The sequence below is a fragment of the Stenotrophomonas sp. STEN033 genome (assembly GCF_056856655.1).
Genome location: NZ_JBXFWM010000028.1, coordinates 1 through 52,352, shown reverse-complemented (window position 1 = coordinate 52,352; position 52,352 = coordinate 1). Strand labels below are relative to the sequence as shown.

54 protein-coding genes and 3 tRNA genes are annotated in these 52,352 nt (G+C 64.3%); 17 read left to right on the top strand and 40 right to left on the bottom strand.

All coding sequences use genetic code 11. The features are described 5' to 3' along the window. Nucleotides 1–173 precede the first annotated feature (173 nt). From AC1VXC_RS11410 to AC1VXC_RS11350, 13 genes are all read left to right on the top strand, one after another. A tRNA-Leu gene (locus AC1VXC_RS11410) sits at nucleotides 174–260 on the top strand. Nucleotides 261–334: 74 nt separating this feature from the next. Beyond that, the gene (locus tag AC1VXC_RS11405; protein ID WP_481538279.1) at nucleotides 335–1,048 is read left to right on the top strand and encodes a phage tail tube protein; all 714 of its coding nucleotides are present in this window, start codon (nucleotides 335–337) and stop codon (nucleotides 1,046–1,048) included. Between the two features lie 114 nt (nucleotides 1,049–1,162). Next, on the top strand, nucleotides 1,163–1,534 hold the full coding sequence (locus AC1VXC_RS11400) for a hypothetical protein (protein ID WP_481538280.1): 372 nt from the start codon (nucleotides 1,163–1,165) through the stop codon (nucleotides 1,532–1,534). Nucleotides 1,535–1,584: 50 nt separating this feature from the next. After that, nucleotides 1,585–1,866: a phage tail assembly protein T gene (locus AC1VXC_RS11395; RefSeq protein WP_481538281.1), complete on the top strand. Its 282-nt coding sequence runs from the start codon at nucleotides 1,585–1,587 to the stop codon at nucleotides 1,864–1,866. Nucleotides 1,867–1,902: 36 nt separating this feature from the next. Next, the gene (locus AC1VXC_RS11390; RefSeq protein WP_481538282.1) at nucleotides 1,903–4,074 is read left to right on the top strand and encodes a phage tail tape measure protein; all 2,172 of its coding nucleotides are present in this window, start codon (nucleotides 1,903–1,905) and stop codon (nucleotides 4,072–4,074) included. Nucleotide 4,075: 1 nt separating this feature from the next. Further along, nucleotides 4,076–4,924: a hypothetical protein gene (locus AC1VXC_RS11385; RefSeq protein ID WP_481538283.1), complete on the top strand. Its 849-nt coding sequence runs from the start codon at nucleotides 4,076–4,078 to the stop codon at nucleotides 4,922–4,924. A 1-nt stretch (nucleotide 4,925) separates the two neighbouring features. Further along, entirely contained in the window at nucleotides 4,926–5,993 is a 1,068-nt protein-coding gene (locus AC1VXC_RS11380) for a hypothetical protein (RefSeq protein ID WP_481538284.1), read from the top strand. Beyond that, nucleotides 5,993–7,615 carry a hypothetical protein gene (locus AC1VXC_RS11375; protein WP_481538285.1) on the top strand — a complete coding sequence of 541 codons (1,623 nt, stop codon included), beginning with the start codon at nucleotides 5,993–5,995 and terminating at the stop codon, nucleotides 7,613–7,615. The genes AC1VXC_RS11380 and AC1VXC_RS11375 overlap by 1 nt, the downstream gene beginning before the upstream one ends. Then, nucleotides 7,612–8,412: a phage BR0599 family protein gene (locus tag AC1VXC_RS11370; protein WP_481538286.1), complete on the top strand. Its 801-nt coding sequence runs from the start codon at nucleotides 7,612–7,614 to the stop codon at nucleotides 8,410–8,412. The genes AC1VXC_RS11375 and AC1VXC_RS11370 overlap by 4 nt, the downstream gene beginning before the upstream one ends. Continuing rightward, nucleotides 8,409–8,927 (top strand): hypothetical protein, encoded by a 519-nt coding sequence (locus tag AC1VXC_RS11365; protein WP_481538287.1) that lies wholly within the window; start codon nucleotides 8,409–8,411, stop codon nucleotides 8,925–8,927. The genes AC1VXC_RS11370 and AC1VXC_RS11365 overlap by 4 nt, the downstream gene beginning before the upstream one ends. A gap of 3 nt (nucleotides 8,928–8,930) precedes the next feature. Continuing rightward, entirely contained in the window at nucleotides 8,931–11,294 is a 2,364-nt protein-coding gene (locus tag AC1VXC_RS11360; RefSeq protein WP_481538288.1) for a phage tail protein, read from the top strand. Nucleotides 11,295–11,537: 243 nt separating this feature from the next. Further along, the gene (locus AC1VXC_RS11355; RefSeq protein WP_481538289.1) at nucleotides 11,538–12,110 is read left to right on the top strand and encodes a hypothetical protein; all 573 of its coding nucleotides are present in this window, start codon (nucleotides 11,538–11,540) and stop codon (nucleotides 12,108–12,110) included. Nucleotides 12,111–12,226: 116 nt separating this feature from the next. Continuing rightward, on the top strand, nucleotides 12,227–12,418 hold the full coding sequence (locus AC1VXC_RS11350) for a hypothetical protein (protein ID WP_481538290.1): 192 nt from the start codon (nucleotides 12,227–12,229) through the stop codon (nucleotides 12,416–12,418). Nucleotides 12,419–12,497: 79 nt separating this feature from the next. Here the strand turns inward: AC1VXC_RS11350 and AC1VXC_RS11345 are convergent, their stop codons facing one another. From AC1VXC_RS11345 to AC1VXC_RS11300, 10 genes are all read right to left on the bottom strand, one after another. Then, on the bottom strand, nucleotides 12,498–13,646 hold the full coding sequence (locus tag AC1VXC_RS11345; RefSeq protein WP_481538291.1) for a tyrosine-type recombinase/integrase: 1,149 nt from the start codon (nucleotides 13,644–13,646) through the stop codon (nucleotides 12,498–12,500). A gap of 777 nt (nucleotides 13,647–14,423) precedes the next feature. Next, nucleotides 14,424–14,500 (bottom strand) — tRNA-Arg (locus tag AC1VXC_RS11340). A 53-nt stretch (nucleotides 14,501–14,553) separates the two neighbouring features. After that, a tRNA-Arg gene (locus tag AC1VXC_RS11335) sits at nucleotides 14,554–14,630 on the bottom strand. Between the two features lie 65 nt (nucleotides 14,631–14,695). Further along, nucleotides 14,696–15,556: an alpha/beta hydrolase family protein gene (locus tag AC1VXC_RS11330; RefSeq protein WP_313171575.1), complete on the bottom strand. Its 861-nt coding sequence runs from the start codon at nucleotides 15,554–15,556 to the stop codon at nucleotides 14,696–14,698. Next, nucleotides 15,553–16,362 (bottom strand): bifunctional hydroxymethylpyrimidine kinase/phosphomethylpyrimidine kinase, encoded by an 810-nt coding sequence (gene thiD, locus AC1VXC_RS11325; protein WP_313492600.1) that lies wholly within the window; start codon nucleotides 16,360–16,362, stop codon nucleotides 15,553–15,555. Before thiD ends, AC1VXC_RS11330 begins: the two co-directional genes overlap by 4 nt. A 34-nt stretch (nucleotides 16,363–16,396) precedes the next feature. After that, a complete protein-coding gene (locus AC1VXC_RS11320; RefSeq protein WP_313171578.1) occupies nucleotides 16,397–17,068 on the bottom strand; it encodes a YoaK family protein in 672 nt (223 codons plus the stop codon). A 12-nt stretch (nucleotides 17,069–17,080) separates the two neighbouring features. After that, nucleotides 17,081–17,572: a hypothetical protein gene (locus AC1VXC_RS11315; RefSeq protein WP_481538298.1), complete on the bottom strand. Its 492-nt coding sequence runs from the start codon at nucleotides 17,570–17,572 to the stop codon at nucleotides 17,081–17,083. Nucleotides 17,573–17,577: 5 nt separating this feature from the next. Further along, nucleotides 17,578–18,978 (bottom strand): PhoH family protein, encoded by a 1,401-nt coding sequence (locus AC1VXC_RS11310; protein WP_313171910.1) that lies wholly within the window; start codon nucleotides 18,976–18,978, stop codon nucleotides 17,578–17,580. Nucleotides 18,979–19,060: 82 nt separating this feature from the next. After that, a complete protein-coding gene (locus AC1VXC_RS11305; protein WP_481538293.1) occupies nucleotides 19,061–19,540 on the bottom strand; it encodes a peroxiredoxin in 480 nt (159 codons plus the stop codon). 77 nt (nucleotides 19,541–19,617) lie between these two features. After that, nucleotides 19,618–20,244, bottom strand: coding sequence for a glycine cleavage system transcriptional repressor (locus tag AC1VXC_RS11300; RefSeq protein WP_481514875.1), 627 nt, complete (start codon nucleotides 20,242–20,244; stop codon nucleotides 19,618–19,620). A gap of 95 nt (nucleotides 20,245–20,339) precedes the next feature. Between AC1VXC_RS11300 and dapA the strand changes: the two genes are divergently transcribed. Beyond that, on the top strand, nucleotides 20,340–21,233 hold the full coding sequence (dapA, locus tag AC1VXC_RS11295) for a 4-hydroxy-tetrahydrodipicolinate synthase (RefSeq protein ID WP_481538294.1): 894 nt from the start codon (nucleotides 20,340–20,342) through the stop codon (nucleotides 21,231–21,233). A gap of 32 nt (nucleotides 21,234–21,265) precedes the next feature. Continuing rightward, complete coding sequence (locus AC1VXC_RS11290; protein ID WP_313171581.1) at nucleotides 21,266–21,781, top strand: hypothetical protein; 516 nt, start codon at nucleotides 21,266–21,268, stop codon at nucleotides 21,779–21,781. Nucleotides 21,782–22,092: 311 nt separating this feature from the next. Here the strand turns inward: AC1VXC_RS11290 and AC1VXC_RS11285 are convergent, their stop codons facing one another. From AC1VXC_RS11285 to AC1VXC_RS11200, 18 genes are all read right to left on the bottom strand, one after another. Further along, on the bottom strand, nucleotides 22,093–22,335 hold the full coding sequence (locus AC1VXC_RS11285) for a DUF2274 domain-containing protein (RefSeq protein WP_006472382.1): 243 nt from the start codon (nucleotides 22,333–22,335) through the stop codon (nucleotides 22,093–22,095). After that, the gene (locus AC1VXC_RS11280; RefSeq protein ID WP_049445184.1) at nucleotides 22,332–23,600 is read right to left on the bottom strand and encodes a TraB/TrbI/VirB10 family type IV secretion system protein; all 1,269 of its coding nucleotides are present in this window, start codon (nucleotides 23,598–23,600) and stop codon (nucleotides 22,332–22,334) included. The genes AC1VXC_RS11285 and AC1VXC_RS11280 overlap by 4 nt, the downstream gene beginning before the upstream one ends. Before the next feature lie 2 nt (nucleotides 23,601–23,602). Beyond that, entirely contained in the window at nucleotides 23,603–24,607 is a 1,005-nt protein-coding gene (gene trbG, locus AC1VXC_RS11275) for a P-type conjugative transfer protein TrbG (RefSeq protein WP_049445187.1), read from the bottom strand. Then, entirely contained in the window at nucleotides 24,604–25,308 is a 705-nt protein-coding gene (gene trbF / locus AC1VXC_RS11270) for a conjugal transfer protein TrbF (protein ID WP_049445189.1), read from the bottom strand. Before trbF ends, trbG begins: the two co-directional genes overlap by 4 nt. Before the next feature lie 30 nt (nucleotides 25,309–25,338). Further along, complete coding sequence (gene trbL, locus AC1VXC_RS11265; RefSeq protein ID WP_049445192.1) at nucleotides 25,339–26,712, bottom strand: P-type conjugative transfer protein TrbL; 1,374 nt, start codon at nucleotides 26,710–26,712, stop codon at nucleotides 25,339–25,341. Further along, nucleotides 26,709–26,999, bottom strand: a complete 291-nt coding sequence (locus tag AC1VXC_RS11260) for a lipoprotein (RefSeq protein WP_049445194.1) — start codon at nucleotides 26,997–26,999, stop codon at nucleotides 26,709–26,711. Before AC1VXC_RS11260 ends, trbL begins: the two co-directional genes overlap by 4 nt. A 12-nt stretch (nucleotides 27,000–27,011) precedes the next feature. Beyond that, complete coding sequence (gene trbJ / locus AC1VXC_RS11255; protein WP_049445197.1) at nucleotides 27,012–27,749, bottom strand: P-type conjugative transfer protein TrbJ; 738 nt, start codon at nucleotides 27,747–27,749, stop codon at nucleotides 27,012–27,014. Then, nucleotides 27,746–30,196: a conjugal transfer protein TrbE gene (trbE, locus tag AC1VXC_RS11250; protein ID WP_049445200.1), complete on the bottom strand. Its 2,451-nt coding sequence runs from the start codon at nucleotides 30,194–30,196 to the stop codon at nucleotides 27,746–27,748. Before trbE ends, trbJ begins: the two co-directional genes overlap by 4 nt. A 10-nt stretch (nucleotides 30,197–30,206) precedes the next feature. Continuing rightward, the gene (locus tag AC1VXC_RS11245) at nucleotides 30,207–30,479 is read right to left on the bottom strand and encodes a VirB3 family type IV secretion system protein (RefSeq protein WP_004883097.1); all 273 of its coding nucleotides are present in this window, start codon (nucleotides 30,477–30,479) and stop codon (nucleotides 30,207–30,209) included. Continuing rightward, on the bottom strand, nucleotides 30,476–30,859 hold the full coding sequence (locus AC1VXC_RS11240) for a TrbC/VirB2 family type IV secretion system protein (protein ID WP_014859547.1): 384 nt from the start codon (nucleotides 30,857–30,859) through the stop codon (nucleotides 30,476–30,478). Before AC1VXC_RS11240 ends, AC1VXC_RS11245 begins: the two co-directional genes overlap by 4 nt. Beyond that, entirely contained in the window at nucleotides 30,856–31,854 is a 999-nt protein-coding gene (trbB, locus tag AC1VXC_RS11235; RefSeq protein ID WP_481539242.1) for a P-type conjugative transfer ATPase TrbB, read from the bottom strand. Before trbB ends, AC1VXC_RS11240 begins: the two co-directional genes overlap by 4 nt. Before the next feature lie 50 nt (nucleotides 31,855–31,904). After that, nucleotides 31,905–32,369: a ribbon-helix-helix protein, CopG family gene (locus tag AC1VXC_RS11230; RefSeq protein ID WP_049445208.1), complete on the bottom strand. Its 465-nt coding sequence runs from the start codon at nucleotides 32,367–32,369 to the stop codon at nucleotides 31,905–31,907. Next, on the bottom strand, nucleotides 32,366–34,366 hold the full coding sequence (locus AC1VXC_RS11225; RefSeq protein WP_049445211.1) for a conjugal transfer protein TraG: 2,001 nt from the start codon (nucleotides 34,364–34,366) through the stop codon (nucleotides 32,366–32,368). Before AC1VXC_RS11225 ends, AC1VXC_RS11230 begins: the two co-directional genes overlap by 4 nt. A 235-nt stretch (nucleotides 34,367–34,601) precedes the next feature. Beyond that, entirely contained in the window at nucleotides 34,602–34,865 is a 264-nt protein-coding gene (locus tag AC1VXC_RS11220; RefSeq protein WP_023106770.1) for an EexN family lipoprotein, read from the bottom strand. Continuing rightward, entirely contained in the window at nucleotides 34,862–35,806 is a 945-nt protein-coding gene (locus tag AC1VXC_RS11215; protein WP_049445215.1) for a LysR family transcriptional regulator, read from the bottom strand. Before AC1VXC_RS11215 ends, AC1VXC_RS11220 begins: the two co-directional genes overlap by 4 nt. Before the next feature lie 27 nt (nucleotides 35,807–35,833). After that, entirely contained in the window at nucleotides 35,834–37,297 is a 1,464-nt protein-coding gene (locus tag AC1VXC_RS11210; protein WP_049445218.1) for an efflux transporter outer membrane subunit, read from the bottom strand. Further along, nucleotides 37,294–40,446 (bottom strand): efflux RND transporter permease subunit, encoded by a 3,153-nt coding sequence (locus tag AC1VXC_RS11205; protein ID WP_006472397.1) that lies wholly within the window; start codon nucleotides 40,444–40,446, stop codon nucleotides 37,294–37,296. The genes AC1VXC_RS11210 and AC1VXC_RS11205 overlap by 4 nt, the downstream gene beginning before the upstream one ends. Before the next feature lie 37 nt (nucleotides 40,447–40,483). After that, a complete protein-coding gene (locus AC1VXC_RS11200; protein ID WP_049445221.1) occupies nucleotides 40,484–41,662 on the bottom strand; it encodes an efflux RND transporter periplasmic adaptor subunit in 1,179 nt (392 codons plus the stop codon). Nucleotides 41,663–41,846: 184 nt separating this feature from the next. On the opposite strand from AC1VXC_RS11200, the gene AC1VXC_RS11195 reads away from it, so the two are divergent. Both AC1VXC_RS11195 and AC1VXC_RS11190 read left to right on the top strand, forming a co-directional pair. Next, nucleotides 41,847–42,437 carry a TetR/AcrR family transcriptional regulator gene (locus AC1VXC_RS11195; RefSeq protein WP_049445223.1) on the top strand — a complete coding sequence of 197 codons (591 nt, stop codon included), beginning with the start codon at nucleotides 41,847–41,849 and terminating at the stop codon, nucleotides 42,435–42,437. Nucleotides 42,438–42,475: 38 nt separating this feature from the next. Further along, nucleotides 42,476–42,796 (top strand): DMT family transporter, encoded by a 321-nt coding sequence (locus AC1VXC_RS11190; RefSeq protein ID WP_049445226.1) that lies wholly within the window; start codon nucleotides 42,476–42,478, stop codon nucleotides 42,794–42,796. A gap of 145 nt (nucleotides 42,797–42,941) precedes the next feature. On the opposite strand, the gene AC1VXC_RS11185 is transcribed toward AC1VXC_RS11190, so the two are convergent. From AC1VXC_RS11185 to AC1VXC_RS11130, 12 genes are all read right to left on the bottom strand, one after another. Beyond that, a complete protein-coding gene (locus AC1VXC_RS11185) occupies nucleotides 42,942–43,154 on the bottom strand; it encodes a hypothetical protein (protein ID WP_049445228.1) in 213 nt (70 codons plus the stop codon). A 30-nt stretch (nucleotides 43,155–43,184) separates the two neighbouring features. Next, nucleotides 43,185–44,456, bottom strand: coding sequence for an NAD(P)/FAD-dependent oxidoreductase (locus tag AC1VXC_RS11180; protein ID WP_049445232.1), 1,272 nt, complete (start codon nucleotides 44,454–44,456; stop codon nucleotides 43,185–43,187). Between the two features lie 4 nt (nucleotides 44,457–44,460). Beyond that, nucleotides 44,461–45,069, bottom strand: coding sequence for a TetR/AcrR family transcriptional regulator (locus AC1VXC_RS11175; protein ID WP_049445235.1), 609 nt, complete (start codon nucleotides 45,067–45,069; stop codon nucleotides 44,461–44,463). Between the two features lie 48 nt (nucleotides 45,070–45,117). Further along, nucleotides 45,118–45,438, bottom strand: coding sequence for a DMT family transporter (locus tag AC1VXC_RS11170; protein ID WP_049445237.1), 321 nt, complete (start codon nucleotides 45,436–45,438; stop codon nucleotides 45,118–45,120). 132 nt (nucleotides 45,439–45,570) lie between these two features. Continuing rightward, on the bottom strand, nucleotides 45,571–47,553 hold the full coding sequence (locus AC1VXC_RS11165) for a relaxase/mobilization nuclease domain-containing protein (RefSeq protein WP_049445239.1): 1,983 nt from the start codon (nucleotides 47,551–47,553) through the stop codon (nucleotides 45,571–45,573). Nucleotides 47,554–47,989: 436 nt separating this feature from the next. Continuing rightward, a complete protein-coding gene (locus tag AC1VXC_RS11160; RefSeq protein ID WP_049445242.1) occupies nucleotides 47,990–48,577 on the bottom strand; it encodes a S26 family signal peptidase in 588 nt (195 codons plus the stop codon). Beyond that, entirely contained in the window at nucleotides 48,574–49,119 is a 546-nt protein-coding gene (locus AC1VXC_RS11155; RefSeq protein ID WP_049445245.1) for a DUF2840 domain-containing protein, read from the bottom strand. The genes AC1VXC_RS11160 and AC1VXC_RS11155 overlap by 4 nt, the downstream gene beginning before the upstream one ends. Beyond that, nucleotides 49,116–49,400 carry a hypothetical protein gene (locus tag AC1VXC_RS11150; RefSeq protein WP_049445247.1) on the bottom strand — a complete coding sequence of 95 codons (285 nt, stop codon included), beginning with the start codon at nucleotides 49,398–49,400 and terminating at the stop codon, nucleotides 49,116–49,118. Before AC1VXC_RS11150 ends, AC1VXC_RS11155 begins: the two co-directional genes overlap by 4 nt. Further along, nucleotides 49,397–50,035, bottom strand: coding sequence for a ParA family partition ATPase (parA, locus tag AC1VXC_RS11145; protein WP_049445250.1), 639 nt, complete (start codon nucleotides 50,033–50,035; stop codon nucleotides 49,397–49,399). Before parA ends, AC1VXC_RS11150 begins: the two co-directional genes overlap by 4 nt. A gap of 253 nt (nucleotides 50,036–50,288) precedes the next feature. After that, nucleotides 50,289–51,158, bottom strand: a complete 870-nt coding sequence (locus tag AC1VXC_RS11140; RefSeq protein WP_425858469.1) for a replication initiator protein A — start codon at nucleotides 51,156–51,158, stop codon at nucleotides 50,289–50,291. A 14-nt stretch (nucleotides 51,159–51,172) separates the two neighbouring features. Beyond that, complete coding sequence (locus AC1VXC_RS11135; protein ID WP_049445253.1) at nucleotides 51,173–51,457, bottom strand: helix-turn-helix transcriptional regulator; 285 nt, start codon at nucleotides 51,455–51,457, stop codon at nucleotides 51,173–51,175. Between the two features lie 111 nt (nucleotides 51,458–51,568). Further along, nucleotides 51,569–52,339 carry a DUF2285 domain-containing protein gene (locus tag AC1VXC_RS11130; protein WP_049445256.1) on the bottom strand — a complete coding sequence of 257 codons (771 nt, stop codon included), beginning with the start codon at nucleotides 52,337–52,339 and terminating at the stop codon, nucleotides 51,569–51,571. Between the last annotated feature and the right edge of the window lie 13 nt (nucleotides 52,340–52,352).

The following is a 52,352-nucleotide window of genomic DNA, read 5'->3' as shown; positions in this document are numbered from 1 at the left end:
GTGCTAGCCCCTCTCCCGTTTACGGGAGAGGGGTTGGGGTGAGGGGCGCCCTTCGCTGGTAAAGCCCCTGCCGCGCATGGCTCGGCACTACAGTGATCTGCTTCAACGTGAAATTTCTTCGCACAAAGCGTTGACAGTTTTCTTCACACTCGGCACAATTCATCTCCTGAGTCGCCCAGGTGGCGGAATTGGTAGACGCACTAGCTTCAGGTGCTAGCGGGGGCAACTCCGTGGAGGTTCGAGTCCTCTCCTGGGCACCACGACTCAAACGAAACAACCCGCGAAAGCGGGTTTTTTTGTGCCCCGCTTCCGGGGTTTCATGAGGGTTCCAACAATGAGCAATGAACTCCGCACCCAGGGCACCGAGCTATACATGCTCGACCCGGATGCAGCCCCCGGCAGTGAGGTGCTGAAGATCGGCAACATCACCGGTTACGGTGACTTCGGTAAGCAGTCCAACGACATCATCACCACGAACCTTGATTCGGTGGCGGTTGAGAAGCTGGCCGGTCTGCCGGACAACGGCGACCTCGGCCTGACCGTGAACGTTGACCCGAAGGGCGTGTCCCACCAGAAGCTCGAAGCCCTGGCCGGCACCGATGCGCGCCGCGTGTTTGTCATCGGCTACAGCGATGGCGTTGGTGTTGCGCCGATCGCATCGAAGGGGATCGCCGCGGTCGCGGTCTCCGCCGGCGGTACCGGCTATACCACGGCGCCGACGGTGGCCTTCACCGGTGGTGGCGGTACCGGCGCTGCGGCTGTGGCCACCGTCTCCGGTGGCGTCATTACCGGCGTGACCGTCACCAATCCCGGCACTGGTTACACCTCCGCTCCGACCGTCGCCTTTACGGGCGCCGGCACCGGCGGCGCCGCCACGGCAACCCTGGGCGCCTTGGGTCTGACCCAGCCGCCGGCCACCAACCGCACCTCGCAGAAATTCCTTGCTGCGGTGAAGGCGTTCCGCCAGTCCGTCGGCATCGATGCCGTGGTCACTGCAAACGTGGCGCTCGGTATTTCCGGCGAAATGACCCGGGTCTGGAAGACCTGATTCAACAAGTTACCCAACGGCTCACCCGAACGGCTACAGCCTTCGGGTTCCTGCCGGCTCTGCGCTGTTCGCCGTGGCGTATCCGGCTGGAACCCGTCTGCAAGGAAATGAATTATGACCCAGAACCAAAATGACTATTTCGCCGATCTACTGGAGGGCGAAGGCCCGCAGAAGCGCACGGTTGAGCACAAAGGCAAGACCAAGGATGTCTATTTCCGCCGCATCACCGGTGCCGAACGTGTGAAGCTCGCGCGCGGCCAGCGCGTGAAGGTCGGTACCGACAACACCATGGATCTGGATATCAGCGACATGCTGATCAATCGCCACCAGCTGGTGCAGTTCTGCAACGTCACCGAAGACGGAAAGCAGGTCTTTGCCCGAGTTGAGGACGTGCAGGCGTTGCCGGATTGGCTCGTCACGCAATTGGCAAAGCACGCCGATGACGTGAACAAGGATGTCGAGGAAGCCGACGCGGAAAAGCAGTAACGGCCGACCCCTGGCTGCGCTTCCTGCTTCGCCTCTCTTTCGATCTGAGGGTGCCGCTGGGGGAGCTCCTGACGTGGCCGGCCTGGCAGCTGGACGCCTACCAGGCCTTTGTTCAGCGCGAGCCGCCTCCTGACCAGCGAATCGAGATGATCCTGGCGCAGATAGCGGCGCGCGTGTTCAACGCGACCAGACCGCAGGGGGTATCGGCCGTTTCGTTCCAGGACTTCCTGCAGCCACGCGATCTGTGGAGCTCCCCCGCATCTGCTGGCGGGCTCACGCCGGAAGAGATGCAGATGATCGGCCACATCGAGCAGCGGCCGCCGCACTCCTGACCCCGCTGCGGCGAGGTTTTCTTTTGAGGAATCCCCATGTCACTCGGTAAGGTGAGCATCATCGTTGATGCCGCGATGGCGCAATTCGAATCCGACATGGGCCGCGCCAGCCGTATCGTCGAGAAAGAGGCGAAGAAGTGGCAGGCAGAGCTGAAGAAGTACGAGGACCAGGCAAAGCAGATAGGTAAGGTCGCCGGCGCGGTCATTGCGGCGGGTATTACGACAGCCAGTGTGGCGATCAAGTCTGCGATCAACGACATGGACAACCTTTCCAAGGCCGCCGTGAAGGTGGGGCTGCCGACTGAGGAAATGTCGCGTCTGACCTATGCCGGTGGGTTGGCGGACGTGTCGATGGAAACCCTGACCTCGACGCTCGGCAAACTGACCAAGTCACAGGCCGCTGCAATGAGCGGCACCGGCGAGCAGGCCAAGATGTTCGAGGCGCTGGGCATCAAGATCACTGACGCCAGTGGCAAGATGCGCAAGTCCAATGAAATCCTGTATGAGTTCGCTGATCGTTTCTCTGCGTTGAAGGGCTCGCCCGAGGCCATGGCGGCTGGCTTCGCTATCTTCGGCAAGAGCTTCCAGGACATGGTGCCGCTGATCAAAGACGGCAGCCAGGCCATTCGGGATGCGGGTGATGAAGCACAGGTATTCGGCCAGGTCGTATCGACCGAAGCTGGTCAGCAGGCTGAGGCCTTCAATGACAACTTGACCAGGTTGAAATCCGCCGTTCTGGGCCTGGCGCTGCAAGTTGCGACGGACCTGTTGCCTGATCTTGTGAAGCTGACCGACAACTTCGTGCAGCTATCGAAGGATGGCGATGTCGTCAGCAATACTGCCTCTCGCATCGCTGACGGCTTCCGGGTTATCGCCACGGCGTCTGGGTTCATCGTCACGGGATTCAAGTTAGCTGGCGAAACGATTGCGACAGTCTTGGCACAGGCACACGCAGCGGTGCTTTTCCTGAAGGGTGACTTCCGGGGGGCCGCGGCTCTCTATATGGATGCCTCGGCCGGGTGGGATAAGCAAGTCGACGCGGCTTTCGGCGGCGGAGATGAGGCAGCGGCGCCGAAGAAGCGCCGATACAGGCGTGCACGGTCGGTGGATGAAGGTTCCGACGGGGTTGATCAAGCGGCTGTTGACGCCTATACGGCAAAGCTGCGGGCTGCGCTGGAGTCGGGTGGCACGGGTTCGAACAAGACAAAGACCGGCAAGGCGGGGAAGAGTGATGAACAGCGCGAAGCTGAAGCGCTGGCGAAGTCGTACCAGAGTCTGATCGACCAGCAGAACGAGCGCATCGCGCTGTTCGGAAAGGAGGGCGAGGAAGCCCGCATGGTCTATCAGACGACGCTCGGCTCCATGGCGAACCTCAGTGCGGCGCAGAAGGAACAGTTGGTCACCAACGGCCAGCGGCTGGACATGATGGCCGCCGAGAAGCAGTTGGCCGACGATCTGGCGCGCCTTGATGAGCGCCGCACGAAGTCGGCCCAGCAATTGCTGTCTGATTTGAACGCTGAGATCGCGATGCTCGGAATGTCGGCCGAGGCGCAGGAGATCTACAACAATCTGAAGTGGGCGGGCGTCACTGCGGATGAGGCCCTTGGGCGAGCAATCACCGAAACAACGGAGAGGATGCAGGCAGCGCGCAAGGCGCGCGAATGGATGGACGACCTGGCTGATTCCACTCACAGCCTGTTCGCCGGAGTTCTGGACTACACAAAGGGTGCAAACGCTGCGTTCGGCGATTTCGTCGACAGCATTCGGCAGATGGCGATCCGCTTGCTGGCTGATGCCGCCCTGAAGAAGCTGGGCGAATACCTGCAATCGCTAGGCAGCAAGAGCGGTGGCGGTGGTGGTGGTTCCGGAAGTTGGGTTAGCGGGCTTCTATCAGCAATCGGCGGTGCCTTCGGTGGCGGCAAGGCAATCGGCGGCCCGACGCGCGCTGGGATGTTCTACGAGGTGAACGAGAACGGCCCGGAGCTGTACAGCACTGGCGGCCGCACGTTCCTCATGGCCGGTGGCCGCGACGGCCACGTCACCCCGTTGTCGGCCCCGGCCGCGCAGCAACCCACCCCAGTCAAGGTGATCGCGGTCTACAGCGAGGCCGAAGCGCAGCGGCAAGCCCTGGCGGCGATGAAGTCGAGCGCGGGCGAGCGCGTCAGCATCGTCCACTTCCAGCAAAACCGAAAGAACATGGGAATCTGAAATGGCCTTTCAGGCGAGTTTTACTGACCAGACCGGTACGACCGGTTTTGCGCACAAAGAGCTACTGCTGCGGATCAAGGCGCTGGCCGAAGCCAATGGCTGGGTTACGTTGCGCTACAAGACCGACGATCCGGCAAGCCATGAGCTGATCTTGAAGGGTGAAGGATTATCCGGCGACAAGGAGATTTTCATCGGGTTCCGCACCTATGAGTCGGTGCCGGCGGACTACTACAACCTGTCCGTCGCTGGGTTTACCGGTTATGCCGCTGGCAATACTTGGGCTACACAGCCGGGCATCTTGGAGTCCGGCATGCCGGCCCACAACCAGCGGGTCGATTACTGGCTTCAGGTAAACGCACAGCGGATTAACCTCGGGCTGAAAGTCGGAACTCCTGTCTACACGTCAGGAGGCGCGGGGTTCTTCTTACCTTACGCGACCCCCGGACAGTACCCATACCCGCTCTACGTCGCGGGGATGCTCAACGGGGCGGAGGCTAAACGATATAGCGACACCGCAATGTCTATGCCGTGGAAGGGAAATCGTTTGAATTTCCGCATCCGGTTCATGGATGGCACCTGGAAACAGCCAGTCACCTACCCGTGGAACAGTTCATTCATTGGTGGGGTGGATGCACAACTGCGAGACACCAATGGCCAATACCCGGTGATGCCCATTGTCCTGTGCGAGGCGGCGCCGAACATCTTCGGCGAGCTGGATGGCATCGGCTATGTCTCGAACTTCAACAACACAGTGGAGAGCACTGTCGGCATTGGCAGCACGAACTGGGTGTGTCTTCAGGATGTCGGCCGCACCAGCTTCAACGACTACTTCGCAATGAGGATGAGCTGATATGGCCTATGTAACCGGAACAGCATCATCCTGCGCAGACCTCCTTGCGGCGCTGCGGTCCGCCTGCACTGCGAACGGGTGGACCCTGGCAGGCAATGTGCTTCACAAGAGCGGTGTCTACGCGGACGTGACGGTCGGTCGGCTCGGGGATACCGCTGCTGGTTTGCCTGCGACTTCGAGGCTTCAAGTGCGGGTGGGGAATGGCATCGACGGGGCGAACACATTGACCGATCCTGCCCCGATCCTTGTCGGGCTTGGAGTACTGCGATCAGCTTCCGGGACTGACTACCCTGATTGGGACTGGCCGGTGACTTATCACGTTCACGTATTGACCGATCCGGACGAAGTGTTCCTTTTTGTCAACTACAACGCCCAGGAATATTGGCAGTACCTCTCTTTCGGCAAAGCGACTGCACCTGGCAATGCCGGCACCGGGAACTACCAGTGTGCAACATTGTCCCGGCCATATGATGGCGATGGTTCAGGTGTCTATCTCCGGTTTGACCGATGCGCCATATCGCTGGATGGGGCGACGAACTATGCGGGCGTCGACGGTGCCTTTAACCCTGTTCCGTTTTCCATGTATTACGTGTGGAGTCAGGAATTCCGCAAGTACAACAGCAGCTCGATCCACGGTGCGATTGAGGAAACGACCGGGCTTCCTGCATGGAGTCGAGCCGACTTCGGGTTCGGCCCCGCGGCCCAACCAGATGCCACAGTCATCGCGAATAGCCCACAAGTATGCGCATCACGGACGATGATGCCTCTTCTTCGGTACGCGCTTAATACGTGGAATCAGGAAACCATTCTGCTGCCTTTGCTGATCCATCAGCGCCGCCCTGCGAATAAAGTTTCGTGTGTGGGCGAGGTGAAGCACCTGCGGCTGTGCCGTAACGACTACGTTGCGGCTGGCGGGATCATCACCCTTGGACTGGACCGGTGGAAAGTTTACCCAGCGTACCGGCGCAACCTATCGGCCCGTGACCCCATCGACATAGGCGCGACAAGCGGCAGCCGGCAGAGTCACTCCGGCACTATCGCTATGGCTGTTCGGTACGACGGCCCCTGATGGCTACGCGCATCGGCTACCTTGTAGGATCCCCCGCGTCTGGTGAAATGACGCCGGGGCTGTCCGACGGCCTGCGCCAGTACGCGGCGGACTACTGGCCCCCGTATGCAGCAGAAGTGAGCGTGCTCGGTACCGGTCCGAAGGCTGCGGTCCTCCCCGTGCGGTCATACTCCGTGGCAAGGGCGGGGTACATGGCCGCGAGCTATTCCGACGACTTCTACCACCGGATACACACAACCCCGACCAGGATCGAATTCGGCAATGTGGCTCCGCCTCAAATCCGCACGTTTGAGGTCTGGAATGCGTTTCTGGTTCCGAAGGCTCTAACTAGCATCACCGCTATCGGATCCGATGATGGCCTGATACTCACCCCCCCGCCGCCGTTATTGCTGAAGGGATTGCAGTCAATGGTGTTCACGTTGACCGCTACATCGGACGTGGCGCCAATTATCGATGTGACCTACAACTTCGAGTGGGTAGGGGCAGAGAGCGCACCAGTCATTGTGACTGGCTCGGCCGTCATCGCGGTGACGTGGCCGCAGCTGGTACCAATGCTGGAGACCTTGACCTGGTCTACCGACGTGATGACGGCGTTGGACGGAACTGAACAGGCCATCAGCCTGCGTGACCTGCCTCGGCAGACCTACCAGCTCACTCTCCACCCGAAGGATTTCACCGGCGCGCAGCACGCCATCTTCGGCGGCTACGGTCGTGGCTTCGCGGTCCCCAGCATCGATGAGGGGCAGCCTTGCACTGTAGCGGCTGGCGCGGCGGAGGTGTTCTGCAATACCACGCTGGGGGACTGGCGCGAGATGGCAATGATCTGGGCGAGTGAGTCCGACTTCGAGATCGTCGAAATCGCCCAGGTTCTACCCGACCGGCTGGTGCTGAAGCGTCCGACCACTGCGTCGCGCGCTGGGCGCATCTACCCGACCGCCACCGCGCGCATCGTTGCTGATCCTAGCCGGACGACTTTTGGTTTCGCAGGGATGATCGACGTGACGTTCGAGTTCACCCGGACCGCCGACCTGGCCGGATCCGCTGCCCCAGTGCAGTGGAACGGCTATGACGTATTGCTGAGGTCGCCGGCTCTGAATCCGGTAGACGATACCGCCACCCAGCGTATCGAGGCGCTGGACAACGGCACTGGCTGGGCGACGGATGACCGGTATTGGAACCGCACGAAGGTTTCGCGCCCAATGCGCTGGGTGGTGAAGCGCGCGGAGATGTGGCCCCTGCGCCGTTGGCTACACCGCCGGCGCGGTCAGTGGCGCCCGTTCTACCAGCCCAGCTTCGAGCCTGATTTCACACCGGTGGGAACCGGCATTGTTGGTGCCGTGTTGGTTGCCCTTGCGAACGGCTTCGAGCGCTACGGCAAGACCAAGGCCATTGCGATTCGAAAGACTGACGGCACCTACCTGTTCGCCAACATCCAGAGCGTCACCACGCTGGGTGACACCATTGGCCTAGTGCTTGCGGCCCCTCTGAGCACTCTCGATTACTCCGAAATCGATCGCGTCAGCCTGATGGGGCTGAAGCGCTTTGCATCCGACAACGTGCAGATCAACCACCTCGGTGGCGGGCTCCACGAGGTCAGCGCCTACTTTCTGGAGTTGGAATGACCTACGACGCTCGAGAAATCAGCGCGCATGATGGCGCGCCGGTAGAGCTGTACCGCTTCAGCATCGGTCTGGATGAGTGGCTGTACACGTCCGCCGACCGTCCATTCCAGTTGAGCGGGAAGACCTACACACCGGTCTACATCGAGCGCGGCGACCTGTCCGTGACCGATGAAACACCGCGCGAATCGCTGGATGTGAGCATGGCCCGCAACAATCCGGTGGCCGCGCTATTCAATGCCCAGGCACCAGACGGCACGATGTACCTGACGGTCTTCCGCGAGCATCGCGGCGAATCGGACTTCATCCAGCTGGGCCGCTGGCGGGTATTGTCGGTGTCGTGGTCGAACAGCCAGGCCGTTCTGAAGTGCCAGCCGCTGTTTACCGCGTTGGCCCGCCCATTGCTCCGGTTGCGCTTCGCCACGACTTGCCTGCACGCGCTGTTCGACATTGGCTGCACCTTGTCAAAGTCCGGCTACCGTGTCCCCGCGCACCTGATCGCCCATGTCGGCGGCACGATGCAGGCGGCGGAGTTCGCCGCAATGCCTGATGGCTGGTTCATCGGAGGCGAGGTGGATGCAGGCGCTGGTCGCCGGAGGCGAATCATTGCGCACGCGGCCGACATCATCACCCTGACAGCGAATATCCCCGACATCGGCGCCAGTGATGACGTTGATGCTTATCCAGGTTGCGACAAAGTTATCGGTGGCGATTGCCTGAACAAGTTCTCCAACACACCGAACCACGGCGGGTTCCCTTACATCCCGCATGACAACCCGTTCGAGAAGGGGGTTGCGTGACGTTCTTCGTGCTGGCACCACCGCGCTGCATGACCGCCTGGCTCGCGAACCTGCTGACCACGGACTGGACGACTTGCCACCATGACGCGATGGCCTTTGGCGGCATCGACCGGATTCGGCAGTTGGCGGCGCCCAGCGTTGGCTTCGCCGAGTCGGGCGGCCTGTATGCACCACAGACGCTGTTAGACCTGTTCCCCGATGCCAGGTTCGTGCTGGTGCTGGCCGACCTGCAGCGTGTGGCCACGTCACTGCGCGGCATCGGAGTGGACGGCGATGCTTTCATCCGGGACTTCGCTCCGCGCGCCTACCGCGCTGCCGAGCTGCTGCAGGGCCGCGCGCTGGTCGTACGCGATACCGAAGTGCTGGAGCGTGCAGGCGACATCGCCGAGTACCTGATCGGGCACCGGCCCTCAGAAGCGCGGCTGACGCTTCTGAGGGCGCTGAACATCACAAAGGCCGAGCCACTACGCGGCGATCGCGGGGATGCGCGGGCATTGATCAATATGGAGGCGTAGACGATGGCGTGGGTAGCGATTGTTTGGCAGATCGTGATCTGGCTTGCCACCACCGCCTATGCGGCTTCGCAGATGAAGGTGCCGAAGGGTGGCCCCGCGGCAGGCGCGGACAAGTTCCAGTTTCCGACTGCCAGCGAGGACAGGGCGATTCCTGTGTTCTTCGGGCCGCGCTGGGCGAAGGGGCCGAACGTTGTGTGGTGGGGAAATCTGAAGAACCGCGCGATCAAGCAGTCGGCGGGACGAAAGTATGCGTTCTTCGGGCCGCGCCGATACACGATCATCAACTACATCTATTCGCTTGGGATGCACCTGATCGTCGGCTACAAGGTCGACAAGATCATCGCTGTGAAGATGGGTGACAAGGTCGTTGCGGAAGGACTGAGCATCACCGGAAATTCCACGATCAACATCAACAAACCAAACCTGTTCGGGGGTGAGAAGTCCGGCGGTGGCTTTGTTGGACCCATCGATTTCGAGTTTGGCGACAGCGGGCAGCCGGTAAATACCTACCTTGATGGCCTGATCAGTGGACCGGTTTCCGCGCACCGCGGCGTCGTCGGGATCTTGATCCGGGACTGTGAAATCACCGCATCGCCACCGAGCCAGTCGGTGAACATCCAGGCGGTCTCGGCATTGGTGTCGGCCACCACCTGCATGACCAGTTGGTACTCGGCCAAGGTCACGCTACCCAGTGGGGGTATGAACCCGGCGCACATGCTGCGCGTCTGCGCTACCCGACAGCCTTGGAACAACCAGCAATACAACGACGCGGACATCGACGATGCCACTTTCACGGTCGCCGCTGACATCCTCTACGGCGAAGACTTCGGCCTGGCCGCCGAGATCTCCGACGACGCGATCAGTGCCGATGACGCGATCAGCGAGATCCTTCGGCATGTCGACGGCACGCTGTTCGAAGACAAGTTCACCGGCAAGCTGTCACTGAAGCTGAATCGAGACGGCTACGATGTGGGTTCTCTGCTGCTGCTGGACGACAGCTGCGTCCTCGATGTCGAGGAATACACGCGCACCGGCTGGGGCGAGCGGATCAATCAGACCACGGTGACCTATTACGATCTGGAGACAGACAAGAACCGCACTACGACCCCGATTTATGACCCAGCCGCTGTTGAGGCACAGGGTGGTGTTGTCTCCCGGAACTTCGGTTTCGCGTGGGTGTTCCAGGGCGAAATAGCCGCCCAGTTGAATGAGCGGTGCCTGCGGCAGAACACGGCCGACCTTGGCGTTGCGGTCATCGTGGTCAACCGCAAGGGTAGCGGCATCAAGCCGGGAGACGTGTTCCGCTGGTCGAACGCGAAGCTGGGTGTCGCCCAAATTGTCATGCGGGCCAAGCGTGTGGACTACGGTTCCCTGGCCGATGGCCGCGTCCGCATTACCTGTGTGCAGGACATCTTCAGCCTACCGTCCGCGGTCTATGCGGCGCCGCCGCCCTCCGGCTGGGTGGACCCGGTGAACAACCCAGTGGCGGCATCTACGCGTGCTGTGTTCGAGGCGCCATTCTGGCTGGCCGGTCCCAACGCGTTCGATCCGGCAACGTCCGGCACGATCCTGGCACTGGCGGTTGCGCCAACGGGCGATGCGACCGATTTCGAAGTCTGGGCTGGCACTCCCTATGCCGAGATGCTGGATGAACCCGCCGCTTTCTCCGAGACCGCCGTCCTGACAACCATCGCGCCGGCCGCCGCCGGGCCGAACACGTGGGCGGTCACGGCTGGCATCACCTCCGCATCGGTGGGGAAGCTGGCGATCATCGACAGCGAGATCGTGCGGATCGACGCCGTCGGTGCCTCGCTCACGGTGTCACGCGGGATGCTCGACACTGTGCCGGCGGCGCACGCTGGCGGGGCCCGGCTCGTGGTGTTTGAGGACAATCTCGCCAACCAGCCGTTCGGTAATGGCACCGCTGTTAATGTGAAGCTGCTGCCGGCGACGGTACGCGGACGGCTACCGCTTGCCGATGCCCCGGTGGACGTGGTCACTATGAACCAGCGACACCTGCGGCCGTATCCGCCCGGCAACTTCAAGATCAACGGTGCAACCTTCCCATCTGCAGTCACCGGTCCACTGACCGCCACCTGGTCGCACCGCAACCGTTTGGCGCAGCTCAGTGAGCCGCTGACTGCCCAATCTGCCGGTGCCATCGGGCCCGAGCCCGGCGTGACTTACACCGTACGCTGGTACAGCCCGGCCGGTACGCTGCTGTCCACCGAGAGCGGGATTGTCGCCGGCGCGTCCACGCCATACACGCCACCTGCCGGGGGCGTCGTGCGATGCACCGTCGAGGCCGTGCGTGATGGCTTGGGGAGCCTGCAGCGTCAGGACTGCACCTTCAACTGGTCGCTGTAGTGTCTTTCTTGATCGCCCAAGGTCCGCGCGCGTCCAACATCTGACGTTGTCCTTCCATACGAGCGAGTGAGGCGGGGTAGGTTCATGCCGAGGTGCTACCCCCGCGTTGGGCCGAACCCTGATGTATACGCTTCCTGAATTGGTAACAATTCATTCAGGATATGGCGAAAGTCGTCAACATTGCTGCCGATATGTAATGATCAATGAATAGGAGCCTTGGATACTCAAGGCAGGGGGAAATGGATGAAGTACAAATTTGTGGATCAGGTGGACTCCCATCTGTTTGATAGGACGGTTGGCGCATGGGAAAGTCAACTTGCGGCGAACTCGGAAAATGTCAGTGAGTCCCACTACACCGCTGCCCTTGAGTTCTGTGGCCGGATTGTTCGGGGAGAGTCAGCGGGTGAAGGGCGAGTTTGCGCTGTTCAGCAAGACGACTGCCAATATGCGTCGGCGTTGATCGTGGTATCCCACGCCAAGAACCGCAATGAGGTTCGAATGCTGAATCTCTATGTTCAGCCAGATTTGAACCTTGCGGACAGCGCCCCAAACTATGCAGCATTGGCTTGGCTTGCAGCCACGGCTATGGTCGGGTGCTTAAACCTTACCTATGAAGCGCTTCCGGCTCGCCAGCTTAAGCTCTATACAGCTTTTCCTCTGGACAAGGAGTTCATGAGTGCACTTGGGACGGCTATCTTCATCAACGATGAACTAAAGCAGCACTACAGTGTCGAAAGCCAGGGAAATTGGCTTGTGGTCGTGAAGCTCGGCAATGGGGGCTCCCCATTACAGCTTGCTGAGTCCCCTACCAATTGACGGCTTTGACAATAACTCGGTTGTCAAGTACCCTAGCAACATCCGGCGGGGCGGCTGCCCCGGATAGCCCTGTCACAATTTAACGTTAGACACCCCAGATGAATCAGGAGAGGACCATGGCACTTAAGTTCGAAGGATCCGTGATGGATCACGCGGGCTTTAAGTCGATCCAGATGGAGCTGACGCAGAAGCTCGCTGTCGCAATTCAGACCAAGCTAGAAGAAATGGGAGAGGATGCTAAGGGAATTAGTTGGTTCTCTTCTGTTGCTGAAGACGTAGCTGCAGCCCGGTTCCGACAGGCCGCCTGATTTGGCGCCAGTCCAGCAAACCCCGCCTTACCAGCGGGGTTTTTTGTTGCCCAAAGAAAGGTCATGGCTACGAGGCTATCTACTCGAGGCCTAAATAGGACTGCCATTCCTCCATCAGTACCCGCCGCCGGTCGAGCAGCGCGCCGCGCCGGTAGGCGGCTTCGGCTTTGTTCCGGATGGCATGGGCCAGAGCCATCTCCACAACTTCGTTGGGCGTCTCGGTTTCCTCCGCGGCCCAGTCGCGAAAGCTGGACCGGAATCCATGGACCGTGAAGGGGAGGCCAAGCCCCTTGGGTGCCGGCTTCTGGACCAGGTACAACATCGCGTTCTCGGAAAGCTTGAATGGCGGCTCCTTCCGGTTCAGTGGTTCGAGGATTGCCATGGCGGCCGCGGTCAGCGGGACGGAGTGTTCACGACCACCCTTCATCCGTCCGGCTGGAATGGTCCACACGCCGGTCTTCAAGTCGAACTCGCTCCACGCGGCACCCACCACTTCTTCGGTCCGCGCGGCCGTCAGGATCGTGAAGCGCAGGGCGCGGCGTGATCTGGCATCACGCTCGGCAAGCGTGGTCATGAAGGCTGGTACCTCGGCAAATGGCATGGCGGCATGGTGCTTTGCCTTGGATACCTTCGACGGTTTGGGTAACAGGTTCTGCAGGTGGCCTCGCCAGCGCGCCGGGTTGTCACCCTCGCGCATTCCATGGACCTTGGCCCAGTCCAATACCCGCTCGATTCGGCCACGGACTCGGGTAGCGGTGACCGTCTTCTTCTCCCAGATCGGGCCCAGGCAGGACATCACCATCGGGGTGTCCACTTCGCCAACCGGCGTGGCGCGGGCAGGACCGTAGTCTTTCAGCGATTGGATCCACTGCTCGGCTTGGGCTTCGTTCTTCCAGCCAGGCCGGTGCGCGGCGATGTAAGCATCAGCGGCTTCGCCGAACGTAGAACCGGCAGACTTGGCCGCCCTGCGGGTGGCAATGGGGTCATCGCCAGCTACCAACATCTTCCGTTGTGCTACGGCAGCCTGGCGGGCTTCGGCTAGGGACACAAGGGAGGCGGACCCAAGTCCCATTTCCCGCCGCCGGCCCGCGCGCTGATACCGCAGCACCCAGGACTTGGCGCCGGATGGCCCCACCAGGAGGTACAGGCCGCCGCCGTCGGCGTGATAGCCTTGTTTGGTCAGGTTCTGGACCGCCTTGGCGCTTAGGCGGTGAATCGGTCGAGCCATCGGATCTGCCCCATCATTTGCCCCATGCTTTGGAGTCGGATTGTATGGGACAAGGTGACACGGGTGTGGAGTTGCAGGGCTTGGTGCCACTACGTTTCGGGATCGCATGGGAGCCACTGGGACGACCGAAGCGGCCTCTCACTCCGCCAGTTTCAAAAAAGCCCCTTTATCGGGGCTTTTTTGTGCCTGTGGGTTTTTCATTCGCGTTCTCCTTGAGTTTCTTTCTCGGGGCTGTCGTGTGTGGCGCGAGCAATGGGGTTGCGCGACTGTAGGGCGCGGTGGGGCTGTGCTGGTGGTCGCACTGTAGTGCCGAGCCATGCTCGGCAGAGACCCTCCCGATAATGCCTCTGCCGCGCATGGCGCGGCATAGTGTTGCTTGCGCTGAAGCGCGTTCGCTTCTTTGCAGCAGTGGCGTAAGCCGCGAAGCTGATGCTCGATCAGGTTGCGGGCCTGTGGGTGAATTCACTGGTGTCAGCTTCGCGGCTTGCGCCGCTCCTGCTGGTGCTGATGCGCCTCTGGAGGTGTGTAGGGCGGGGTCGTGTTGTGCTGATGTGCTGCTGGGAAAGCCTCTGCCGAGCATGGCTCGGCACTACAGTGCTCGTGCTCCTGCGTCACTGGTGGGCGTGCAGGGTGCGGCGGGGTGCCGCTGTAGAGTCGAGTCATGCTCGGCTGGAGCTTTCCCGGTAACGCCTCTGCCGAGCGTGGCTCGGCACTACGGACTTGTCTGCTAAAAACACGCATAAAAAAACAGCAGGCAATGCCTGCTGTTTTTGGTATTGGTGCGCTCGGAGAGATTCGAACTCCCGACCACCTGGTTCGTAGCCAGGTACTCTATCCAACTGAGCTACGAGCGCTCAACATTGCTGTTGTAGTTTGAAGCGGTGCAGATTGAATCTGCGTTCTGACATGGTGCGCTCGGAGAGATTCGAACTCCCGACCACCTGGTTCGTAGCCAGGTACTCTATCCAACTGAGCTACGAGCGCGTCGTTGCCAGGAGCGAGATTATGCGGATTTGAGATGTTTGCGTCAACGGTTTTGTGAAAATTTCTTAATCTTCGGGATGAATCAGTGCCGAAGCCACGTTCTGTGGTGATTTCATCCAATGAAAGTGGTCGGCACGTGCGCCCAATTCGCGTGATGACAATACTTTCAGGCGGTGTGCCGACGCTGGAAGCTTGGCCAGCAGTTGTTGCATCGAACTGACCGGCGCCAGCCAATCATTGTCCAGCACCACGGCGCGCGTCGGTGCGCTGATACGGCGCATGCCTGCTTCAAGATCGATCGGCATTCCCTGTGCCGCATAGTGGTTGCTGAGGCCCACGCGCGCCCAGTCGCGTATCAAGCCACGTGCCTCGGTACCACCGAAACCGACGCGTCGGCCGGGCAGGGTGCCATTGCGTTGTGCGAGCCAGGGCAGGAAACGATAGGCCAGCGGTAGCAGCCAGCCGCGCGGTGGCGGAAAGCTGCGCCACCAAGGCGTGCCGCTGGCGACCAGCCACAAGGCGTCGAGCCCGGCATCGCGCTGGCCGGCGTAGCAGCAGCTGAGCTGGCCGCCGAGGCTATGTCCGCCAAGCCGGAACGGCAGGCCGGGCAGGGTGGCATGTACGGCCGCTTCGGCGGCAGGAAGGTCGAGTTGCAGCAGCTCCCTGTAACCCCAATCGTGGCTGCGATCCGGGCGCAAGCTGCTGCTGCCATTGCCGCGCCATTCGTGCAGGAACACGGCAATGTCGTGGACGGCGAGCGCTTCGGCGAACGCCTGGTAATGGCGCGCTGCCACGCCCAGCGCTGGCAGCCACAGCAGGCAGGCGCGGGGTTGTGCGGGCAGGTAGGCCAGCAGTTCGAAACGGTGGCCATCGGCGCTGCTGACCTGCAGCGCCGATGTCTCATGCGCCGTCGTGTCTGCGCTCATGCCGGACGCGCCGCGCCGAAGTGATCGAGCACCATCACTTCGCTGCGGCCGGGGTGGTAGCCGCCCTGCAGGCCGCGCGCGACGTAGTCGATGGCTGCTTCGCAGGCGTTGGCCAGCGACAGTCCGCAGCAAAGCTGCGCAGCGATCGCCGAAGCCAGTGTGCAACCGGTGCCATGCGCATCCACCGGTAGCCGGCTGTGGCTGAATTCTTCGCGGCTGACGCCATCGAAATAACGGTCAATGACGCGGTTGCCTTCCAGCAGATGGCCGCCTTTGAGCAGCACTGCGCCAGCACCCATCTCGATCAGCGCGGCAGCTGCGTCTTCAGCCTCATCGCCATTGTTGATGCTGCGACCAAGCAGCAGTTCTGCTTCAGGTGTATTCGGGGTCAGCAGGGTGGCCAAGGGCAGCAGACGTTCGCGCATGGCGCGTAGTGCGTTGTCCTCCAGCAGTTTGGCGCCGCTGGTGGCGACCATCACCGGATCGAGCACGATATGGGTGGGGCAGCGCTGCTCCAGGACATCGGCAACCAGGTGGATCACGTCGGCGTTGGCGAGCATGCCGAGCTTGACCGCATGGATGTCGAAGTCGTCGAAGCAGGCGTCCAGCTGCGCCTGCAGGAACGGCAGCGGCGGCACGTGCACGGCTGTGACGCCGCGGGTGTGCTGTGCGGTGAGCGCGGCGATCGCTGACAAGCCATGCACGCGGTGTGCGGCAAAGGCCTTGAGATCGGCTTGGATGCCGGCACCACCGCCGGAGTCGGAGCCGGCGATGGTAAGGGCGGAAACAGGTGTTGAAGGACTCATGCGGTGATTGTGCAGGGTTTGTCCTTCGTCTGCCTCAGGCTTGCCGGCGCACTGCCCATTGGCGGTACAGCACGTAGCCCAGGCCGCTCAGTCCGGTCAGTACGGCTGGGACCAGTAGAGCATCGTACTGCCAGCGCGCGAACAGCCAGGCACCGAGTATGCCGCCGGCCAGGAAGCCACTGATGATCAGGCCATTCAGGGTCAGCCGGTGCATCGGCACCGGCAGGCCGCGCAGCAGGTGACCCAGGCCGATTCCCAGGTCGGTGAACATGCCGCTCAAGTGGGTGGTGCGGACCACGGCACCGCTGAAGGTGGTAACCATGGCGTTCTGCAGCCCGCAGGCCATGGCAGCGGCCAGTGCGCCCCAGATCTGCTGCTGTTTGAACAGCGGGATGGCCAGCAGCAACAAGGCCGATTCCAGGGCCAGTGCGATGCCATAGCGCCGACCAAGCTGCAGGGTGCTGTCCTGGATGATCAGTCCACTGAACACTGCACCAAGGGCAAAGGCGATCAGCAGGCCCCAGAGGTGGCCGACCGCGCGCCAGTCGGCATGCGCAAGGGCGATGCCGAGCTGGCTGGTGCTGCCGGTGAGGTGGCTGACGGCCTGGTGCTCAAACCCCAGGAAGCCGACAACATTGACGATGCCGGCCACGCAGGACAGCACGATGGCGCCAATCCAGACCCAGGTGGGCAGGCGGACCTTCATGCCGACGCCGGATCAGGGCTTGGACAGCGCGCCGTTGCGCTCGATGCTGGAGAACGTGCCGGCTTGTGGGTCGTACACCGCGCCCCAGAACTGCGCGCCGCCATCGCAGACACGGATCGCCTCGCGGGCCGGGTTGATGTCGCTGTGGTCGGGCAGGGTAAAGGCGTTGATGTAGATCAGGCGCTTGCCGCTGGACTCGAAGCCCACGTACTGGCGGCCGGACAGGGCCGGCTCGGCAATGCTGGGCTGCAGTTGTGCCAGCCGGCTCTCCAGCGCGTCGATATCGGCGCGGCTGGGTGCCCAATAGCCGGTGACTTCACCGGCGTGCTTGGCGGGGCTGTCGCGCGAGCAGGTGTCCAGCACCTGCGCGGCGACCACGGGGCGGGTGACGACCCAGGACTGTCCGGTCTTGACCGCCGTCGGCACGCTGCCGGGGCGCGTGTTCGACGGCGTGCAGGCTGCCAGCGTGAGTGTTGCTGCAGCCAGCAGGGACAGCGTGCGCAGATGTTTCACAGGACCTCCGAAGCATAATCGGCCAGACGCGAGCGTTCGCCCCGGCGCAGTGTGATGTGTGCACTGTGCGGCCAATTCTTGAAACGGTCCACCGCATAGGTGAGGCCGGACGTGGTTTCGGTGAGGTAGGGCGTGTCGATCTGCTCGACGTTGCCCAGGCAGACGATCTTGGTGCCGGGGCCGGCGCGGGTGATCAGGGTCTTCATCTGCTTCGGGGTGAGGTTCTGTGCCTCGTCCAGGATCAGGTAGCGTGACAGGAAGGTGCGGCCGCGCATGAAGTTCAGCGAGCGGATCTTGATGCGGCTGGCCAGCAGGTCATTGGTGGCTGCGCGGCCCCAGGCACCGCCGTCCTGGTTGTGGGTGAGCACTTCCAGGTTGTCGGTGAGGGCGCCCATCCACGGCGTCATCTTTTCTTCTTCGGTGCCGGGCAGGAAGCCGATGTCCTCGCCGACGCTGACCGTGGCGCGGGTCATGATGATCTCGCGGTAACGCTGGGTATCCATGGTCTGCGCCAGGCCGGCGGCCAGGGCCAGCAGGGTCTTGCCGGTGCCGGCGGTGCCGAGCAGGGTGACGAAGTCGATCTCCGGGTCCATCAGCGCATTGAGGGCGAAGTTCTGCTCGCGGTTGCGTGCGGTGATGCCCCACACCGAATGCGAGCCGTGGCGGAAGTCGTTGACCACCGACAAGGTGATGCGGCCATCGCCCTCGACCTTGCTGACCTTGAGTTCCACTTCGTCATCGCCGGCCAGGTAGGCGTACTGGTTGGGATGCCAGTCCTCGTCGTCGGCGGCCTGGATCTCGTAGCTGGTGCGGCCCTTGTCGCTCCAGCTGCGCAGGCTTTCGCTGTGCTTCTTCCAGAAATCCTCCGGCAGCACGGTGGCGCCGGTGTAGAGCAGGCTGAAATCGTCCAGCGCGCGGTCGTTCTCGTAGTCCTCCGAATCGATGCCGGCGATGGCGGCCTTGATCCGCAGGTTGATGTCCTTGGAGATGAACACCACCGGGGTTTCCGGATGTTCTTCCTTCAGTGCCAGGATCGCGCCGAGGATGGCGTTGTCCGGGATCACCTTGCCAAAACTCTTGCCGGCCTCGAAATGGCTGGTCTGGAAGTAGAGGTTGCCGGCGCTCTGCGCGCCGCGCAGCTGCAGGCCCTTGGGGCGTGCCAGCGGCACGCCGTTCTGCACACTGCCGATGCCGGCCTGTTCGATCAGCTCGTTGAGGAAGCGGCTCACCTGGCGGGCATTGCGGCTCGCTTCGGTGGTGCCCTTCTTGCCGTTGTCCAGCTCCTCGATCACCTGCATGGGCAGGTAGACATCGTGTTCCTCGAATTTGAACAGCGCGGTCGGATCGTGCATCAGCACGTTGGTATCCAGTACGTAGATGCGCTTGCCTCGGGTCATCGTCGATTCCTGGTGGCGGGACAGGGTCACGCCATCGCACCTGCAAGGCAGGGCGATGGGGTGGGTTGGAACAGGAGGTGGGTCACTTGGTTTGAGCGGCCTTCAGTGCGTCGAGCACGGCATCGGCATGGCCGGCGACCTTGACCTTGCGCCATTCCTGCACGAGCTGGCTATCGGGCGAGATCAGGAAGGTGCTGCGTTCGATGCCGCGCACCTGCTTGCCGTACATGTTCTTCATCTTGATCACGTCGAAGGCACTGCACAGTGCTTCATCGCTGTCGCTGATCAATGGGAACTTGAAGCCCTGCTTGGCGCAGAAGTTGTCGTGCGACTTCAGTGAGTCGCGGGAGACGCCGAACACCTGCGCACCTGCACGTTTGAACCTGGGTAGCAGTGCGTTGAAATCCAGGCCTTCGGTGGTGCAGCCGGGGGTGCTGTCCTTCGGGTAGAAGTACAACACCAGCCATTGGCCGGCCAGTTCGCTGAGGCTGGTAGTGGTGCCGCCGGACAGGGCCAGTGGCAGGGTGAGGGTGGTTCGGTCCAGGGTATCGCCGATGTTCATCAGATCCTTTCCGGAGCCTGGGGGTGTTCGGTTGCAATTGCATGAAACGCCGCGCGCCTGTGATGGGCGCGCGAATTTCAGAACTTCATCGGGTCCATGATCGCGTCCAGGTTGAGGTGGTCGCAGAACTCGAGGAAATCGTCGCGCAGGGCGGCGATGTGCATGTTGGAGGGTACGCCAATGGTGATCTGCGCAGAGAACATTTCCGCACCGGTCTGCATGGCCTGGTAACGGGTGCTCTGCAGGTTCTCGATGGTGATGCCCTGGCGGTCGAAGAAGTCGGCCAGCTGGAACAGGATGCCCGGCTTGTCGGCGGCAACCACTTCCACGATATACGGCAGCAGGTTGGACTGCGCCTGCTTGGCAGCGGTGCGATACCACACCAGTTTCAGGTTCTCTTCGCGCTCAAGCCGGGTCAGCATGGCTTCGAGCTTGGCGACGGCATCCCAGGAGCCGGTGGCCAGGGTGGTCACCGAGACATCGCGGCCAACCGTGGACAGGCGGGCATCGACCAGGTTGCAGCCGCTGTCGGCGATACGACGGGTAACGGACAGCAGGGGGGACTCCGGATGCGTCGTATAGGCGTTGATCAGGAGGTGGTTTTCGGTCGGCAGCGGCCGCGGCGTGGTGTCGGTCAAGGTGGTTCCGGGTGCTAGATGAGTCTGAACAACTCCATTTGGGGGCTGTTCGCTGGTGTCCAGCATACTTGCCCGTGCTTTCGACCGGCAAGTAACATGCTTTCGGTCACGAACCCGCCGCCCGGCGGGCTTCTCTACCCCCACGAAGAGCGACTGACCCTTTGTCCATATCTGGTCTCATCACCGCGTTGGCGACGCCTTTCAAGGCTGACGGCGCACTCGATCCTGACGGCTGGCAGCGCCTGTTGGCGCAGCAGCTCAAGGGCGGCGTCCAGGGTGTCGTGGTAGCCGGTTCGACCGGCGAAGCCTCGACCCTGTCTGACGATGAATACGATGGTTTGCTGCGCAGCGCCGTTGCCGCCTTCGGTGGCAAGGTGCCGGTGCTGGCCGGCACCGGCCTGTCCGGCACCGCCAGGACGATTGCCCTGACCAAGCGCGCGGCGGCCAATGGCGCCACCCATGCGCTGGTGGTCACGCCGCCGTATGTGCGGCCCACCCAGGAGGGGTTGCGCCAACACTATCTGGCGGTCGCCGAGCAGGGTGGCCTGCCGGTGGTGCTGTACAACGTGCCCGGGCGCACCGGTTGCGACCTGCTGCCGGAGACCGTCGCTGAGCTGGCCGGGCATCCGAACATCATTGGCATCAAGGAGGCGGTGGGTGATACCACCCGCCTGAAAGCCCTGCTGGAGCTGCGCAGCGACAGCTTTGCCATTCTCAGTGGTGACGATGGCTCGGCCGCCCGTTCCATGCTGTCGGGTGCCGACGGCCTGATCTCGGTGGGCTCCAACGTACTGCCGGGCGCTTACCGCACCCTGTGTGACCTGGCCCGTGCCGGCCAGCACGAGGCGGCGGAGGCCTGGGACGCCCGTTTGCAGCCCTATCACGATTTCTGCGGTGTCGAGTCCAACCCCATTCCGGTCAAGGCGCTGCTGCAGCGCATTGGCATCGGCCACGGGCTGCGCCTGCCGCTGCTTCCGCTTTCCGCGCCGTACCACGCACATGCCGATCATCTGGCTGCTGACGTGGGTGCGTTGGAAGAACTATCCAGCCGCTGATCCGGCGGCCTTTGAACTCTGGAGATTCACCCATGCGTCAAACCTCTACCGTTCGCGTGTTCTCGCTGGTGCTGCTGGGCGTGGTTACCGCCGTGGCGACCTCAGGCTGTTTCTTCAAGCGCGGTGCGCGTGGTGACTATGCGCTGGCCCCGGAGGCGCGCCCGCTGGAAGTGCCGCCGGATCTGAACCTGCCCAACACCGCTGGCTCGGCGCCGATCCCGGCCCTGGCGTCGGCGGCCAAGCCGGCACCGGCTTCGGCAGCGACCGTGGCGTCGTCGCAGAGTGGCTTCACTGTCAGTGGTGGCCGCGATGAGGTGTTCGGCAAGGTCGGTGATGCGCTTGCCGGCGTTGAAGGCCTGACCATCGCCAGCCGTGCGCAGCTGCTGGGCTCCTACGATGTGGCCTACGAAGGCAGCAACTTCCTGGTCCGCGTAGTGGCGGTGGATGCCGGTGCCTATGTGTCGGCGGTGGATCCGCGTGGCATGCCGGCGACCGATGCCGCAGCGACCAAGCTGATCGCCGCGCTGAAGGCCAAGCTGGCGGGTTGATAGCCGCGGCTTGGGAACAAAAAAGTTCCGGTGTCAAGCGTTTGTGAAAACAGCCTGATGGCCGGAAGTCTATATGGGGCACGGGTTTAGCTCTACTTCGGGCCGCTTTGCGGGGCTGCGGCGTTGTGGGCTAGGAGCCACATAAGAGCGTCGCGGTAGAAAGCCGGAGAGTGCTGCATCGGGGACGATTGCCAGCAGACGGCGGCCGCGTTTCACCATCATAGCCCACAACGCCGCAGCCCTCCAGAACGAAGAACGCGCAGCCTTGGGCTGCGCGTTCGAGGGATGGATACCACGGGAAACCGGCATCATCAGCTTGGCTTCGGTGGCGCGGCCTTGCCCGCGCCTCCCTTCCTGAATCCCCGATCCCCGGCCATGAAGGCTTCCAGCATGTGCGGAATCAGCACCGTGGCATCGACCGCCTCGCCGTAGGTCTGCGCGTGCAGCGCAGCGTAGCGGTCGAGGTCGGCTTTCAGGCTGGCCGGGCAAGCAAAGGTCAGCTTCGTGGATTCCGTTTTCGGCAGCGGCCCGAGCCGCAGCTTGCGCGTCGTCATCGTGAAGTCCCCCTCTGGAAGAAAAGTGGCTGGTACGGACGCAGCACCAGATCACGGTTGACGATGATGCGAACCGGCAGGCCCGGCCGCTCCGTCAGCGTCGGCTGGATGTTCATGTTGCGCCGGGTCATCTCTTGGCCGACCTGATTGATGCTGTCTTGGGCGCTGTCGCGCCCGGCGATGACGATGCGGTTGCCGTCCTGCCGGTTCTCCGGTGCGGCCAGCTCAGCACCAACACCCAGCAGCGTCGTCAGCGCCGCCCCGGCGAAGATGCGGCCCCAGTGATAGTCCACGTCGTCTTCCAGCCCGGCATAACCAGCCGGGTCGGTGCCGGCCAAGTTGTCGAGCGTGAGCGAAGACGTGTCGGGCAGGATGATCCGGTTCCACACCACTTGCACGCGGCTCTGCCCGTAGCTGACCTGGCTGTTGTATTTGCCCAGGATGCGCGAACCCTGCGGGATCAGCAGGAACTTGCCGGTGGCGGTGTCATAGACCGGCTCCGTCACCGTGGCGATCACGTCGCCGGGCAAGTCCGACTTGATGCCTGTCACCAGCGCCCCGGCCACCACCGTTCCGGCCATGACCTGATACGGCGAAGCCGGCAAGGTCAGATTGCCGGAATTACGGGTTTCCGTGGTTCCGGCTTTCTGGAAAGCCTCTTTCTGGTCTTGCCGGTTCTGTACGGCGGTCGGGTCGGCAGGCTGGGCCGCCGTCGAGGCCGGGCCAGCCGCCAGCGGGTCGAAGGCCGCATTGGCGGCGAAGCCCTGCGCGGCAGCCACCTGCGTCTGCGCCACCGGCGCGGCCTTCTGCGAACCCGAGCGGAAGAACACCGACGATGCCGCCGCCGATTCGGCTTCCTTGCGCAGCGCGTCGTTGGGGTCGTGGCCGGGGGCCGCGTAGGCGGCCGTCACCGGCTGCTGCGACTTCACGATGGCCGGGCCAAGATCGCCAGGCAGCGGTGGCCCCAGCTCCGGCACCTTCGGCGGCAGCTTGGAATAGTCGGCCGGCAGCGCGTCCAGCCCTTCGGACTTCGAGACGCGATCGACGTTGTAAAGCTCGGTCTGCTCGCCTGCGCCGCGCCGCTGCGGTTGCAGCGACCACATCAGCGCGCCGAGCACTGCGACCGACAGGGTGCCGGCGAGGATGGCCAGCGTGCGCCGGTTCAACCGCGTGACCGGGCGCGGCTGGGCGCGCAGCGCCACCGCTTCGGGTGCTACCTTGCCCGCCTGTGGCGTGGCGAGGTCGGGGGTGTCGTCCTGGCTCATGGTCAGTTCCTCCGCGCCACGCCATCCGTGCGTTCGATACGCACCACGTCGCCGCCGTCACCGCCCAGGCGCAGTTCGGCAGCGCCGAACAGCCGATCCACGATGTAGTACGGCGAGCGGAAGCGGTAGTTCACCAGTTGCCCGTCGCCCTGCGCGCCGATCACGAACAGCGGTGGCAACTCGCCTTGCGCGATGCCCGGCGGGAACTGGATATAGACCTTCTCGCCGTCATCGAAGGCGCGCAGCGGCTTCCACGGCGGATTACTGCCGCTGACCGCGTAGCGGAAGCGGATCTTCTCCAGCGACAAGCCGGTATCGACAGGCGCGGCGGCGCTGGCCGCCTGCGACTGACGCTGCAAGGCCAGCATTCGGTCTTTCGGGTAGTCCCAGGACACCGACGCCATCCATGCCTTTTCCGTCGAGGTCAGCTCCAGCAGGTACGTCCGGCGGCTGGTGGTGATGACCAGGTTCGTTTTGAGGCCCGAGCGGATGGGCTTGACCAGCACATTGACGCGCAGCGCATCGCCGCTGCCGCTGGACGTGTCGCCCACAATCCAGCGCACGGTATCGCCAGCCGCGACAGTGACAAGTTCCTCGCCGGGCTGGAGCGAAACCACGGTCACGCGCCCCGGCGCGGCATAGACCTGATAGAGCGCGCCATCGGTGAAAGGCCACACCTGAATCGCATTGACGTAGCCCTCGCGGGTCGGCGCAATGCGCGCTTCGGCGTTGGCACGGGAGACGCGCACCTTCTCGTCGGCCGGCTCCGGTATAGCCGGGGCTGTGTCCACCTCGGGCAGCGGCTTCAACTGCGCCGGGAGTGCCAGCGGCTCGGGCACGGCGACCACTTCCACCGGCGCGGGTGGCTCCCGCAGCGGCTGCGCCTGCACCGGCTCATCGAGCGAGATGGACGGCGGCGGCTTGCCCTGCGAGGCGCAGCCCGAGAACAGAACAGTCGAGGCCAGCAGGATTAACGGGAAAACGGATTTACGGAAAAGTGCATTCATGGCTTGGCTCCTTCGGACGAATCCAGTTCGCGGCTCCACGACAAGCCATTGACGTAGATACCCAGCGGGTTCTTGCGCAGGCGCTGTTCAGTGCGCGGGGTTTGCAGGACGGTGGAAAGCACGGCGTTCCAGCGTTCGGTGCCAGCGGGTGCGCCATTGACGAATCGCTGCTCTGTCCAGCGCACGTTGAAAGACGTGTCGCTGGCGCGCACGACGCTGGTGATCTGCACCGTCACCGACTCCTTGCCGATGCGGGCGAATGGGTCGTTCTTGCTGGCGTAGTCGTTGAGAATGGCCGCGCCTTTGTCGGTGGTGTAGTCGTAGGCATCGAGCCAGTTCTGCCGCACCACGATGGGGTCGATGGACAGCGAGCGCACCAGAGTCACGAAGCGCGCCAGGTGGTGCGCGATCTGCGCATCGGCGGGCCGGTACGGCGTGGCGGCTTCGCCGACGGCGCGCACCTGCCCCGACTGATCGACCTCGATGACATAGGGCGTGACGATGGACTGCGCCGAGCGCCACACCAGGCCGCCGGCCATCAGCAGCGCGAGCGTGAGGCAGCCGAAGGCCATGAAACGCCAGTTCTTGGCCTGCACGCGGGCCGAGCCGATCCGGTCGTCCCACACCTGCGCGGCGGATTGGTACGGGGTGGCAGGCTGCGGCGTGTCGGCGTAGCGCACCTGCGGGCGTTTGAATCGCATGGGTGTTCTCCTTGAAGGTCAGGTATCGGGTCACTCATCGGGGCGCAGGCTCGGGCCTTGCCCCGAGCCGCCGCCGTCGCCACCGCGCAGCGTGTGGGCGGCGGTGGTGGCGGCATGGGTGATCTGCTGGCGGCGGTGCATCCGCTTGGCCCAGGCGGGTTGCTCCTGCTTCGGCGCGCTGGCGGCGCTTTCCGTGCCTTCGCTTGCAGCGGCCTGGCCGGAACCGGCAGCGCCGGCATCCGCGCCGTTCCAGCCAGCACGGAAGGAACCGGCCACCTTCTGCCCGGCAGCGGACACACCCGATGCAGCGCGGCGGCCTGCGGCCTGTGCGCCGGTCTTGGCGACGTTGCCCAGGCCCGCCGCCGCGCCCTTGGCCCCGCCGCCCGCAGCGGCGGAACCGGCCTGGAATGCGGACTTGGCGCTGCTGGCCGCCGACGTGGCGGCGCGTGCGCCGCTGCCGGCGAGCTTGGCGGCGGCCGGGGCCATGCGTGCGCCCGCCATGACCGCACCGCCCACGCCAGTCGCGGCGGCACCGATAGCAACACCGGTGCCGACCGCGCCGACGGCCGCGCCCGCCATCGCGCCCGCGCCGAGCTGCGGTGCACCGGACACGAGGCCGGTGGCGATCCCGGGGCCGAAGATGCCCAGCGCCAGCAGCGCGAGCGAGGCCAGCATCACGACCAGCGCGTGGTCGATGGAAGGCTCGTCGGGATGAACCTGGAACTCCGCGAACAGGCCCGAGCCGATGCCGACGATGACGGCCAGTACCAAGACCTTGATGCCCGACGAAACCACGTTGCCGAGCACCTTTTCCGCAAGGAAGCTCGTCTTGTTCCAGAGTGCGAACGGAATCAGGACGAAACCGGCGAGCGTGGTCAGCTTGAACTCGATCAGCGTGATGAAAAGCTGTACCGCCAGCACGAAGAAGCAGAGGATCACCACCAGCCAGGCGATGAACAGCACCACGATGGGGTCGAGGTTCACGAACACTTCGGGGAAGCCGGCCATGTCACCGATCTGGTCGAGGATTGGCGCAGCGGCGTCAATGCCCGTCTTCGCCAGCCGGCCCGGCTGCAAGAAGTTCTCCATCGTGATGGCGGAGCCGGTGGCGGTGATACCTAGTCCCGCAAATGACCGGAACACGATGCCCGACAGCCAGTTGAAGTTGCCGATGATGTAGGCGAAGGCACCGACGTAAAGCACCTTGCGCAGTAGCTTGGCGATCACGTCCTCGCCCTGGCCGGTCGCATGACTCATGGCCCAATACAGGCCGGCGATGGTCATGTCGATGACGATGAGCGTGGCCGTCAGGAACGCGACTTCGCCTTGCAGCAGACCGAAACCGGAGTCGATGTAGCGCGAGAAGGTATCGAGGAATCTGTCGATGATCGTCACGTCGTTCATGGCGTGTTCTCCCCTGTGGGTTCATCGAAGCTCGGCGGAATCGGCGGCAGTTCGGCCAGCGTCCGGTACTCGTCCGGCCCGGTGTGGCCGGCGAAGAAGCGCCGCCGGAAGGCTTCGGCGGCGGCGTGGCAGGCGTCTTCGCCAGCAGCCTGCCGATCGGTCGCGCATTGGGCGCGCAGCGCCTTGAGCCGCACGGGATCGGCGGCCAAGGTCGCGGCCAGGTCTTCGGCCGGCTGCTGGCCGCACGCGGTCAGCAGCACGGCCAGCAGGACAGGAGCGCATCGCATGGCCGCCTCCCGTCAGTTGTTGTAGAAATTGACGGTCTGCGGCGTGTACGGCGTGCCGGTGCCGAGGAAGCGCCGCCGCACTTCGCGGGCGCGCTCGGTGGCCGCCGCCTGCCGCGCCAGTTCCAGCGAAGCCGCCCGGTCTTGCGTGATCTGGAGCTGCTGGGTCTGAATCGACTGTTTGGCCTGGAGCGCCAGCAGTTGATTGGTGGCCTGCATGGCTTGCAGCGCGCCGGTGGCCGACTGGCTCTGGCTCACGAGGTCGGCCAGCGCGCTTTCGTCTTTCGCCAGGTTCTGCGACACCTGCGCCTGCATCCGCATCGCGGTGTGCAGGCCGTTCAGGGTGTTCTTCCAGCGTTCCTGCGCATCGCGCAGCATCTGGTCGCCGCTGATGGTGGCGGCGTACTGCTCCGGGTACAGGCGCGAGAACGTGGCATCCATGCTCTGCACGTCGTAGGCCAGCCCCTGCGCCTCGGCGATCAGGCGTTCGGTGGTGGCGAGCGTGGAGCGCAGCCGGTTGACGATGTTGAAATCCAGATTCGCCAGATTGCGCGCCTGGTTCATCAGCATCTGCGCCTCGTTCTGAAGTTGGTTGATCTGGTTGTTGATCTGCTCCAGCGTGCGAACGGCGGTCAGCGTGTTCTGCACGAAGTTGGACGGGTCGAACACCGTCAGCGCCGATGCGGGCTGCACGGCCAGCAGCGACACCGACAGCGCGGCGGCGAGCGAAACGGAAAGCACACGGGTCTTCATGGCGAAACCTCCAGCGGTTGAGTAGCGAGGAAAGAAGCCGCCGCCGGTGAGGACGGCAGCAGGTCAGCGGCCCAATCGAGGGCGCGATGGCGCAGCCACGCGCCGGCGAAGCCGGGAGCGCCGGCCTGCGTCAGCACGCGCTCGATGTCGCGTTGGTCTTGCGGTGTGGATGCGCCCGCGAAGGCGAGCGCGGCCGGCCCCAGGTCGAGGTCGAACAGGCGGTTTCCCAGGCGCGATTGGTAGTAGTAGTCCCGCTTGGGCTGCGCGGTGGCGACGATTTCGATTTGCCGCGAGTTCAGGCCGAAGCCTTCGTAGATCGTGCGAATCTGCGGTTCGGTCGCTTGCGGGTTGGGCAAGAAAACCCGGCTCGCGCAGCTTTCGATGATCGCGGGCGCGATGGTCGAATCCTTGATGTCAGCGAGCGACTGCGTGGCGAAGATCACCGACACGTTTTTCTTGCGCAGCGTCTTCAACCATTGCCGGATGCGTGCCGCGAAGGATGGTTCATCAAGGAAAAGCCAGGCTTCATCGAGGATCAGCAGCGTGGGCGCACCGTCGAAACGCGCATCGAAGCGGGCGAACAGATAGCGCAGCACTGCTTGCACGGCCGCGGGGCTGTGCATGAGTTCTTCCATCTCGAAGCCCTGCACGTCGCCACTGCCGAGCCGGTCACGGTCGGCATCCAGCAGCTTGCCGTGCGCGCCGCCGAGCACATAGGGCGACAGGGCTTGGCGCAGCGCGTTCGATTGCAGCAGCACCGAGAGCCCGGTCATCGTGCGCTGTTCCACCGGCGCACCGGCAAGACTGCCGAGCGCCGACCAGATGGCAGCCTTCTCGTCCGGGCCGACGGCCACGCTTTCGTGCAGCAGCCGGCCTTCCACCCATTCGGCCGCCCAGGTGCGGTAGCCCTCGCCGTCGATGCGGGCGAGCGGCTGGAAGGCGATACCGCCGTCCGCGCCCAGGTCGTAATGCTCGCCGCCCAGCCCGAGGATGGTGGCGCGCATCGAGCGCCCCATGTCGAAGGCGAAGATGCGCGAGCCGCCATAGCGACGGAACTGCAAGGCCAGCATCGCCAGCAGCACGGATTTGCCCATGCCGGTCGGCCCTGCGATCAGCGTGTGCCCCACGTCGCCGATGTGCGTCACCAGCCGGAACGGCGTGGCGCCATCGGTGCGCGTGACGATCAGCGGCGGGCCGTCGAGGTGGACGTTCTTCTCCGGGCCAGCCCACACCGCCGACAGCGGCATCATGTGCGCCAGGTTCAGCGTCGAGACGATGGGCTGGCGCACGTTGGCATAGGCGTTGCCCGGCACCGACGACAGCCACGCATCCACGGCATTGAGCGTTTCAGGGATGGTCACGAAGCCCCGGCCCTGAATCACGCGCTCCACCATGCGCAGCTTTTCGTCGGCCACGACTGGATCGGCATCGAGTACCGTCACCGTGGCGGTGAGGTAGCCGAAGGCCACTTGATCGCTGCCCAGCTCCTGCAAGGCCGCGTCGGCGTCGGCCGCCTTGTTGCTGGCATCCGTGTCCACCAGTGGCGATTCCTGCTGGAAGATCGTTTCGCGCAGCAAGGCGATGACGTTCTTGCGCTTGGCGAACCATTGACGACGCAGGCGGCCCAGCTCCTTTTCCGCCTCGGCTTTGTCAAGGCAGAGGAACCGGGTACTCCAACGATAGGCAAAACCCAGGCGGTTGAGGTCGTCCAGCAAGCCCGGCCAGGTCGAGGTCGGGAAGCCCCGCACCGACACCACGCGCAGATGCTGGTCGCCCAGCATGGGCGCGAGGCCGCCGACCAGCGCGGAATCGGCTAGCAGCGCGTCGATGTGAAACGGCACTTCCGGCACGGCCACGCGGTAGCGCCGCGTGGACACCGTGGCGTGCAGGTAGGTCAGCGTCTGCGCGTCATCGAGCCAGGCGATTTCCGGCATCACGCCATCGAGCAGGTCAAACACCCGATCCGTTTCCGCCACGAAGGCATCGAGACGACCGCGCCAGTCCACGCCATCGCCCGGCGCGTGCTCGTAGAGCAGCTTGGCCGCACGGGCTCGGGATTCCTCGGGCGGCAGATAGGCCAGCGTCAAGTGATAGGCGCTCTCGAAGTGATTGCCCGATTCCTCGAAGGCGGCGCGGCGTTCCTCATCGACCAGCCAGGACAGCGGCTCGGGAAACTCCGAGTGCGGATAGTCTGCGGCCGGTCGGCGCTCGGCTTCGATGAACAGTGCCCAGCCGGAACCCAGCCGGCGCAGCGCGTTGTTCAGCCGCGCCGTGGTGGCGATCAATTCGCCCTGCGTGGCGCTGTCCAGATCAGGCCCGCGAAAGCGCGCCGTGCGCTGGAACGAACCATCCTTGTTCAGTACCACGCCCGGCGCAATCAGCCCGGCCCAGGGAAGCCAGTCGGCCAGCAATGCGGGCCGCTGGCGGTATTCGGCAAGGTTCAGCATGGCATCCCCCTCACACGTCCAGCAGCGGCTTGTGCTTGATGTGCCGGGCGAAGACCTGCATGAACTGCGGATCGACGCGCGCGCCCCACACCGCCAGCGAGTGGCCGACGATCCAGAGCACGACACCGGGAATCCAGAGTTGCAGGCCCAGCCCGACGGCGGCGGCCAGCGTGCCGTTGGCAATCGCCACGGTGCGCGGTGCGCCGCCCATCAAAAGCGGTTCGGTCAGCGAGCGATGCAGCGGCACCTCGAAGCCTGCCGCGAAGCTGTCCGGCCCGCTCATACGACCGCCCCGCCGGAGAAGCTGAAGAACGACAGGAAGAAGCTCGACGCCGCGAACGCGATGGACAGGCCAAAGACGATCTGGATCAGCTTGCGAAAGCCCCCCGACGTGTCGCCGAAGGCGAGCGCCAGGCCCGTGGCAATGATGATGATGACGGCGACGATGCGCGCCACCGGCCCCTGGATCGACTCCAAGATGGATTGCAGCGGGCCTTCCCACGGCATCGAGGAACCGGATGCCTTTGCCGTGCCCGCCGTCATCAACATGACGGCGGCCAGCAGCAGGCCGTGATGCGCAGGGCCGACCAGCCGCCGCAGGCGTGCGATGGTCGAAACCGGATTTACGGAATTACGGAAAGCGTGAGCGTGCATCTGCGTCATGGCAGTTCTCCAGGTTGGTCAGGGGACAAGGAAGGCGCAGCGGCATCGGCTGCGAGAGGAACCGGCATCAGCTCGGGAAACGGCGTTTCCAGCGCGTCCGCCAGGCGGTAGCCCACACCGTCGAAGCCGACGACGCGGGCGATGCTTTCGACGCGGCGCTTGCGGCCGCGTCCGGCGATGTGGATGACGACGTTGACCGCCTCGGCGATCAGCGCACGCGGCGGGTTCACCGCCACTTCGAGAATCAACTGTTCGAGGCGCAGCAGCGCGCCCAGCGCGGAACCGGCGTGGATGGTGGCGATGCCGCCCGGATGGCCGGTGCCCCATACCTTCACCAAGTCCAGGGCTTCGCCGCCGCGCACTTCGCCGACGATCACGCGGTCGGGCCGCAGGCGCATCGTGGCGCGCACCAGCTCGGTCATGGACACGACGCCAGCGCGGGTACGCAGCGGCACATGGTCGCGGGCGGCGCATTGCAGCTCGATGGTGTCTTCGAGCACCAGCACGCGGTCGCCGGTGGCGGCGATCTCGGCCAGCAGCGCGTTCGCCAGCGTGGTCTTGCCGCTGCTGGTCGCCCCGGCGATCAGGATGTTCTGGCGCTCGCGCACGGCGCGGCGCAGGAAGTCCGCCTCGCCTGCGGTCAGGATGCAGTCGGCCACATAGCGATCCAGGCCGATGATGCTCACGGCGCGCTTGCGCAGCGCGAAAGCCGGGCCGGGCGCGGCGGGTGGCAGGATGCCCTCGAACCGCTCGCCGGTTTCGGGCAGCTCGGCGGTCAACAGCGGTCGTCCGCGATGCACTTCCGCGCCGACGTGCGCGGCCACCAGCCGGATGATGCGTTCGCCATCGGCCTCGGGCAGTTCCACGCCCAAGGGCGCGCGGCCCGACGACAGACGATCCACCCATAGGGTGCGGTCGGGGTTGAGCATGATTTCGACCACATCGGGGTCTTCGAGCGCGGCGGCGATCAGCGGCCCCATGGCCGTGCGCAACATCTGTATGCGGCGATCCAGCGAGACGGCAGAAGATGGCTTCGGCACTGCGCTCATGAGGCACGCTCCTGCGCCTCGGCCAGTGCCGCCGCGTCATCCATCCTCATCGGGTCGGGGTGCAGTTCTTCCACCACATCGCGCACCAGGCTGCGGCCGCGCAGCAGGTGTCGGCCGAGCTGTTCGACGAACTGCTCGAAGCGTGCTTTGCCCTGGGCGCGGGCCGCGTCCTGATGGGCTTCGGGAACCGGCGTGCTGACAGTCAGGAAGTAGCGGACGAACAGCGCCAGTGTTTCGATCTGGATGTTCTGGTCACGCTCCAACCGCTCGACCTGCCGCGACAGGCGATCCAAGCGCTTGGCGATAGCCGCCTCGCGCTGGTCGCCGGCATCGGGCGACAGCCACGATGCGAGCGCCGCCGCGACGATGGACGACTTGGACACGCCTTTCTTGGCGGCCAGTTCTTCGAGGCGCTTGGCGTGCTCGGGCTGGATGAACAGATTGAGGCGGTATTGGCTCATAAGTCGATTCCGTCGTTGGGGTCGAGGGAAGCCAGCCGGGCCGTGCGTTGCATGGCCGGATCGAACTGGCGAGGGAGCGGCAACAGCAGGTCGTCGTCGTCATCGAGCAGCCCCAGGTCGTTGCCGGCGGGCTGCGGGTCGGGGCTGTATTCCGCGACTTCGGATAGCTCCGGCTGGCGGCGCGGGCCGCCGTCGTCGGTGCCGCCCAGGCCATCGGTGGCTGCGGTGGCCGGTGCGGCGGGAACGGCGGGGATCGCCATGCCGCTCCAGTCGTCTGGCCGGGCCGGTGGCGCATCGGCGTATTGCCCTGCCGCGAGCGCGGGCGGAGGCAACACGCGGCTCTTGAAATTCGCGTCCGCGTAGTAGCGCAGCTTCTTCGCCTTGATCGGCGCCACGCTGGACACCATCACCACGGCTTCGTCGATCGGAAGCTGCATCACTTCGCCGGGCGTCAGCAGCGGGCGAGCCGTCTCCTGCCGCGACACCATCAGATGCCCCAGCCATGGCGCGAGCCGGTGGCCTGCGTAGTTGCGCTGCGCGCGCAGTTCGGTCGCGGTGCCGAGCGTTTCGGAAATGCGTTTGGCCGTGCGTTCGTCGTTGGTCGCAAACGTCACGCGGACATGGCAGTTGTCCAGAATCGAATGGTTCTGGCCGTAGGCTTTGTCGATCTGGTTGAGCGACTGCGCGATGAGGAAGCTGCGGATGCCGTAGCCCGCCATGAAGGCCAAGGCTGTCTCGAAGAAGTCGAGCCGGCCCAGGGCCGGGAACTCGTCGAGCATCAGCAGCAGGTTGTGGCGGCGCTCGATGCCGTCGGAGCCATCGAGTGATTCGGTGAGCCGCCGCCCGATCTGGTTGAGGATCAGGCGGATGAGCGGCTTCGTGCGCGAAATGTCCGAAGGCGGCACCACCAGGTACAGCGACACCGGATGCTCGGACGCTATCAGGTCGGCGATGCGCCAGTCGCAGCGCGACGTGACTTCGGCCACCGTGGGATCACGGTACAGGCCGAGGAACGACATGGCGGTGCTCAACACGCCGGAACGCTCGTTGTCCGACTTGTTGAGCACTTCGCGGGCGGCGGATGCGACAACCGGGTGCGGTGCATCGCCCAGGTGCTTTGTCGTCATCATCCGGTGCAAGGTCAGCTCGAACGGGCTGGCCGGATCGGACAGGAAGTTGGCGACGCCACGCAGCGTCTTGTCTTCGCCCGCGTAGAGCACATGCAGGATGGCTCCGACCAGCAGCGCGTGCGAAGTCTTCTCCCAGTGGTTGCGCTTCTCCAGCGCGCCTTCGGGATCGACCAGAATGTCGGCGATGTTCTGCACGTCGCGCACCTCATACGCACCGCGCCGAACCTCCAGCAGCGGGTTGTAGGCAGCGGATGCCGGGTCGGTGGGGTTGAACAGGAGGCAGTGCGAGAAGCGCGAGCGCCAGCCCGCGGTGATCTGCCAGTTCTCGCCTTTGATGTCGTGGATGACGGCGGACGCGGGCCAGGACAGCAGCGTAGGAACGACCAGGCCCACACCTTTGCCCGAGCGCGTAGGCGCGAAGGTCAGGACGTGTTCCGGGCCTTCGTGGCGCAGGTACTCGTTGCGGTACTTGCCGAGGAAGACGCCCGCCGGTTGCGTCAGCCCGGCTTTGCGAATGTCATCCGCTTCGGCCCAGCGCGCTGAACCGTAGGTCGTGACCAGCTTGGCCTGGCGCGAGCGCCACACCGACATGGCGATGGCCACCACCACGGCCAGCAAGCCGCTGCCGCCCGCAATGGACCCGCCGATGTCGAAGACCTGCGGCGCGTAGGCGTCGAAGAAGAACCACCACTCGAACAGCCGCCAGGGGTGATAGACCGGCGTGCCGAAGAAGTCGAACCAGGGCGAGCCAAGGCGTAGTTGATAGCCCAGGGCGGCGGCTGTCCATTGTGTGGCACCCCACACGCCGGCGATCACGATGCCGAAGACGGCGGCGATCTGCCCGAACAGCACGCCCTGACCTTGCATAGACTGGCCTCCGATTTCCCCTGCTCTGATTCCTCGTCCACTTGCGGCACGGGGACGTGCCGCATAGCGCGAGGATCAGTGCCGGGTCGGTGCCGGTCAAAGACCGTTTTCGGCATCGAAATGCCGAAAAAAGCGATGTTTCAGTCTTCAGGAAACGCGAGAAAAGCGCCGCGAATACAGGCGTATCGTGGCGTGTTACGCAAAAAAACGAAGTTTGGCGGGCAAAATGCCGCGTTTAGAATTTGGGCGGCTTCTCCTGGGGCGTATAGGGCACCTTACCGTCGCCATAAAAACGCTTGCGAGTGGCTTCGGCCACCCTGCGGCATAGCTCGTCACCCAGCGCGGCACGGTCGGTGATGCACTGCCGGCGCAGTTCTTTCAACCGTTGGGGCTCAGAGGCCAATTCTTCAACGGTTGGAATGTCCTTCTGCTTCGGGGCCTCGGATGGGCCGCAGGCCGACAGCAGCACGGCCAGCAGGAGCGGAGTCGTCTTTGTCATGGCTTGGGTTCCTCCGGGGGGTCAGGGTCGATATTCGGCGCGGGACGGTTAGCCTCAGGGGATTCAATCGCCTGTACGCGCTCGATGAAATGGGTCAGCGCGTCTGAAGGCTCGCCCTCCAGGCGCAGCAAATATGTCGTCAGCATCGGCGAGCGGCCCGCCAGCGGTCGTGCGACAACGCCCTGTTCGCGGCTGGCCGCTATATGCGCATAGCCCGTCAACCCGAGCCCGAAACCAGCGGAAACAAGCGCCATCATCAAATCGCAGGACGCCACCCGCTCCACTACCAACGGTTCCATGTCCACGCGGCGTAGCACTCGCTCCACTTGTCGCGCGTGACCTTCGCAAGCCTGCGGGTCGCAGAGGACGAGGGGGTAGCGCAGCAATTCTTCCAACGGAATGCGCTTGTGGGCCAATAAAGTATGTCGTGCCGGTACGGCCACCATCATGGGATCGTTCCACACGGCCAAAGCGGCAATGCCTTCCCCGACTTCATCTGACCGGGCAAAACCCACGTCGTACAAGTCGTCATGAAGTCCTTTGATTTGTTGGGACAGCGGGACTTCAAAGAATCGCAAATCGACTTCGGGTTCTTCTTGGCGGCAGAGTGCAAGCAGTGCTGGCAGCCGCGACGGTGTAATGCCGTCGGAAAGGGCGATACGCAGTTGGCTATGGAAGCCGTTGGCGGCAGCCTTCACACTGTCGCGGGCCTGCTGTATGGCAAGGAAAACACGGGGCACGTGCTCCAAGAACAGCTTGCCGGCCCGAGTCAGTCGAGTGCTGCGACTGGTGCGGACAAAAAGCTGCTCGCCTAACTCTTCTTCCAGTTCCTTGATGGCACGCGATAGCGGCGACTGTTCAATATGCAGCTTCTCGGCGGCACGGGCAAAGTGGAGTTCTTCGGCCACCGCCAGGAAGCAACGCAGATGTCGAAGTTCCATGTGGATTCCCCCTCCTTTGCCCGGCGGTCAGATGCCGCTACCGTTCGACAGAGCTGCCTGGTTCTCGGGAGCTGCCTTCCACCGACCACCCAGGGATTTGAAAAGGTCCGTCAGAGAAGACTGCCGCTGTGTGCTGACCTCGATCAGTGAAATCTGATTGGCAAAGTCATTGCGCTGGGCATCGAGGTAGCGCAGGTGATCGTCCACGCCGGCCCGGTACCTGGCCTGGGACAGCACCAGCGCCTGCTGGCTGCTCTGCGCGAGTTCTCTCAGTGCCTGTTCTTCGCGCCGCAGCGTGTCGGCCGCCACCAGGGCATCCGAGGTTTCCTTGAAAGCCGTTTGGATGGCCTTTTCGTAGCCTGCTATCGCGGAGTCCTTCCTGACCGTCGCCAGTTCGAGGTTGGCCTGATTTCGCCCGGCATTGAAGATGGGCAGGGTAATCTGTGGCGTGAAGGACCAGGATCGCTGGCCGCCCTCGAACAACCCCGACAGTTCGGCGCTGGAACTGCCAAAGAGGCCCGTCAGGGAAACGCTGGGGAAGAAGGCCGCCCGAGCCGCGCCGATGCTGGCATTGCGAGAGCGCAGCAGATGTTCGGCGGCCTGAATATCCGGCCGGTTCGTGAGCAGATCCGACGGTGCGCCAGCGGCGATGCCCTGGACCAGAAGCGTGCGCGTGGCTGGCTCCTGGGGCAGATGGCTGCCTGTGTCGGCGACGCCGACCAGAAGCCCCAGCGCATTGGACGCCTGGCGCACTTCACGGTCGGTGCGTTCGAGCTGCGCCTTGGCCTGTTGCACCAGGCCCACGGCCTCTTGGTAGTCCAGGGCCGTGGCGGTGCCGGCCTGCCGGCGCTGCGCAATCAGCTGGAGCGCCGCTTCCCGGGAGTGCAGCGTCTGCGCCGTCAGAACGTGACGGCGCTGGGCGCCGTCGCGGCTGACGTAAGCCTGGATCACCTCTGCGATCAGGCTGATCCGGGCAGCGCGTGCGTTTTCCTCGGTCGCCAGGTATTCCTCCAGCGCGGCTTGCGACAGGCTGCGCACCCGGCCGAACAGATCAAGCTCGAAAGCCGTCACCCCCACGCCTGCCTGCCAACTGGCCTGCACTTCCGACTGGCCCGAGTAGGTCAGGTCGGCCGGCACCCGCTGGCGCGTACCGCCGCCTTGGACGCCCACACTGGGCAGGCGGTCGGCGCGCTGGACCCGGTATTGCGCGCGAGCGGCCTCGACATTGAGCAGGCTCTGGCGCAGGTCCCGGTTGTTGTCGAGCGCCAGTTCGATCAGCCGCCGCAGATGGTCGTCGGTGACGAACGCATTCCAGTCCAGTTCCGCCGCGGCGACCTGCGTATTCACCGGGGCCGTCCCCGCGCCTTGCCAGTGGCTCGGGATCGGTGCGGGCGGGCGCTCGTAAGTCGGCGCGAGCGTGCAGCCCGCCAGTGCCAGGGTCAACAGGGCGGCCGTCGTGGATCGGGCCACCAGAGATTTACGCTGCTTCATGCCTCGCCTCCTTCGAGCGATTGCTGGCGAGGTGCTGTTCCTTCGCTGGCCTCCTTGCGGCGGCGGAACAACGACAGGACCCGGACGAAAAACACGGGGACGAAAACCACACCGAGCGTTGCCATCACCATGCCGCCGATCACCGCGATGCCGATCGCATGCTGGCTGGCTGCACCGGCCCCGGTCGCCAAGGCCAGCGGCACGACGCCGAGCGTGAAGGCCAGCGAGGTCATCAAGATGGGCCGGAATCGCAGACGCGCCGCTTCGATGGCCGCTTCGGCCAGCGATCGACCCTGTTCGTGCAGGCTCTTGGCGAACTCCACGATCAGGATGGCGTTCTTCGCGGCCAGGCCGATGATCGTCACCAGCCCGACCTTGAAGTACACGTCATTGGACATACCCAGGGCCGTCACCGCCAGCACCGATCCCAGGGCGCCGATCGGCACGATCAGCATCACCGAAGCGGGAATGGCCCAGCTCTCATAGAGCGCCACGAGCAGCAGGAACACCACCAGGATCGCGAGCGTGAACAGCATTGGTGCCTGCGCGCCGGCGGCCTTTTCCTGGTAGGACAGGCCACTCCATTCGTAGCCGATGCCGCTCGGCAATTCCTTCATGATGCGTTCGAGTTCGACCATGGCCTGGCCGGTGCTGTGGCCCGGGGCGGCATCGCCGGAAATCTTGAAGGCGGGGTATCCGTTGTAGCGCGAGACCTGCACGGGCGCGATTTCCCAGGCGGCGCTGGCGAAGGCGCTCAGGGGCACCTGGCCGCCCTTGGCGTTGGGCACATAGAGCTGGAGAACGCTTTCGGGCGTCATGCGCTTGGCACCGTCGGCCTGTACCACCACGCGCTGCATGCGTCCGGTGTTGGCGAAATCGTTGACCGTGGCCGATCCATACGCGCTGGAGATGGCAGTGTTGATCGAATCGAAGCCGACCCCCAGCGCCAGCGCCTTCTCGCGGTCGATGTTCAGCCGCAACTGCGGCCCATCTTCCAGCCCCTCCATGACGGCGTAGGCGAGAACCGGGGAACTGTTGGCCTGCTCCAGCAGTTGGTTGCGCGCCGCGACCAGGGCGTCACGGCCCAGGCCGCCGCGATCTTGCAGGCGCAGCACGAAGCCGCTGGCGTTGCCCAGGCCCTCCACCGGGGGCGGGTTCACGGCCATCACCGTGCCATCGCCATAGCTCCCGAAATGGGCATTGAAGGCATTGACTTCATCGGAAGCCGATTCGCCTTTGCCGCGCTCGGACCAGTCATTGAGCGTCGGAAAGCCCAGCGCGGCGTTCTGCCCGGCTCCTGAGAAGCTGTAGCCCATGATCATGAGGCTGTTGTTCGTCGGCTTGCGATCGAGCAGGTACTTGTCGATCTCTTTGACCGTCGCGGACGTGCGTGCATGACTCGCGCCTGGCGGGAGCTGCACGTCCACGATGTAGTAGCCCTGATCCTCGACCGGCACGAACGCTTCGGGCAGGCGGGTGTAGGTGAACGCGAGCACGGCCACCAGCAGCCCGTAGAGAACCATGGTGCGGCCGCTGCGGCGCACCAGTTGCGAGTTCAGCAGCGTGAAGCGCTGGGTCAGGCGCTCGAAGGAACGGTTGAACCAGCCGAAGAAGCCTTTTTTCTCGGCGTGGTGTCCCTTGGGGATCGGCTTGAGCAGCGTCGCGCACAAGGCCGGCGTGAAGGTCAGTGCCAGGAAGCCGGAGAAAAGGATCGACACCGCCAGCGACAGCGAGAACTGCTTGTAGATGACGCCGACGGAGCCGCTCATGAAAGCCAGGGGGAAGAACACGGCGGCCAGGACCAGCGTGATGCCCACGATGGCCCCCGATACCTGACCCATGGCCTTGATGGTGGCCTCGCGTGGAGACAGCCCTTCCTCGGCCATGAGCCGCTCGACGTTTTCGACCACCACGATGGCGTCGTCCACCAGGATGCCGATGGCCAGCACCATGCCGAACATGGTCATCATGTTGACCGAGAAGCCCAGGACGTGCATCACCGCCAGCGTGCCCGCCAGACACACCGGCACCACGATGGTCGGCACCAGCGTGTAGCGGAAGTTCTGCAAGAACAGGAACATCACCAGGAACACCAGCACCACGGCCTCGATCAGCGTGTGGACGACCTTGTTGATGGCGACGTCCACGAAACGCGAGGTGTCGTAGGGAACCGTGTATTCGATGTCGTCGGGGAATCCCGCCGAGAGTTCCGCCAGGCGGGCCTTGACGGCTTCGGCCGTCTGCAAGGCGTTGGCCCCTGGGCTGAGCTGGACGGCAGCGGCCACCGCCTGCTTGCCGCTGTTGAGGGCGTCGAAGTTGTATTCCTGCAATCCGACCTCGATGCGCGCCACGTCCGAGAGCTTGACGGTCGCGCCTTCGCCGTCGGCGCGCAGAACGATGCGGCCGAATTCCTCCGGGCTGGAGAGCATGCCCTTGACCGCGATGGTCGCGCTCAGTTCCTGGTCGGCGTTGCCGGGACGCGCGCCGAAGCTGCCGGCCGGAACCTGCACGTTCTGAGCGGTGATGGCGGCATTCACATCGGCCACGGACAGGCCGTAGCCCAGCAGTTTCTGTGGATCGACCCACACCCGCATCGCCGCTTCGGTACCGAAATACATCACCTTGCCCACGCCGGGGACGCGACGGATCTCGTTGTTGATGTTGCGCGCGGCATAGTCGGACAGGCGCACCGCATCCTTGCCGGCATCGTCGCCCTTGTACTTCAGGGCGTAGATCATCAGAAAGTTGGAGGTCGCCTGTTCGACCTGGATGCCCTGCGTCAGTACCGACCGGGGCAGGCGCGCTTCCGCTTTCTTCAGCCGGTTCTGCACATCGACCTGCGCCATGTTCGGATCGACGCCGGGGGCGAAGGTGACGGTGAGTTCGGCGATACCGGTGGAGCTGTTCGACGAGTCGTAGTACAGCAGCCCCTTGGCGCCGTTGAGTTCTTCCTCGATCACGCTGGTGACGGAATCCACCACCGTCGAGGCCGAGGCGCCGGGATAGGTGGCCCAGATCGAAATCTGGGGCGGAGCGACGTTGGGGTACTGGGCGACCGGCAGCGACGGGATGGCCAGCAGCCCGGCCAGGGTGATGAAGATCGCAATCACCCAGGCAAAGTTGGGTCGGTTAATAAAAAATCTTGACATGGTCTGTTCTCAGTGGCCGGCGCGCAGGCGCGCGGGGTCAGTTGCGCGCACCGGCGGCCTCTGCGGATGGCGCGGCAGCCTGGTCGGTTTTCACGGTCACTTTCGCGCCGGCCTGGAGCGCGCCGGGCGCGCTGACGATCACCCGTTCGCCGGGCTGAAGGCCGTCCACGATCTGCCATTGCGAGCCGCGCATCGCGCCGGTTTGGACGGTGCGGGTTTGCACGGTGTCCTGGGCATCGGCCACGAGGACGTATGCCTTGCCGTCCGTGTTGCGTTTGACCGCGCGCTGCGGAACGAGAATGGCCTGGGGATCGACGCCCTGGTCGATATGGACCCTGACGTACATGCCCGGCAGCAGCAGGCCGTCGGTGTTGGCGAACCTGCCGCGAAGCGAAACCTGCCCGGTGTCGCGGTCCACCGTCACGTCGGAGAACAGGAGCTGGCCCGTGCGCTGGTCGCCGCTGCCTTCCACCGTGATGGAGATCGGCAGGCTGCTCGCCTCGGCCTGTTTGAGCTTTCCTTCGGACAGCGACTTGCGCAGGCGCACCAGATCGTTGACCGGCTGTTTGAAATCGGCATAGATCGGGTCCAACTGCTGGATGGTCGCCAGCGGGGTCGCCTCGTTCTGTCCTACCAGCGCGCCTTCCGTGACCAATGCCCTGCCGATCCGCCCGGAGATGGGGGCGCGCACCGTGGCGTAGTCCAGATTCAACTGCGCCGTCTCCACCTCCGCTGCGGCCGATTGGCGCGAGGCCTCGGCGCCGCGCAGCGTGGCCTGTGCGGCATCAAAATCCTGGCGGCTGACCGCTTCGATCTGCACCAGCGGTTCATAGCGGCGCACGACGGAGCGCGCTTCGACCAGCGCCGCTTCGGCTTTGGCCAAGTCCCCGCGCGCCCGCGACAAGGCCGCCTTGAACGGCGCCGGGTCGATCTGGAACAGCACGTCTCCGGCCTTGACGTTCGCGCCTTCCTCGAAGGTGCGACGCAGCACGATGCCGGCTACCCGCGCGCGGACTTCCGCCACCCGCACCGGCTCGATCCGTCCGGGCAGCTCGGCCGTGAGCGTGAAGGGCTGTGGTTGGGCCGCGACGGCCTCCACCGGCACGGGGGCCTGGGCGTTCGCATCCCCCTGTTTATCCCCGCAGCCGCTGACCAGCAGCACGACGGCGACCAGCGCAGACAGGGAGCGCCAGCGTGTTTGCAGATGCTTCGGCATCGTTGGAACCTTCCAGTAGTCTTAACAAGACCCACATGGTACTGATTAATCCCCATTGGGTCAACATTGACCCAATAGGGTCGATTCAGTACAATCAGCGCCGTGAGTGACAACTGGCGCCGAATGGGATACTTCAGCTCCAAATGCGAAAATTAAGGCACCCATGGAGCAAAGGAGAGCCGATATGACAACTAACTGGAATGAGACCGGAAATGACAGGCTCTTGGCATCGCTGGCGCTCGCGCTTGTCGATCAGCCGAGGGCATCCCTTCAAGAACTTGCCAAAGCCGTCGGCATAGGCAAATCCACGCTTCATCGTTTTTGCAGCACGCGGGACGAACTGGTCGAGCGGATGGCTCAGCACGGCGCGTATCGCCTTATCGAAGCGGCAAAAGCAGCCAAATTGGATCAGGACTCGCCGCTGGAAGCGTTCAAGCGGTTGAACACGACCCACTTTGAGCAGCGCGAACTCGCGGCCTTCCTCCTTCACCACTGGAAGGCCGCCGAGGCGCACGACCCCGAGCGACAGTGGGAGTCGTCATTGGATGCGTTTTTCCTGCGAGGACAACAGCAGGGTGTCTTTCGCATCGACATTGCCGCTCATTCATTGACCGAGGCATGGGCCTCCTTGATGATTGGCCTTATCGAAGCGGAGCGGCATGGCCGAATTGCCCGTTTGGGCTTGCCTGCCCTGGTGGAGACATTGTTTCTTCATGGAGCGTTTGTTCCCCCGCCGTCCTCTGCCGTGGCGGCATCACACCAGACGACGGCCTAAATGGGCGCAGTCATTTTTTTCACTAATGGAGAATTGAAATGAGTTGGTTGTATCTGATAAGCGCCGGACTTTTTGAAATCGGCTGGCCCGTGGGCCTTAAGATGGCGCAGAATCCGGGAACGCGGCTGACGGGCATTGCCGTGGCGGTCATATTCATGGGCATCAGCGGAGTCCTGCTGTGGCTGGCGCAGAAGAATATCCCCATCGGCACTGCCTATGCCGTCTGGACCAGCATCGGGGCGGTCGGCACCTTTGCCGTAGGCATTCTGTTCTACGGCGATGCTACCTCGCTTGCGCGCTACCTTGGCGTTGCGTTGATCATCGCCGGCGTGGTGACACTCAAGCTTGCCTCCCATTGAGCTTGCACCGACTCCCCGCCCGGGAATCATCCATGATGGCTGCGCTCGCGCAGCCATTTTTTTGACTTCTCAGGTCTGCCATACCGAAACGAAGAAAGTGCGTCCGGCATGATCCTGGGGCATCGGTATGCTGCGCCAGCATGTTTCAGGTGATCTGGAATTCCATCTGCTCGTGCAAGCCGACGTCGCCCGTTATGACCATGCCAGTCAGGGAGACCGCGCACAGGAATGCGAGAGCGCATATCACGCCAAGCAGCTTGGCATCCCTTGGATTGTCGTTCTTGATTTCCACGACGGCGAGATACAGGAAGATGACCGTGAACAGCCAAGGAATTGCCAGGAACTGAAGTATCGTCATTACCAACTCATTCAAAAATACGGGTAGCTTTCACTGTTCGTCGAACGCCGGCGAATTCTTGACCGTCTTCAGATTCTCATGAATGATGCGAGAGAATCTTCGATGGGTCCAATAATTGATCCCCCAGTTGAGCATCACGACGAACCGGTTTCCGAATCCGATCAGGAAGAATATGTGGATCGTCAGCCAGAAAAGCCAGGCGATGTATCCAGACAATTTGAACTTGCCGACGTCGACGACGGCTGCCATGCGGCCGATGATGGCGAGGCTGCCTTTGTCGTGATAGTCAAACACGGGTTCCTGCCGTCCCGCGAGCCGCGCCTTCAGCAGCTCCGCGACGTAGGCGCCCATCTGTTTGGCCGCGGGCGCCACGCCCGGCACGGGCCGCCCGTTGACTTCGATGCTGGCCAGGTCGCCGGCCACGAATATATTTCCGTGGCCCGGTACGCTCAGATTCTTCTCGACCTTGACCCGGCCGGCCCGGTCAAGCGGCACGTTCAGCCGGCGACCTAGTGGTGATGCTTGTACGCCAGCCGCCCAGATGACGGTTCTGCAAGGAACGAACGTGCCGTTGAGGCTGTAGCCATGCTGATTGATTTCGGTCACGCGGCAATTTGTCACGACCTCTACGCCCAACCGGCGCAGTTGCATTTCAGCCTTGCTGGAGAGTTCGTCCGAAAATGCCCCGAGGATTTTCGGGCCGGCCTCGATCAACCGAACCGTCGCCATGCCTGGGTCGATGGACCGGAATTCTCCCCGCAGCGTGTGCTTTGCAATTTCCGACAAGGCACCTGCCAACTCGACGCCTGTAGGCCCGCCGCCGACGATGGCGAAATTCAGCCAGGCCGCTTTCTTCTCAGGATCAGGTTCGGTTTCCGCGTACTCGAACGCCTCGAATATCTTGTTCCTGAGATGCATCGCATCTTCGAGTGTCTTGATGCCGGGGGCATGCTTCTCCCATTGCGGATTGCCGAAATAGGCGTGCGTTGCGCCGGTGGCGATGAGCAGCGAATCGTATTCAAGCTCCCGGCCATCATCCAGAACGACGACGTTCCTGTCAGGGAACACCTCGATGACTTCTCCAAGCCATATTTGGACGTTGCGCTGTTTCTTGAGGATGTGGCGCAGCGGGACGGCAATGTCGGGAGAGGCCAGCTCCGCGCTGGCGACCTGATAAAGCAGCGGCTGGAAAAGATGGTGGTTGCGCCTGTCTATCAGCGTAATCTGTATGTCTGCGGACTTGAGGCTGCGGGTGGCCCACAATCCGGCAAATCCGCCTCCCACGATGATCAGACGATGCATATGCTCAACCTTCCGCTTTTCTGCGCACGCTTGCTGCGGCTCGATGCTTGCCGTTTTCCGAATCTCGCTTCGGGCCGGCAAGCAGTTCAAAGATGTCTCTGGCGATTTCGCCAGCGTCCAGGGAGCCTGTGTTGACCAGGCCAAAATTCTTGAGAAAAAAGAACCCTTCCGTGGCGAGGAAGCCCAGCAACGCGCGCCCGCGTGCTTCGACCGGGATGCGTTCTATTTCCTGAATGCGTTTTTCGTACCAGCCGATGATGCCGCCGAGATGGTGCGGGGATTGGAGCAGCGCGGCCAGCAGTGCAGCGGTCCGGGCACCAGCCAACTCATCTTCGCCGAACGTGTTGGCGATATGCGCTTCGACGGCGCTCATCGGCGTCGCTTGATCGGCCCGAAGCTCGGAGATGCGTGATTCGTACTGCGCGATCCACCGCATCAACAGCGATTCGATCAATATTTCCTTGCTGGCGAAGCACGACTGCACTCCACCCTTGGAAATTCCAGCGGCCTGGGCGATGGAGTCGAACGTCAGGCTCGCCGCGCCTTTCTGGCTGACCAGAAGTTCGGCGACATCCAGCACCCTATCGCGGTCAATCGTCTTTTTTCTTCCCATACGTCGCTCCGTAGGATGCCGTGCGCTGGATGCGCACGGGTTCGCGTTTCAGTGCCCGGCCGTGAGTTTCAGACCCGCGACTGCACCGATCAGCGTGATCAGGAGAAGCATCCGCAGCAGGTTTGCGGGTTCGTGGTACCAGATCATCCCGACGACCACGGTGCCGAGCGCACCGATGCCGGTCCACACGGCGTAGGCCGTACCGATTGGGACGGTTTTGGTGGCCGCCTCCAGGCAGAACATGCTGGCTGCGATGCAGACAAGAAAGCCCAGGGTCCAGGGAACATTCCTGAATCCGTCCGTGTAGCGCATGCACGTGGTGAAGCCAATTTCTAGAAGTCCTCCGCAGAAGACGTAGTACCAACCCATGACAGCAAACCTTTGAAATAAAAATACAACCGTATTCGTATCTTATACGAATACGGTTGTATTGGAAAGTCCTTGCTTTATTTGGGGTGTAACGGGCGCCTCCTTCGGGTGGGCAGGACGTGCCCGCTCTTATCAGGCAAGACCCATCCCGCGTGATCGGCCAATGTCCCAGGATGTCCCGCTGCCCCGAACCGTCGCAACGATCTGCTGCCCCAACCGCTGTTCGATCACCGGCCGCCACGGCACCAGGCTGAATCCCATGCCGTCGTCGAGCATCGCGTAGCGCCCGCTGGCGAGCATGACGGAACGCCGGTAAATGCCGGCGACGCGCTGCCCGTCCGCCACGGGGCGATGCTCCAGGCCGGTTTCCGCCGCAATGTCCTTCGCGGCCTGCGCCAGCTCCCGATTGCGCAGCGTGCCCAGCAGGTTACGGGCGAGGATCACACGCTGCCCGCGTCGCTCGGCCAGTCCTTGTTCGGCCAAGAAATCGGCGCGCTCCTGCATGGCCTGCTTGGCATCGCCACCAAAGCCCAGGTCGCCCAGCCCACGGCCGCCGCCGATCAGTTGCTGGTCGAGCCAGGTCGCGCCGATCACGCGGGCCTGCCGCTCGATCGGCAGGTGCGATTTCAGCTCCACAGCCACGCCGCCCAGGCGCTGCGCGTCGTACTGGCGGCCACGCTCGGCTAGGTCGTCCGGCACCTTCCACAGCCCTTCGACCACACGCTCCACGATGCCGGCCCGGCGCAGGGCTTCCAGCCGCCGGACGTGGGCAGCGACGACTTCCTGCGGGTCGCGTCCGGGCGTGGCCCGGCCCTGTTCGATGGCCAGGTGATGGTCGGCACGGTACAGGCCATCGCTCGCCAGCGCGGCGATGTTCTTATCGGCAGCGCGCACGTCGGCCGAACCCTTCACCTCCACCACCGCGCCCGTCGGATAGTTGGCCAACTCGTCGCGGGCATTCAACGCGACGTAGTGAGCCTTGCCGTCCACGCCGTCGATGACCAGAAAGCCCCGGTCGCGCAACTCGTCGGCCAAGCCCTTGGCGGCCACGCGGCCAATGACGGTACGGCCATCCTCGCCCGGCTCGAACACCGCCAGCTCGCGCGGCTGACCGCTCATGGCCCGCTGCATGGTGCGGATGATGTCGCCACGCTCGCCAAGGGCGCGCAGGGTCTTTTCCGCATCCGCATGGACGGCCCAGGTGCCCGGCTGCGTCTCGTCGGCCAGGCCCAGGCGCTGCAAGCGTTGCAGGCGGCCGATCAGCAGCAGGCGTTGGCGCTGCAAGCGAGGTTCGTTGAGCCGTTCGACATGCACCAGTCCATCGTCGCCGGCCTCGCGCTTCAACGTGCGATCCAGACTCGTCCACCGCTCTTGCTCCACCTCGCGCTGCAAGGTCTGCTGGATCTCCAGCTCGGTGCGAGGCCCCAGCCATTCGGTCGCCAGTTCGGCAGCGCGATGGCGGAAGCCATCGGCGATGTAGTCGCCCGCGATGATGAGGTCTTTGCCGGTGTCGTCGCGCCCGCGCACGACGATGTGCGTGTGCGGGTTGTCGGTGTTCCAGTGGTTCACGGCCACCCAATCGAGGCCCGTACCCAGGTCGGCCTCCATGCGGCCCATGAGGTGCCGAGTGTAGGTGCGCAGGTCTTCCAGCTCCGCGCCATCCTCGGGCGAGAGGATGAAGCGGAAATGGTGCCGGTCGTCGGCGCAGCGTTCCTTGAAGGCGTCGAGGTCAGCGGTATCGGCCTGCGGCCCGTAGGCTTGGCCCGGCTCGCCGTCGCGGCCCACGCCATCACGCTCAATGTAGCGCAGGTGCTTGGCGAGCGATTGCGGGCTGGCCCGTTGGTGATTGACCAGCAAGGTCTTGATGGTCACGCGCCGGGACATGGGCGTCAGCTTCGCCCCGGCGAAGCGCGCCGCCGTGTGGCCGCGCCCGAGGCGCGAGCCGGGGCGTTGGCCGGTGCCGGCCGCCCCAGGACGGCGCACCGCCGACTTGCCGCTGCTGGCTTTGCCGGCCTGCTTGAGCACCTTGGAAACGAAGCTCTGCCCTTGGCCCTTGCCCCGCTTCTTCGGGGCGCTGGGGCGCACTCGGAAATCGTCGTCGCGGCGGTCGGTCATCGCCGTTCTTCCTGCAAGCTCTGGCGTGTCCTGTCGTGCGAAGCACGCGGACATGCCTGCATTGGCGCGACCCTCGCGCCGAACGCGGCACGGCGGCAAAGCCGCTCCGTGCCGCGCCACCCCCACGTGCAGACTGGCTTTCGACGCGGCCCGGTGCCGCGTCCTTTTGTCTTGCCTTCCGCCTTTGCCTTCCGCTGTCGCTCCAGGCACCGGCGTCCCGGCGGCGCTGCTGTGCGAGCAGCCAGCGCGCCGGCGAACGCTGCGACGGCCGCAGACCGGGCGCGTTCGAGGCAAGACGCCTGCACATGGGAAGGCAGCGCGAAGTGCAGCGCGGATGCGCTCGCACTGCACGCGCGACGACATGCGGAAAGCCACTGGATCGACACGACCGATGGCACGATGAGATGCACGGCAGCGTGCAGCGAGTCGGCGGCCATCATGGGCGTTCCTCCAGCCACACCGGATGCGCGACGCCGATCACGGCGGATGCGCTGACCGGGCCGAAGTAGCGGCTGTCGAACGATGCCGGATTGGTCACGCTCAACAGGAACAGTTCGCCCGGTTCGAGGCGGCGGCAAAGCTGCAAGGACGGCAGCGCCCGGCCCATCCGGTCGGCGGGCAGCACGGCGGCCGCAGGCACGCCGTCGATGCGTACCTGACCTGCGACGATGCAGACGTGTTGCGGTGCGACCGCACCCACACGCTTGAGCAGTGGCACGCGGGTCGGCAGGTAGCCGCGCTGTGCAGCCAGCATGGCGGCCCTGGTCGGCAGCGGCACCAGCACGATGCTGTCCACGGACAACGGACGTGGCAGCGCAGTGGTGCGCGGGTCGAACGGGTCGATGCGATACCAGCCGACCGCCACGCTGTCGGACGGGTTGTAGGTCAGGCGCGGCAGCGGCGACACGAAAGCCGCCCAGGCCAGCGCAGCGAAGCCGATGGCGGCCAGTGTCGCCAGAACGATGCGAGTGCGCAGGCGCGAGCGAGGAAGCGGCGCGCTGGCGGTAGCGGTCGGCGCGGTCATGGCAACACCCTCCCGGCCAGCCAGGCGGTGTGCCGCTCGGCGGTGTATTCGGGCAGCGCATGGCGCGCTGCAAGACGGTTGCCCAGCGTGCGCCAGTACGCGGGCGACACGTCGATGGCGGCGATGCCCAGCGCCTCGATGCCGTCGATGCGTTCCAGCACGGCGCGCACGTTGGTATCGCCTTCGGCGTGGAGTAGCAGGCGCGCGCCCGGCTGCACACCGGGGATGCGCTGCGCCGCGTCCAGTGGCGTGCAAGCCTGCATCACCATGAGCTGCCAGCGGATCGTGCCGTAGTCGTTGGCCTGCCAGCGGATGCGGCAGAACATCGCGCCAGGCAGGAACACCGCGCAGCGCCGCCAGTCGTCCAGGCGCAGCGTGCGTGCGGGCTCGCCGAAGCGCAGATAGAGCTTGAAACGGGCCTCGATGTAGGCCAGCGCCACGCGCGTCAGCGGCGCGCTGGCGGATTGGCCGGAAGGCACGATGAATGATGGCTGTGGCGCAGCCGTGGCCGCGCCAGCGGCAGGCGAAGCGGATGCCGTCATGGTGTGTTCTCCCTGTGGTTCTCGGGAAACTCCCGCTCCAGCAGGCCGCGCAGCAGATCGGCCACGGTCACGCCTTGCGTGAAGGCCGACACCTTGATGCGCGCCCGCATGGCGGGCGTAATGTCGAGGGTCAGGCGCGCGGTGTAGAGGTCGCCTTTACCCAGTGCATCGGCATCGCCCTGGCGAATCCACGCCTCGGCGTGCGGATTCGCGGGCGGACGTGCGCCGATGCCGACGCGCTTGCCCGTGCGTTTGCTGTTGGGCGGCTGCTCCGCTGTCATGTCGGCCACCGCAGCAATTCGTCCACCAGGGCGGTGATTTCGCGGGCAGCGGCGCTGTCGGGTGCTGTCTCGCGTGCGAGCCGGCCAGCGGCCACGCTGTCGGCGAACACGATGCGCTGATGCACTTCCGAGCGCAGCGCAGGCAGCGGCTGTTCGGCCAGCGATTGCCGCGCCTCGCGGCCGATGATGGTGGTGCTGACGCGCCGGTTGATGACGAAGGCCGCGCGCAGCGCCGGCCGGAACACCTGCGCCTCGCGGATCAGCGAAACCATTTCCGAGCTGGCCCACAAGTCGTAAGGGCTGGGCTGCACCGGGATCAGCACGCGCTCGGCCGCCAGCAGCGCGGAGCGCGCCAAGGCGGCAATCCTGGGTGGCCCATCAATGACGACGTGATCGGCCCGCCTGGCGAGTTCTGGCGCTTCCTGATGCAGCGTTTCGCGGGCCAGGCCCACGGCGCTGAACAGCCGTGGCAAGCCTTGCTGGCTGCGGCGCTGCGTCCAGTCCAGCGACGAACCCTGCGGGTCGGCATCGAGCAGGACGACATGCTGGCCGCGCAGCGCCAGTTCGCCCGCGATGTGCGTGGCGAGCGTGGTCTTGCCGACACCGCCTTTCTGGTTGAGCAGAGCGAGGATCATGGCGCGGCCCTCCGTGTTGGAAAGCCGGTCTTTCGCTCCTGCGTTTGGTGCCGTTGGGTGGTTGTCCACCGAAACGGCGCGCTTCTACTAAAAGTTATGTATTTACTGTTAGGGAAGTTAAGGGACGCAAAAACCCAATGCTGGCGCGGCTTTGCAGCCGATTTTGTTGCCTGATAGCACGAGGATTTGTTGCCTGATAGCACGAGCCTCCTGTTGCCTGATAGCACGAGTGAATTAACAGGTTTTCCCAGACTTATCCCCGTGCCGTGGGCGGCACGGGCCGGAAGGTCAGCAGTTCGGTTTTCTCGCCGGGCATCCGCTCGATGCCCAGGACGTAGCCGGGCAGCGACTGCCGCGCCACCAGGGCGCGCAGGTCGGCGGCGAAGTCGTAGAAGCGCGCCACGCTGCCCGATTTGCGGTACAGGTGCTGGAAATCGAACTGCCAACCGTGCTCCTGCCGGCCGCCGTGCTTGCGCACCAGGCGATACAGCCATCGTTCGATGCCTCCAGTGAGCCGGAAGTACGTCGGGTCGATGGTCAGCACCAGGGCGGCGTCCAGCACACCCGCATAGAACCAGTCCGGCAGGATCAGTTCGATGCCCAGCGGCACGCCGCTGGCATCGGCCAGTTCCTTCCACTCGTTGATCCACGAGAAGCGATGCAGGCGCCGGCCTGTTGTCTCTCGGATGGACGTGGCCACCGTGGTCGATTGCAGGCGATCCAGGGCCGCCTTGAGGCGCTGGTAGTCGCGCAGCGACGTACCGCGCCCGATGAAACGCAGGATCTCGTAGGGACGCACCTGCATCAGCCGCGAGGTCGGGATGCCCGCATCGCGGGCTTCCACGATCTGCGAGGCGGCCCAGATCAGGATGTCGGCATCCCAGATCGTCGCGATGCCGTGCTCCTGCGTGCCCTCCACGCGGATGGTGATGCCGCCGGCGCGGAAGTCGATCGGCGCGGTGCGCCGCGACTTGGCGAGCGAGAAGAACGGAAAGGCCATCAAGTCCTGGCTGTCGCGCGGCGCCATGTCGCCCGGCAGCGCGCGGAACAGGTCGAGCTGTTCCCGCTGCTGCGCTGGTCGCTGCCGCAGGGGCAGCGATGGGCTGGACATGGCGATGGCCACCGGCGAGCCAGAAATCAGCGGCCGTCACGGTAGTCGCCCGCATGCCGCTCGGCATATTCCGGGTCGGAAGTCGCCGCGAAGCTGCGCGCATCGGCCCAGGCGTCGAGGTCGCTCACGGCGTACATGACGCGGCGGCCGAACTTGCGGAACTTCGGCCCGCCGCCGATCACGCGCTGTTTCTCCAGCGTGCGCGGCGACAGGCGCAGGTAGTCGGCGGCTTCGTCGTTGGTCAGGTAGCGTTGGGGCTGCGCGGGCGCAGCGACAGCAGCGGCGGCAGGCCGCAAGGGAGCGGGTCGCATGGGATGTACCTCCATCAAGCCCGGCCACACCACGCGGCCGGATAGAGGCACTTTCAAGAAAGCGGGGCTTCTTGCTAAGGGACGATCTGCGGGGGACGCGAAACGTCCCCCCTACTGCAACGGCAGCAGCGGAAGCTGTGCCAGGCGGCGATAGCCGCCGCGCATCAGCGCATCGCCACGACGTACCAGCCGCCGCACGCGAGCACGCAAGGCGCTGTCCTTGTGCCAGTCGGCGGCGACGGCATCCGTGCCGAACAGCCCTTCAGCGACTTCGCGCAAGGACGCGCCCGCCAGGGTCGCGTCCAGCGCCTGCAAGGTGTGCAGTTCCAGCACCGCAGCCGTCGTGGGCCGGGAACGGGCCGCCGCCGCAGGCGCGGCAACCGTTGCCACGGCCAATGCGTCCAGCTCGGCCGCGAGCGTGCGATAGCGCGCGCAGGGCGTGGCGCAGGCGCGGGTGGCGTAGAGGTAGGCCATGCCGTCTTCCAGGCCCGACGCGAGCGCGAGCCGCAGGCAGCAGCCGGGCCAGTGCGACACCAGCACCAGGCGCTTGCCATCGTGGATCAGTTGCTTGCGGCCGGGAACGCGCCAGAACTCAAAGGCATGGGCTTCGGGTGGTGGGTCATCGTCCGGGTAAACCTGCACGACAGCATCGTGATCGGGGAACCAGGCCGGATGCGCATCGCGCGCATCCAGGGCCGGGTTTTCCAGCAGGCGCAAGCCCCAAGCCTGCGCCGCGTCCGGTCGTCGGCGACGGCGTAGCCAGTCGCGGCGGTAGTCGGGGTGACGGCGCAGGTATTCCCACGCCAACGCGGGGCCGTCCAGGTGCAGGACGTAGAGATAGGCCGCTGTCGGATACCAGTGTTCGGCGCTCGGGTCAGCCATGACGCAACCTCCT

Coding starts and splice junctions, on each gene's coding strand:
- AC1VXC_RS11405 (WP_481538279.1), top strand. CDS start 335: ATGAGCAATGAACTCCGCACCCAGGGCACCGAGCTATACATGCTCGAC.
- AC1VXC_RS11400 (WP_481538280.1), top strand. CDS start 1,163: ATGACCCAGAACCAAAATGACTATTTCGCCGATCTACTGGAGGGCGAA.
- AC1VXC_RS11390 (WP_481538282.1), top strand. CDS start 1,903: ATGTCACTCGGTAAGGTGAGCATCATCGTTGATGCCGCGATGGCGCAA.
- AC1VXC_RS11385 (WP_481538283.1), top strand. CDS start 4,076: ATGGCCTTTCAGGCGAGTTTTACTGACCAGACCGGTACGACCGGTTTT.
- AC1VXC_RS11380 (WP_481538284.1), top strand. CDS start 4,926: ATGGCCTATGTAACCGGAACAGCATCATCCTGCGCAGACCTCCTTGCG.
- AC1VXC_RS11375 (WP_481538285.1), top strand. CDS start 5,993: ATGGCTACGCGCATCGGCTACCTTGTAGGATCCCCCGCGTCTGGTGAA.
- AC1VXC_RS11370 (WP_481538286.1), top strand. CDS start 7,612: ATGACCTACGACGCTCGAGAAATCAGCGCGCATGATGGCGCGCCGGTA.
- AC1VXC_RS11360 (WP_481538288.1), top strand. CDS start 8,931: ATGGCGTGGGTAGCGATTGTTTGGCAGATCGTGATCTGGCTTGCCACC.
- AC1VXC_RS11355 (WP_481538289.1), top strand. CDS start 11,538: ATGAAGTACAAATTTGTGGATCAGGTGGACTCCCATCTGTTTGATAGG.
- AC1VXC_RS11350 (WP_481538290.1), top strand. CDS start 12,227: ATGGCACTTAAGTTCGAAGGATCCGTGATGGATCACGCGGGCTTTAAG.
- AC1VXC_RS11345 (WP_481538291.1), bottom strand. CDS start 13,646: ATGGCTCGACCGATTCACCGCCTAAGCGCCAAGGCGGTCCAGAACCTG.
- AC1VXC_RS11330 (WP_313171575.1), bottom strand. CDS start 15,556: ATGAGCGCAGACACGACGGCGCATGAGACATCGGCGCTGCAGGTCAGC.
- thiD (WP_313492600.1), bottom strand. CDS start 16,362: ATGAGTCCTTCAACACCTGTTTCCGCCCTTACCATCGCCGGCTCCGAC.
- AC1VXC_RS11320 (WP_313171578.1), bottom strand. CDS start 17,068: ATGAAGGTCCGCCTGCCCACCTGGGTCTGGATTGGCGCCATCGTGCTG.
- AC1VXC_RS11310 (WP_313171910.1), bottom strand. CDS start 18,978: ATGACCCGAGGCAAGCGCATCTACGTACTGGATACCAACGTGCTGATG.
- AC1VXC_RS11305 (WP_481538293.1), bottom strand. CDS start 19,540: ATGAACATCGGCGATACCCTGGACCGAACCACCCTCACCCTGCCACTG.
- AC1VXC_RS11300 (WP_481514875.1), bottom strand. CDS start 20,244: ATGCTGGACACCAGCGAACAGCCCCCAAATGGAGTTGTTCAGACTCAT.
- AC1VXC_RS11290 (WP_313171581.1), top strand. CDS start 21,266: ATGCGTCAAACCTCTACCGTTCGCGTGTTCTCGCTGGTGCTGCTGGGC.
- AC1VXC_RS11285 (WP_006472382.1), bottom strand. CDS start 22,335: ATGACGACGCGCAAGCTGCGGCTCGGGCCGCTGCCGAAAACGGAATCC.
- AC1VXC_RS11280 (WP_049445184.1), bottom strand. CDS start 23,600: ATGAGCCAGGACGACACCCCCGACCTCGCCACGCCACAGGCGGGCAAG.
- trbG (WP_049445187.1), bottom strand. CDS start 24,607: ATGAATGCACTTTTCCGTAAATCCGTTTTCCCGTTAATCCTGCTGGCC.
- trbF (WP_049445189.1), bottom strand. CDS start 25,308: ATGCGATTCAAACGCCCGCAGGTGCGCTACGCCGACACGCCGCAGCCT.
- trbL (WP_049445192.1), bottom strand. CDS start 26,712: ATGAACGACGTGACGATCATCGACAGATTCCTCGATACCTTCTCGCGC.
- AC1VXC_RS11260 (WP_049445194.1), bottom strand. CDS start 26,999: ATGCGATGCGCTCCTGTCCTGCTGGCCGTGCTGCTGACCGCGTGCGGC.
- trbJ (WP_049445197.1), bottom strand. CDS start 27,749: ATGAAGACCCGTGTGCTTTCCGTTTCGCTCGCCGCCGCGCTGTCGGTG.
- trbE (WP_049445200.1), bottom strand. CDS start 30,196: ATGCTGAACCTTGCCGAATACCGCCAGCGGCCCGCATTGCTGGCCGAC.
- AC1VXC_RS11245 (WP_004883097.1), bottom strand. CDS start 30,479: ATGAGCGGGCCGGACAGCTTCGCGGCAGGCTTCGAGGTGCCGCTGCAT.
- AC1VXC_RS11240 (WP_014859547.1), bottom strand. CDS start 30,859: ATGACGCAGATGCACGCTCACGCTTTCCGTAATTCCGTAAATCCGGTT.
- trbB (WP_481539242.1), bottom strand. CDS start 31,854: ATGTTGCGCACGGCCATGGGGCCGCTGATCGCCGCCGCGCTCGAAGAC.
- AC1VXC_RS11230 (WP_049445208.1), bottom strand. CDS start 32,369: ATGAGCCAATACCGCCTCAATCTGTTCATCCAGCCCGAGCACGCCAAG.
- AC1VXC_RS11225 (WP_049445211.1), bottom strand. CDS start 34,366: ATGCAAGGTCAGGGCGTGCTGTTCGGGCAGATCGCCGCCGTCTTCGGC.
- AC1VXC_RS11220 (WP_023106770.1), bottom strand. CDS start 34,865: ATGACAAAGACGACTCCGCTCCTGCTGGCCGTGCTGCTGTCGGCCTGC.
- AC1VXC_RS11215 (WP_049445215.1), bottom strand. CDS start 35,806: ATGGAACTTCGACATCTGCGTTGCTTCCTGGCGGTGGCCGAAGAACTC.
- AC1VXC_RS11210 (WP_049445218.1), bottom strand. CDS start 37,297: ATGAAGCAGCGTAAATCTCTGGTGGCCCGATCCACGACGGCCGCCCTG.
- AC1VXC_RS11205 (WP_006472397.1), bottom strand. CDS start 40,446: ATGTCAAGATTTTTTATTAACCGACCCAACTTTGCCTGGGTGATTGCG.
- AC1VXC_RS11200 (WP_049445221.1), bottom strand. CDS start 41,662: ATGCCGAAGCATCTGCAAACACGCTGGCGCTCCCTGTCTGCGCTGGTC.
- AC1VXC_RS11195 (WP_049445223.1), top strand. CDS start 41,847: ATGACAACTAACTGGAATGAGACCGGAAATGACAGGCTCTTGGCATCG.
- AC1VXC_RS11190 (WP_049445226.1), top strand. CDS start 42,476: ATGAGTTGGTTGTATCTGATAAGCGCCGGACTTTTTGAAATCGGCTGG.
- AC1VXC_RS11185 (WP_049445228.1), bottom strand. CDS start 43,154: ATGACGATACTTCAGTTCCTGGCAATTCCTTGGCTGTTCACGGTCATC.
- AC1VXC_RS11180 (WP_049445232.1), bottom strand. CDS start 44,456: ATGCATCGTCTGATCATCGTGGGAGGCGGATTTGCCGGATTGTGGGCC.
- AC1VXC_RS11175 (WP_049445235.1), bottom strand. CDS start 45,069: ATGGGAAGAAAAAAGACGATTGACCGCGATAGGGTGCTGGATGTCGCC.
- AC1VXC_RS11170 (WP_049445237.1), bottom strand. CDS start 45,438: ATGGGTTGGTACTACGTCTTCTGCGGAGGACTTCTAGAAATTGGCTTC.
- AC1VXC_RS11165 (WP_049445239.1), bottom strand. CDS start 47,553: ATGACCGACCGCCGCGACGACGATTTCCGAGTGCGCCCCAGCGCCCCG.
- AC1VXC_RS11160 (WP_049445242.1), bottom strand. CDS start 48,577: ATGACCGCGCCGACCGCTACCGCCAGCGCGCCGCTTCCTCGCTCGCGC.
- AC1VXC_RS11155 (WP_049445245.1), bottom strand. CDS start 49,119: ATGACGGCATCCGCTTCGCCTGCCGCTGGCGCGGCCACGGCTGCGCCA.
- AC1VXC_RS11150 (WP_049445247.1), bottom strand. CDS start 49,400: ATGACAGCGGAGCAGCCGCCCAACAGCAAACGCACGGGCAAGCGCGTC.
- parA (WP_049445250.1), bottom strand. CDS start 50,035: ATGATCCTCGCTCTGCTCAACCAGAAAGGCGGTGTCGGCAAGACCACG.
- AC1VXC_RS11135 (WP_049445253.1), bottom strand. CDS start 51,457: ATGCGACCCGCTCCCTTGCGGCCTGCCGCCGCTGCTGTCGCTGCGCCC.
- AC1VXC_RS11130 (WP_049445256.1), bottom strand. CDS start 52,339: ATGGCTGACCCGAGCGCCGAACACTGGTATCCGACAGCGGCCTATCTC.